This window comes from Pseudoneobacillus rhizosphaerae, assembly GCF_917563885.1.
In the GTDB taxonomy this organism is placed as follows: Bacteria; Bacillota; Bacilli; order Bacillales; family Cytobacillaceae; genus Pseudoneobacillus; species Pseudoneobacillus rhizosphaerae.
Map to the genome: position 1 here is coordinate 1 of NZ_CAKJTG010000030.1, position 45,839 is coordinate 45,839.

A 45,839-nucleotide genomic window follows, 5' to 3' on the forward strand; every position below is an offset into this window, starting at 1 on the left:
TATATATATTTAAATACATCAGCGCGACAATATTTGTAAATGAATGTAGTCAGTCTTTTTAATTATTGAAACATAACTAAGTTCCAGTCAGAATAAAGTGTTAAAGGAATATTCAATTGGAATGGAGGGGCACCAATGACTAGCAACTTTAATGAAGTGGCTCTATTCGAACATCGCTTTTGGCTTCAAATATTAGGTGACCATGCTAGATTTATTAATGATTCATTGGCTGAAAGTGAAAAGAAGCTTATCGAAAAGGCAAAATACTTTATCCATGTTTTTGATGAACTTTTACAAAATGTGACTAACCTGGATCAAAGGGAACTTAGTCAATTAGCAGATAAAGAAGTACTTTTATTCAAAACCTTCAAACTAAAACTACTTGAACTCCATCTTGTAGGGAAAATTAAAATTCATTTAACGCCGACGTTTATTAATCATATGGTCAATGAGTTGGAGGAATATCAAAGAGTACTTAGCTTTCTAAAAGTGGGAAATCCCCCACCCGTTTTCCATGAACTTCATCATCATTTAGTATGGCTTATTGATGCAGCAGGTCATGCTGGGGCTATCAATGATAACGTTGATGCAGTAGAAAAAAAGTTGAAGAAAACAACTAAGGAATTTGTAAAAACGTTTGAAGATTTCTATTTAAAAGCAGTTGAACTAGCGGGCTATCTTCGTACAAATTTGACTGTATTTCCAGCCTTGAAAAAATTCAACAAAGATGTGTACTTAGAAATGGAATTATTTAAAGCATTCTTAAGGGAAATCGAAGATATGGGATTAACAAAAGAAATGTTAGGGGTATTCCAGCCTTTAATGGCAGACCACATGGCTAGAGAAGAATGTTATTATTTAACAAAATTAGCTCAAAGCACAGAGCTTCCTCCATCAAATTGTGATCCAACTAAGCCTCGATTAAATGTATAAATATTTTCTTAATAAACCTGGGCATAATAATAGCCTTGGTTTATTTTTTTGTTAAGGGGGGACATCAGATGCCAATCTGTCACCACCAAAATAGGAAGCTTTATTTTGAGGATAAAGGAAAGGGTATTCCAATTGTCTTTATTCATCCACCAGGTATGGGGCGTAAAGTTTTCTTTTATCAAATTTTTTTGACTGAAAAATTTCGAATTATTTTACCAGACTTAAGTGGACATGGAAATTCTGAAGGAAAACAAGCAAAGTTTTCTATTAAGGAATATGCTGAAGAAATCAAAGCAATCTTAGACAATCTTCAAATTGAAAAAGCGGTTATATGTGGGTATTCATCAGGGGGAATTGTGGCACAAGAGTTTGCCTCACTCTATTCAAACCGAGTATTAGCGATGATATTATCTGGAGGATTTCCAGAAGTTAAGTCAATGCTATTAAAGTATGAGCATTTGGCAGGAATGTTTTTATTAAGAAAATATCCTAAAGTATTAATAAAGGTTATTGCTGGAAGCCATACAGAAAACAAAGAGTTAAAACAAGTTTTGATTGATCATATGAAGAAAGCAGATATGAATATATGGTATCAATTTTATCAAGAGTCTTTGGAATACTCTTGTTTAAAGAATATCGAAAATTGGACATTCCCTCTATTGCTTATATACGGTTCTCGGGATTTTATTAATAAACATATTCGCAATTATCCAAATGGGCATTTTGATGCTGAATTCATTGTAAATGCCTTTCACCAACTTCCAATGAAAAACTGGAGATCGTTTAATCAAATTATTGAAAATTACCTACTAAAATTAAAATCGCATTGAATGAATCAATGCGATTTTTCTGATTTAGGTCTTATGGCTAACAAAGTGACAAGGGCCGCCAAGATAGCTGTTGAGCTTAACAGAATAAATAACCATTTTTCATTATTTTTCATCATTAACGCAATTACTGGTGGTCCGGCCGCTACTCCGATAAAACGCATCGAACTATAAATGGAAGTTATGGTACCTCTTTCTGCCTTCTTTACACCTTCCGTAATCATTGCATCTAGACAGGGGAGCCCCGCTCCAATACCAATACCGCTAACAATAAACATGGAGATCATGAACCAAATTCCTTTTGAGAACATTAGTAGGGCAATAGATATAGCTAACATAACTATTCCTATTAATGTAATCCATTTCATTAATACTTTATTCTTTTTTATGACTTTACCAGTAATATATGATGATAAACAAAGGGCCCCCAAAGGGATTGCTAAATACAACCCTTTTTTTACATCTTTAATATCATAAACCTTTTCGAATGTATCAGATAAGTAAAAAAGGATACCAAACAATACAAACATTAAAGCAGCTCCGATGAAGAAAATACTATACAACCAACGTCCACTGTCGGTAAAGGTTTTCTTCACATTAATAAAAAATTCCTTGAAGGGAATTTTTTTTGTATCATTTTTCGGACTTTTTACTAATAAAAGAACCAATAAGATTGATATCGTACAAAAGACAGGAAATGAAAAAAACGGGAGAAACCATACGATACCTGCTAATAACGCGCCTAAGATAGGGCTAAGTACTTTACCTAATGTATTGGAGGTTTCAATTAAACCAAGACAACTACTGACATCCTCATCGTCCTTAAACATATCCCCAACTAATGGCATGACAATGGGTGCTGCTCCAGCTGCTCCAACACCTTGTAAAGCACGACCAACTAAGATTAGCCAATAGCCGTCATTCATTTTCCAGGAGGCAAACCCTGAAATTAAACCGCCAATGGCAGCAATGATTAGGCTTGGTATGATAACTTTTTTTCTACCAAGGTGGTCAGATATGTAACCTGCAACTGGAATAAGCAATATGGCTACAATAGAATAAACTGTAATAATCATACTGGACTGAAAGGCGGAAATATTTAGCTTTTTCTCCATCGTTGTTAAAACCGGTATTAGCATAGAATTACCTAATGTCATAACTAATGGAATCGACGATAACGAAACAATAGCCCATTTTTGTTTTCCGATTTCACTACTTTTAGAGGAACCTTTGCCAGATTTATTTAAATTTAATTGTTCAGTATGTTCCATTTTGAAAATGACCGCCTTTACAATTAAATAACATTGATTTTAGTATTAACAAGTGAAGAGTAAAATAACTTTCCACTAACTGGCAATATCATGATATGTTATTACTTAAGGAAAATTATATTAGTACGGAGGAGAAGAAAGTGGAAATACATAAACTTGCTATCGGTGGAATACAAACATTTAATTGGAATAATACTAATACAAATTCTGCAATTGGAAAACAAGAGGTTAATGAAGCGTTTTTAACGGTGAATGGCTTTGATGGAGATACTGTAGCTGCTACTGAATTTCATGGAGGTCCAGATCGTGCTGTCTGTTTATATCCATTAGAGCACTATTCAGTATGGGAAGCTGAATTTGGTGTGAAAATAAAAACACCTGGTTTTGGTGAAAATATTTCTTTGTTTGGCATGACAGAAGAAGAGGTTTATATTGGTGACACGTTTCAATTTGGTGAAGCGGTTATTCAAATTACTCAGGGCCGAATTCCATGCTCCAAAATATCAAAATTTAATCAAATTGATGGTTTGTTAAAGCGTGTTGTTGAAACAGGATTTACTGGATACTTTTTTCGAGTTCTTCAGGAAGGTAAAGTGGAAAGAAATTCAGAATTAAAGCTTTTGACTAAAAGTGAACACGCTATTTCCGTCCTGTATGCAAATCAGATCTACTTTCATGATCGTTCAAATAAACAAGCTATTGAAAAAATTCTTAAAGTTGATGAGCTTGCAACAGTTTGGAGAAAATTGTTAATTGAATTATTGGCAAAAGGAAATAAGTAAGAAAATTCAAATTTTACGGTTGACTTTTCTTTAAAGACATATTAATATAAAAAACAACTTAATCATCTTAAAGCGTTGATGAAGGGTAGTAACTAATACGGATACTTTAGAGAGCTGATGGGTGGTGCAAATCAGTGTAGATGTTTTAGTGAATGGGCTTCTGAGCTTTCAAACCGAACCAATTTATTGCAGTAGGCTTTGACGAGTAGTTTCCTTGTTATCTGAAACGAGTATTCTCTATTGGATACTGTCAAAGCGAGCTGTTTACAGCTAATAAAGGTGGCACCACGGGTCTCTCGTCCTTTTCAAGACGAGAGACCCTTTTTGTATTGATTTGAAAATTTAATAATAAATCGTTGAGTAAGAAGAGTAAATAAAAGTGTGAATGCTACAGAGAGTTGGACAGTGGTGAGAGTCTAACGCAGGAACCTTTATTGAATGGGCTTACGAGAGGTATCCTGAACAGTAGTAGGGATACACGGACTTCCACCGTTAAAAGGATAGGATATCGGAAATGGAATTTTGTTTTTGCAAAGGTTATTTCCCGTATCTGAAAGTGGGATTATATATATTTAATCCAATTGAGGTGGCACCGCGGTAAAAAGCATCGTCCTCTATATGCACAATACTTGTGCGTATAGGGGACTTTTTTTATTTTCTAAAAAATCCTTGGGAGGATGATAAAGATGGAATTAACATTAAATAGCCAATCGATTATTGAGGTAATCGAGGGGGATACTTTCACACCAATTTCCCTCTTCCGGAGATTGTCTGGAACAAAAAAGTTCTTATTAGAAAGCTCTTATAAACATGAGGCTTCAGGAAGATATTCATTTATTGGGTCAAATCCAGTCTTTGAATTGATAAGTACAATAAACGGTGGAAAGGTCATCCATAAATCTGGGCAGTGCGAGGAGTTTATGAACAGTCCTTTCTTAAAAATAAAGGAGTTAATTACACAGAAACAGTGTGAGATTAAACCTTCTATTCCTTTTACAGGTGGGGGAATCGGTTATGTAGGATATGACATCGTGAGACAGTCGGAGGAAATAGGCAGTGAGTTACCTGACGCAATTGATATGCCAGATCTTCACCTAATGTTCTTTGAGGTTTTCATTGTTTTTGATCATTTAGAACAAAAAATTTACTTAGTAGGAACACCTTTATTAGCTGAAACGACAACTGAAGATTTAGAAAGAGAAATAGCGCTGACTAAAAATGAAATTCTTACAAAATTTGAACATGAACTTTTTACACCAGTTGAATTTTCCAGCTTTACTTCAGATGTGGATAAGGCTGATTTTATAAAAAAAGTGGATAAGGCTAAGGAATACATCCTACAAGGCGATATATTCCAAGTGGTATTATCTCAACGATTGAAAGCTAAGTATAAAGGCAATCCTTTTGATTTTTATCGTAAATTACGGATTCAAAACCCATCACCTTATATGTACTACATTGACTTCGAGACTAGTATTATTGCTGGGACATCACCGGAAAGCTTGATTCGTGTGCAAGAAGATAGGGTGATAACCAATCCGATAGCTGGAACCAAACCAAGGGGAACGACGTACGAGCTGGATTTAGAGATTGAAAAATCTTTATTAGAGGATGAAAAGGAGTTAGCAGAGCACAGGATGCTCGTTGATTTAGGAAGAAATGACCTCGGAAAGGTATGTGAATTCGGGTCTGTGCATTTAGAGAAGTATTTGGAGGTTGAAAAGTATAAATATGTCATGCATCTAGTATCTGAAGTCAGTGGAAGATTGAAAAAATCTCATACAGCCTTGGATGCTTTAATAGCCTGTTTGCCTGCCGGAACCGTTTCTGGTGCTCCAAAAATTCGAGCCATGGGAATTATTAATGAGTTGGAGGTTTCCAAACGAGGTGTCTATGCAGGAGCAGTAGGATATATTTCTGCGAACGGTAATATTGATTTTGCCTTAGCTATCCGAACTATGCTCCTGAAGGATGGTTTCGCTTATATACAGGCAGGAGCTGGAATTGTCCATGATAGTGTTCCTGAACTAGAGTATCAGGAAACTTTAAATAAACTAAAAGCCTTCTTGGAGGAACGTCATGATCTTACTAATTGATCACTATGATTCATTTACTTACAATCTATATCAGCTTTTTGGTGAACTAAAGGAGGAAATTTATGTTGTACGTTATGACAAATACAGCCTAGATGAAATTAGAAAATGGAATCCGAAAGCCATTATTCTATCTCCTGGTCCAGGAAAACCTGAAGATATACAACAAACGATAAAGCTTATTACAACTTTTTACAAAACTTACCCAATCCTTGGGATTTGTTTAGGGCATCAGGCAATAGGCTATGCATTTGGAGCCATCATAACGAAAGCTAGTCAAATTAAACATGGTAAAAGCTCAAAGATTAGCCACAATGATGACCCATTATTTTCTTTCTTAGCCAAACAAATAGAGGTCATGAGATATCATTCATTAGTGATAGAAAAGGGTAGTCTTCCAATTGAGTTAGAAGCACTTGCTATCTCGATGGACGATGAAGAAATTATGGCTATCAAACATAAAAAATATCCTTTATTTGGGATGCAGTTCCACCCAGAATCAATTGGTACTAAGGATGGAAAGCAACTTTTACTTAATTTCTTAAATCATATAAAGGAGGAGTAACAGATGAAAGAATACCTTCAAAGATTGGCTAATCGGGAGTCCTTTTCTGAAGAAGAAATGCAAGAGGCTGTTGGGATTATGCTTAATGATGAGCAAATATCTGATAGTGAGATTGCTGCTTTTTTAGTGGCTCTAAAAACTAAAGGAGAAACAGTTGATGAAATTTCAGGTTTAGTAAAAGCGATTAGGCTAAATACGATCGGCTTCCGACGAAGCTATTCAAATGTAATGGATAATTGCGGCACTGGTGGGGATGGATCCTCCAGCTTTAACGTTAGTACTACATCAGCCTTTGTGATTGCGGGATGTGGAATAACAGTTGCTAAACATGGTAATCGAAGTATCTCTAGTAAGACAGGAAGTGCTGATGTGTTAGAACAGCTTGGTGTTGAATTATCCATGCCAACTCAATTGGCTGAGGAGCTATTAGAAGAGATTGGGATAGCCTTCTTATTTGCTCCTCATGTCCATCCAAGATTGAAGAAAGTGATGAAGGTTAGACGTGAATTACAAATACCAACCATTTTTAATTTTATTGGACCATTAACAAATCCAGTTGATTTAGATTCACAACTCCTTGGAATTAATCGACGTGATTATTTGGAGGTCTTTGCAGAGGTATTAAATAAACTTGGGCGAAAGAGAGCACTTGTATTAAACGGTGCTGGAAAGCTAGATGAAGCATCCCTTGAAGGAGAGAATCATCTAATTTTTTTACAAGATGGAGTAATGAACAAAATGACTCTACATCCTGAAGAAGTTGGTTTACCTAGCTTTCCTAATTCAGCAATTAAGGGTGGAGATTCGAAAAGGAATGCTGAAATTCTTTTACAAGTTTTAAAAGGGGAAGAAGGAGCTTATCGAGATACTGTTTTATTAAATGCAGGTCTGGCAATCTTCACATCCGGGATAGCCAGTACTATTCCTAGTGGAATAAATATAGCAAAGGAAAGCATCGATTCAGGGGCTGCCTATGAAAAATTAGTGAAGTTAGTGGAGAAATCTCGTGTAACTAAACAGGAGGTCATTTAATGGGAACAATCCTTGAAAGAATAATATCAGAAAAAAAATTCGAGATAAAAAAATTAAAGGAAATGGATTTAGACACTTCAAATTCTGTAAATACAAAGAATTTTTCATTGGTAACACATTTGCAGAGGGACGAAAATCTAGCGATAATTGCAGAGTTTAAGAGAGCCTCACCATCAAAAGGAAATATTAACATGAATCTCAATCCAGCCTTGCAAGCAAAAAGCTATGAACTAGGTGGAGCAGCTGCCATATCAGTTTTGACAGACTCCTCCTTTTTTAAAGGCTCCTTTCAAGATCTAAAAGCAGTTCGAGAGGCGGTAAATATCCCGATTTTATGTAAGGACTTTATTATCGATAAGGTTCAGATTGACTTTGCGAAACATTACGGAGCCAGCATTATATTACTTATCGCTGCTGCCTTAACAAGAGCTGAACTAGAGAATCTATTTAGTTATGCAATACAGCAGAAATTAGAGGTTTTAGTAGAAGTACATGATGAGGATGATGTACAAAAAGCTTTATCTATCAAACCACGTTTAATTGGAATCAATAATCGGAATTTAAAAACCTTTGAGGTGAATCTGGAAGTTACAGAGAGATTAGCACCAATAATCCAATCTAATGACACATTTATAATAAGCGAGAGTGGCATCTTTTTACGAAATGATGCGGATAGAGTTAGAAAAGCTGGGGTTAATGGTGTTTTAGTAGGAGAAGCACTGATGAGAAGTGAGGATCTGTCTACTAGTTTCAGGGAGTTAAGGGTTCCTCTAAGAAAGGAGGTCAAGGAGTGAAAGTTAAAATTTGTGGTATTCGAGATATGAAAACCGCCGAATTCGCCATTGAGGCTGGAGCGGATGCTATTGGCTTTGTTTTTGCAGAAAGTAAGCGGGAAATCTCAATAGAGGAAGCAAGGAAGATAACGGCTAGTTTGCCTGACAAGGTTTTGAAAATAGGAGTGTTTGTTAATGAAACTAAGGACGTTTTGGAAAGAACATTTGAGGAGGTAGGATTAACTCATTTACAGCTTCATGGCGATGAATCTCCTGAGTTTTGTAGAAGTATTCGTTATCCTGTTATTAAAGCAATTCGAGTTATGTCTAATGAAGATTTAAGGACTATCCCTCAATATGATTGTGAATATATTTTGTTAGACAGTCCGTATGGAAAATACCGCGGGGGGAATGGAACTACATTTGATTGGAACCTCTTAAAGGAAATAGAAATTCAAAAAGACAAGTTGATTCTAGCGGGTGGTTTAACTATTGATAATGTGTTAGAGGCAATTGATCTAGGAAAACCAGGAATGGTGGATGTTAGCAGTGGGGTAGAAACAAACGGCATGAAGGATCATTCAAAAATTGGGGACTTTATCAAAAAAGTAAAAGGTGGAGGGAAAGTAAATGACAACTTATACACTTCCAGATGAACGAGGACATTTCGGTGTTTATGGAGGGAAATTTGTTCCAGAAACATTAATTCAGGCTATTACTGAATTAGAGGAAGCCTATCTAAAGTTTAGAGAAGATAAAGATTTTCTTGAAGATTTGAGAAATTTATCAACAGACTATGTAGGTCGTGAAACCCCATTGTATTTTGCAGAAAATATGACGAATTACGCGAATGGCGCTCAAATTTATTTAAAGCGCGAAGATTTAAATCATACTGGAGCTCACAAAATTAATAATACAATAGGGCAAGCACTTCTGGCCATACGGATGGGTAAAAGGAAAATTGTTGCTGAAACGGGGGCGGGCCAGCACGGGGTTGCAACTGCGACAGTTTGTGCTTTGTTGAATTTAGAATGTGTGATTTTTATGGGGGCAGAGGATATAAGAAGACAGGAATTAAATGTATTCAGAATGGAGCTGCTTGGTGCAAAAGTAGTAAGTGTTGAAGCTGGAAGTGAAACTTTAAAGGATGCAGTCAATGAAGCTCTTCGTTACTGGGTCGCTAATGTGGAAGATACACATTATTTATTGGGATCTGTAATGGGACCCCATCCGTTTCCAATGATGGTTCGAGATTTTCAAAGTGTTATAGGAAAAGAGACGAAAAGACAATTTTTGAAGAAAAATAATAAGCTTCCTGATGCTGTTATTGCTTGTATCGGTGGTGGCAGTAATGCAATGGGGATGTTTTTCCCCTTTATTGAGGATGAAACTGTGCAATTGTATGGAGTGGAGGCAGCTGGGCATGGGTTAAATACCGAAAAGCAAGCCGCTTCACTAACAAAGGGAGTGCCTGGTATTCTGCATGGTGCTCTGATGTATTTACTTCAAGACGAACATGGTCAAATTCAGGAGGCACATTCGATATCGGCTGGATTAGATTATCCAGGTGTTGGACCTGAGCATTGTTTTTTAAAGGATATAGGGAGAGTAAAATATGAATCGATAACAGATGTGGAAGCATTAGAAGCCTTTCAATTATTAGCAAAATTAGAAGGAATTATTCCAGCTTTAGAAAGTGCACATGCAGTTGCCTTTGCATTAAAACAAGCAGCAACAATGAATAGTGATGAAAGCTTAGTCATTTGTTTATCAGGTCGTGGTGACAAAGATGTTCACACTGTACGAGAAAGACTAAAGGGGAGTGAAAAGAAATGAATCGAATTCAAAAACAATTTTCCGAAAGACTTAATCGAGGTGAAAAACTGTTTGTTCCCTATATCATGGCTGGAGATGGAGGGTTAGGGGTTCTAGAGGAAAGACTTACTTTTCTTGAACAAAATGGTGCCGCGGCCATAGAGATCGGAATCCCGTTTTCTGATCCTGTTGCCGATGGTCCAACTATTCAAAAGGCTGGCATTCGGTCATTAAAGGAAGGAACAACATTGAAGAGCACTTTAATTAAGATAGGAGAAATTCGTTCTTCCATTAATGTTCCCCTTGTAATAATGACTTATATGAACCCAATTTTGGCTTATGGAATTGACCAATTTGTGGTTAATATGGAAAAGGTTGGAGTAGATGGCTGTATTATTCCTGATCTTCCAATTGAGGAGGAAGATATATTGGCTACGAAACTTGAGGAGGCTGGAATTGAACTCATTAGACTTGTTACTTTAGTTACACCAAAAGAAAGAGTTGAAAAAATTGCAAAGAAGGGGCAAGGCTTTTTATACACAGTGACCATCAAAGGGATAACTGGAATTCGAAATGAGTTTGATAAAAGTCTTGTGAATTTTCTAGAGATGGTAAAGGAGGTTAGTAATATCCCCGTGGTAGCAGGTTTTGGTGTGTCAACGGCAGAACAGGTTAAGGAATTAAGTTTAAATTGCGATGGAGTTGTGGTGGGTAGTAGGATAGTTGATTTGTTTTATGAGAATAAGTTAGATGAAATTGCTGAGTTAATGAAAGCTATTTTAATTGAAGAGAAGGTTTTTAGAGGGTAATTTAAGAGGGCACAAATTATAACATTGGTGCCCTCCATTTTGAATTTATTTAATCGAAATTCCTTCTTTTTCAAAAGCGGTTCTAATTTTTTGAGCGAAAGAAAGAGCATGTTCACCATCTCCATGTAAACAAATGGTGTCTGCTACAATTGGGATTGTTTCTCCAGTGATACATGTAATCTGGTTATCTAGTACCATTTGTAGAGTCTGATTAATGGACTGTCGTTCATCCGTAATTAATGCGTTGGATTCTGTTCTTGGGGTTAGTGTACCGTCAGCCTGGTAGGTCCGATCTGCAAAAACCTCCTGAGCAGTTTTCAAAGAATATTTTTCCCCTGCTTTAATTAATTCACTGTTTGCAAGTCCATAAAGAGTTAGACTAGGATCAAAATCATAAACTGCTTTTGCAACAGCTTCTGCCAAATGTGGATTTACAGCACTCATATTGTAAAGAGCTCCGTGGGGCTTAACATGGTGCAAACTAGTTCCATGTGCAATCACAAATGCGTTTAAGGCACCGATTTGATATAGCACGTTTGCGTATACTTCATCAGGAGTTAGGTTGATATTGCGTCGACCAAAACCTGTTAAGTCTAGATAACCAGGATGTGCCCCAATTTTCACATCGTTTTGACATGCTAATTCGACTGTTTGATTCATAATAGTGGGGTCACCAGCATGGAATCCACATGCAATATTAACGGAAGAAACAAACTTCATTATTTCCTTATCATTTCCAACTCGATATACGCCAAAGCTCTCACCTAAATCACAATTTAAATCAACTGATAACACTATAATTCAACCTCTTTCCATTTTGCTAAAATTATTTTTTGCAATGCTTTTAGTTCATTTTCTCGTTTAAGGGCCAAATTCTGAGCTTCAAAAATAGAAACCTCACTAAAATCTATGGAATCTCCAGGTTTGAGCTGTGCTAATCGAGGTAGGTCTACCGAAATAACTTGAGCAATTTTAGGATAACCACCTGTTGTTTGCCTGTCTGCCATTAAAATGATGGGTTGACCATTTGCTGGAACTTGAACGGTTCCAAAGGCTACTCCTTCTGTTAACAATTCTTGCTGATTTGATAGATGAAGTGAAGCTCCTTCCATTCTAAACCCCATTCGATTAGATTCATTAGATAAAGAATATGAGGTAGTTTGGAAAAGTCTAATACTTTCATCATTAAATAAATAGTATTGTCGCCCTTTTAGAAATCGTATTGGTTCATTATTAAATAATAATGAATCAAAATAGGATGATAAACTCCAAGATAATTTATATGAGTGTTTATAAGAGAAATCTATTAATGGGAGTTTATCCCCTTTTTGTAGTGCTCTACCTTTTATTCCTCCAAAATTAGCGGGAAGGCAAGTACTTCTACTTCCTAACACTTGATCAATTAGAATTCCACCTTTAAAGGCGATATAACAACGACTTCCATATTGTAATGTCCCAAATTTTAGTTGGTCACCTTTTCTCACAAAAATAGGCTTATTTAATGGGATTTCCTCATTATTAATGGTTGGGGTAAAGTTTCCACCACAAATGGCAATAATGCTATCCACCTCGAATCTAAGTGTGGGACCTATCAATGTCACTTCTAAGCCTGCAGCAAGAATTTCATTTCCGACTAGAAGATTTGCTAATCTAAAGGACAATGAATCCATAGCTCCTGAAACAATAATCCCAGCACGCTGATAGCCATGTCTTCCTAAATCCTGGACCGTGGTTAATAAACCAGATTTTAATACAGTTACACCCATACTTACTCCTTCCAAAGGTAGAAATCCTTTTGTGAAATGGGGTGAAACTTTACCTTATCCCCTGCTTTTAAAAGGGTAGGAGACTCATTCTTTATATTTATATTGAATAGTTTGATAGGTGTACGTCCAATAATTTGCCAGCCGCCTGGTGAATCTAACGAATAGATACCTGTTTGTTTACCAGCAATCCCAACCGATCCTTGATGCACCTTCAATCTAGGAACCGTTTTTCTTGGGAAATGTAGTTTCTCATTTAGCCCTTCAAGAAAAGGAAATCCTGGTGAAAAACCAATAAACCTGACATCATAAATGACACTAGAATGTATATGAATCGCCTCCTCGACAGTTAGATTATTGCTATTTGCCAATTCCTCTAAATCTGGTGCGAATTCAATTTCATAGCAAACAGGGATTTCAATAAATCTGTTGTTAAAAACGGATGTTGTATCGTTTTCCTTTAAAATATTTTCCAAATGTCCTTTTACTTTTTCAAATGGAAAGGATCCATTTACAATAAAAGGATCATAATAGACAGTTAATGTGTGATAAGCTGGAACAAGCTCTCGAAGCCCCCAAAATGGGAAACTTTCAATTTGATTGATGGCATTCTGCACTTTTATATTTTGATTTTTGTGTCCAAAATGGATAAGAACAGCATCTTCGCTAAGTGGGTGGATAATAAAATCCTGCAATTGCTTTCCTCTTTTCAGATATATATGTATAAATTAAAGATAACAAATAATTGAGATAATGGTAATCACAAATGTGAAAAATACTTCCATTTCATTTCATTCCATACTTGTATAAAATAGAAGAATATAATTTGTAAGGTAAAGAGGCGAAATTCATGTTGAAAGAAATAACGATTGAAGAATTTCTTAAATTAGATAAGGCGATTGCTGTGGATGTTCGATCACCAATCGAATTTGCAGATGGAGCCATACCTGGAGCTATTAACCTGCCTCTATTTTCGAATAAGGAACGTGCCGAAATCGGTACTATATATAAAAAATTAGGGCAGGAAGCTGCAAAATGGAAAGCGATGAAGATTGTTTCACCCAAAATCCCTACTATAATGACTGAATTAAAGCTTCTTATTGATAGTGGATATGTTCCTGTCATTAATTGTTGGCGTGGAGGAATGAGAAGTAAATCAGTCTGTACCTTTATGGAGTTCTCTGGATTGCAATCAATAAGATTGACTGGAGGCTACAAAGCCTATCGTCAATATACCTTAAATAGAATCAGTGAAATGCTGCCCGAAAAAGCAATCGTAATTCATGGAAAAACGGGAGTAGGAAAAACAGAAGTCCTACATCAACTTAAGGAAAAAGGCTACCCTATTTTAGATTTAGAAGCAATTGCCGGTCACCGTGGATCCATTTTTGGTGCGATGGGTTTAGGGGAAGGACATACTCAAAAAACGTTTGATGCATTGTTATATACCGGACTTTCAGAAATTAGGGATTTCCCATATTTTATTATGGAAGCTGAAAGTAAACGAATCGGGCGAGTCGTTCAACCGGAGGAGCTATTAGAGAAAAAAGAAAGTGGTCATCATCTTTACTTGGATGCTTCCATAAACAGAAGGGTAGCGCATATTGTGGCTGAATATGTAGTTCCCTACTCAACTGAGCCTTGGTTTAAAGAAAAGGTAGAGAATGGGCTTACTATGATTGTAAAAAGAATAAAGAACATTCAAATACAAAACGAAATAAATTTATGCTACTCAGAAGAAAATTGGTATGATCTCATTAAAATCCTTTTAGAGGATTACTATGATCCGCGCTATGACTTCAAACGTTCTGAATATGTGGAAAGTGTTGAAACAATTGATGCTGAAAATATTGAAGGTGCAGTAGCGGAGATAGAAGGTTATCTTTTGTCGATGAATTTTCAGGTGAAACAAACTGTCTAAGCCGGATATTTTAGATGAAATGTTTAGATATAAACAAGAGAAACCGCTGTTCAATTCAAACAGCGGTTTCTTTACTATTTCTTCTTTTTAAACGGTTTTAATCCACGTTTTGTAATTTCTGCTTTTAAGATCCTTACCACCGATTCTTGTTCCTTACCAGATTTCAATGCATCCCGATACGAAAACACTAATTGCTCGTTACTTAAAATTTTCACTTGCAAACCTCCTCGGATAGGATTTAAAATATTCAGTTTTTTATATTGTAATGGTTAATTTGTGGTTTGAGAACCCCTAAAGATAAATTTTTTTTGAAATATATATGAACAAACACCACCTCTAAGAGAACAAGCTATAAATGTAATCATTCTTTCTAGTTCTCAATCTTAAGATTGAGATGTAAAGATTTATTTTCGTCCTTAAGCAGGAGAATAAATCAATCGCTCTACCAATGTTATCCAACTGTATTTTTCATAAAATGAAAGTACAAAGAAGATATCATTGAAAAGGGAGCGATACACCATGTATGAACATTTTTATGTATTAGAGGAATTACAAAAGCAGAGAGCAGCAGAAATTAAGAGAGAGGTAAAGGCTATGAAGGTGAATAATAAAAAACTCATTCAATCCTTTCTACCGACATTTAAACAAAATAAATCACCTTTTGAATAATAAAAGGAGGCAGACTTTCTGTCTTCTTTTCTTTTATTATTCATTACCAAAGTGTTATTCTAATAAAAAAGTGGGAGGTAGCTAATGGAAAATGCCTTGGTTTTTGTATATGGTACACTTCGAAAGCATCAACGAAATCATTACTTATTGAAGGATTCAAAACAAATTTCAGAACAAGCTTGGACATATGGAGAACTGTTTGATACTGGGAATGGATATCCTATGATGAAAAAATCAAATAGTGAAAAAGTATTTGGCGAATTATATGAAGTAAATCAAAAACAACTTGCTCTTCTTGATGAATTAGAGGGATATAAGGTTGGTCGAAACGATAATCTGTATGAACGAGATATTCAAACCATTTATACTGATAATGGTGAAAGTAGTGCATATCTCTATTTGTCAGAAAGAGCATGTGCTACAGCTATAGCTTCAGGTGATTGGAAAATCTATCAGCTTCTAAAGCAAAAGCCTGAGAAAGTGCTTTATTTTGCATACGGTTCCTGTATGGATGTGGAGCGATTTCATAAAGCGAACGTTGGTCACTTTTTTGAGACAGTTATCGGTGCAGCAACACTTGAAAACTATTCAATGAAATATTTATATGCTGCTTCTGACGGAGGACGAGGGGATATAATTGAAGATAGTGGGATAACAGAAGGAATTCTTTATGAAACTCCATTTGAGGCTGTTAATTATTTATTCAAACGCGAAGGATATTTAATAGGAATGTATCGTGCAACTTTTGTTGACGTACAAATAAATGATAAAGTCTATAAAGATGTTTTGACGTTTCATGTGTATGATAAAAAAGAAGAATTGGCACCACCAGAACATTATGCAATTGAAATTTTAAGAGGATCACGGAATCGTGTGAGTGATGCTTATTATAAAAAACTTGTTAAACAATTAAGAGAATTGAATGTGTCTTTTGAACTTACTGATTGGGAATAAATCTCATTCAAAAGTCTTAGTGAAAGTTCAGTCGACTTTAGGATTTTTTCTAGTTTAGAATGATATATTCTAAAACTATAAAAGTCGAAGGGATGATAATTGATGAATTTATTCGAAGCTCATTTAAATACAGGTAATTTAGAGGAAGCTATTCAATTTTACGAAAATCTAGGTCTTAAGATGGTCCATAAAATAGAAGATAGAAGAGTAGCGTTTTTTCGTTTTGGAAAGGAACAAACGATGGATCAAATGTTAGGTATTTGGGAAACGAAAAAGCCTGTGATTCGAAAGCATATTGCTTTTGGTGTCAATTATGAAGAAATTTGTGATGCAATCGATTGGTTAAAGGATAGGGGTATTGAGGCTACTGAAGATTTTGGGTTAGCACCAATAGAGCCGCTAGTTCATACTTGGATGCCAGCAGCTTCTGTCTATTTTTTGGACCCTGACGGAAATTCTTTAGAATTTATCCATGCGTTAGATGGAAAGCCCCAGCCTGAACTTGGTGTCATATACTTAAGTGAATGGCAAAAGAACAATCATTTATAAAATAATCTTTAAGCCCGAAATCTAAGATGATGTTTAGAACAAGTAATGAATGTGGTAAGTAATCATTGCCATCATCTTAGAAAGAGGGTTGAATAGATGAATATTTTTTCAAGCTTTGACTATTATGAGGTGGATTATAACAATAATTTATTTAAGTATTTACATTACATTAGGATGGACACGATCTGTGAAGTAATCTATGTAACGATGAAAGATGTGTTAACAGGAGAGCTATTAACATTTGACCATTCGGGCATTAACTGGATTCGGAAAATGAATTTAACCTCAGCGATTGTTCCTTTACCCAATGAGGGTATTGCGCAAAACCAATAGCTTTCATTATACTAGAAAAAGGACAATTTTGAAGGAGGGGCATAAATGCTACATTTAATATGGCAAAACAAAGAAACCGTTAAAAAAGTAAAATGCATTCATACTGATGCAAAGAAATTCATTGTAAACAAAGCACTTACAGCTGGGAAAGAATATGAAGTTAAAAATGAAACAGAAGAATTTTACTTTATCATTGATAATTCAGGAAAAGTTGGCGGCTTTTATAAGGAATATTTTCAAGAAGCATAATTTTTAATATAACTATTTTTTCATTCAAGAAAGGATTCTCACTTCATTTCAAACTGAAGTGAGAATCCTTTTTGTTTTATGAAATCTAAATTTTGAGGAGATACTAAAGTATAAACCTTATTTAGGGGGATCTTAAGTGGATAATTCGTCGTCGTTAAACAGATTTGATGATGCTTTTTTGCCTATGACGTCCATTTCTAGTGGGTTAGGCCAGATGGTACTGCCAGATATTTATTGTTATTGCAATAAAATTGTCAATTTATGTTTTGTCGGAGATTCTGAAGACCAAGGCTGGGTATTAATAGACGCAGGAATGCCGCACTCTGCAAAAGAGATAATGAATGTCGCAAAAGAGCGTTTTGGTGAAGGGAAGGTACCGAAAGCCATCGTTTTAACGCATGGGCACTTTGATCATGTGGGTAGTATTGCAGATTTGTTAGAACATTGGAACGTTCCAGTTTATGCACATGAATTGGAAATTCCTTATATAACTGGTAAGGAAAATTACCCGCCTGGAGATCCTACTGTAGATGGTGGTATGGTGAGTGAACTGTCACCCATGTTTCCAAACCATGGTATTAACATTGAAAAGAATGTAAAGATGCTTCCTAAAGATGGCAGTATCCCAGAAATGCTGGATTGGAAATGGATACATACTCCTGGTCACACCCCAGGTCATATTTCTTTATTTCGGGAGCAAGATCGAGTTCTCATTGCAGGTGATGCTTTTGTCACTGTTAAACAAGAATCACTTTACAAAGTAATGGTTCAGAAGCAAGAGATAAGTGGACCACCCAAATACTTTACAACAGATTGGAAAAAAGCAAATGAGTCAGTAAAGATTTTAGAAGCTTTAAAGCCTGAAGTAGCCATTACAGGCCATGGCTTTTCGATGACAGGCGAAGAATTATCAGAGCAATTAAGTCTGTTAGTTCGTGATTTTGAAAAAATTGCCATACCTGAAAATGGCCGATATGTATAACATTGAAAACCCACCAAACATTAAATGGTGGGTTTTGAATTGATTGTAATTAGTTTCTCAATAATTTTATGGTAATTTGTTAGATTCTAAGATATATATACAGTAGAAGAGATTAAAGTAAGGAGAGTGTTCATATGAAACTATGGGATCAGCTTTTTGAATTAGTAGGAAATTCGGTAAAATTAATCCCAATGGAGGAACACCATATTGATGATCTTTGGGAAGCAGCTAAACCAGAAGAAATTTGGAATTTCACTACTAGTAAGGTGAAAAGTTTAGAGGCGATGCAGAAAATGGTATTAAGTGCACTAGATGAAAGAGAGAAAGGAATATCTTATCCGTTCGTTGTAGTTGAATTACAAAGTAATCGTATTGTCGGGAGTACTCGATTTTTAGATGTTTTACCATTACATAAAACCGCTGAAATTGGCTGGACTTGGTATAACCCAAGTGTTTGGAGGACAGTTGTTAATTCCGAATGTAAATATTTAATGCTACAGCATGCTTTTGAAAATTGGAATTTAAACAGAGTTCAATTAAAGACGGATTCACGTAATCTTCGATCACAAAAAGCGATAGAACGTATCGGTGCAAGGAAAGAAGGCGTTTTACGAAAAGAACGGATAATTGAAGATGGTTATATAAGGGATACGGTATATTACAGTATTATAAAAGAAGAATGGCTAGGAGTTAAGAAAGAACTTTTAAGTAAATTACAACAGAGTTGATGGAATGGTATGTATTTGTGAATAAGAAAGTTTTGAGGTGTTGGATATGGTATATCTTTATGTGGGGATTGGTGGGGCGATAGGAAGTATTTTAAGATATCTTGTATCTAGTTTATCACTACCCACCTTTAATCATTTTCCGATGGGGACATTATTTGTCAACTTGCTAGGGGCTTTTGTACTCGGTTGGTTTGTGGCCAGGATTGCACCGCTTCAATCGATTAGCAAAGAAGTTAAAGCAGGGATTTCAACGGGAATAATCGGTTCCTTCACTACCTTTTCCACCCTAAGTGTTGAAGTCATACAATTATTTCAGGACTCACTTTATTTATGGTTATTTCTTTATTTATCCATAAGTGTTGTAGGTGGATTGATTTTAACAGCAATTGGATTTTCAATTGGTCAAGGTAAGACTGTTGGGATGGAGGATATATGATAATTCTATATATAGGTTTGGGTGGACTTGTTGGAGCAATTTTGAGATATGCCATTTCCAAAAAAATAAATAAAAGTCTTCCTTATGGCACTCTTTTCGTCAATATATTCGGATCATTTTTATTAGGCTATCTTTTTTATCAAGGAATATCAGAAAATGTGTATGCCTTTTTAGGTATTGGATTTTGTGGAGCGTTTACCACCTTTTCAACTTTTAAGCTTGAAGCATTTCAACTAATCAAGTCTAAAGGAAAGATTGTAAGTTTTACATATCTACTAATGAGCTATTTATTTGGCATCGGTTTTGCGTTTCTTGGTTATCTATTTGCAAATCAATAAAAAAATGCCGAAGCATAGGCTCGGCATTTTTCTTTTATTGCTTTAGTGGTAGGGAGGCTTCAGTTTTAACTGAAGGATACATTTTTCTACCAAGTATCGTTTGAAGGATTAAAAAGATCCCACCAACAGTCCAATATAAAGGTAATGCAGCTGGTGCCTGAAAAGAAAAGACAACAATCATAATCGGTGATAAAAGCCCCATGAATTTCATTTGTTGTTGCTGTTGAACAGGCATGTTAGCTTGAGATACTTTAAATTGGAAAAAATAGCTAATTCCCGCAATTAAAGTAATCGCAATATCAGGTTGACCTAAACTAAACCATAAAAACGAATGGCTAGCAATTTCTTCAGAACCTCGTATTGCGTAGTAAAACCCCATAAGAATAGGCATCTGTATTAACATCGGTAGGCAACCCATTGATAAAGGATTAACACCATGTTTTTGATATAAGCCAAACATTTCTTTTTGAATTTCTTGTTGTTTTGCTTTATCTTTTTCTGCCTTGATTCTTTTTTGAATCTCATCCATTTCAGGTTTTAAACGATCCATTTTTACTTTCATTTCCGCTTGGTTTTTATATTGCTTGAGCATTAGCGGTAAAAGGGCAAAGCGGACAGTCAGTGTTAATAATATAATCGCAATTCCAAAATTACCATTAAAAAGATTTGCAATAAAATGGATGGCCAATTCGAACGGATGAACTAAATATTGTTGAAAAAAGGATGGGTCATTCTCAGTCCCTTGTGAGCAACCTGTTAGGGTTAATAATAAAAGAAATGCTATTGTGATTAATTTTTTCATAAGTTTCCTATTTCCTCCTAATTTGTAATGATGAATTAGAGGGAAACGAAACTGTCTGTTTCATCTGTAGTCGCTTTTTTCCTTCGAACAATTTGAATAATCCAATTATATATTAGGTTAGATTGAGTGCTGAAATATTTTAATACAATGGTTGGAGAGTGGATGTTTTTTTCATTTTCATAGGTTAAAAATGAGCTGGATTCCCAGTACTCACAATTTAATGACCAAAAATATTTTAAGGCAAGACCTAAAATAATTCCCGTATAAATCGCATAAAGTGTATTAACTTCAGATAGTTCGACTAAGAATTCAAATATAGGTCTCACCTCAATTCATTTTTCCGAATGTATATAGTGTAATCTCGTTTGATAAATTACTCAATAGAATAATGTTTCCTTAAATGTAATACGGTTGGATACAAATAAAAGTTTCAAAATATCTAATCGGTATGTCTACTATTCTAGCATAATCCCAATTATAAAACGAATAAGTCAAGAATATCAAATTAGCTTGCTGTAATTGTGTCATAAATAAAAAATATATGTAGTTTTTGTTGCGGAAGCGATGAAAAATAGACTGAAAGCTTTGCTTTCAGTCTGAAATCCTTTAGATTAGTTTAATTTTCTTGTAAAGATTGGCTTATTGTTTGATAGAATCTCTCAGGTTCATCTACCGATAGGACAATACGATTTACTTTTTTCGTAAATCCATATAATAGATTAGCGGTTGATGTTTCTTTCAGGTATATATCAAACTTTGGTTTTTCTTGGATAAAATCATTTACTCGAGCATCAAATATATTCTCAAGTTCTTTATTGCTAAATTTTTCTGGTCCATTGTAATATTCTATTTTAGAAATATTTTTCAATGGGATATTTATTCGTTTCATAATCCCAATTTGAATAACTAATTTTTCATTTCTAATTTGTATCGGGGTAAGGCGGATGGCTTGAATCTCTGCGATAAACAAAAGTACTGTATAAACGTTTAAAAATAAAGTGATATAAGAGATAATCGGGTTGATCTTATGCAGTAAATAATGTATTCCAATTGTTTCAATAACAATCGCATGAATGAGCATAAGGTTAAGGGCAATAACACTTGTTTTTTTATGGTATGAAAATTGCTCCTTAATTACAGAAGTGTTTATTTTTTTTCGAAAAGAGAATAACGAATAATAATAGATTGAGCTTTCTGTTGTCCCGATTTTTTCAAATAAGGAATTTGGAAAAATAGATTTCAAAGCCATATTCATGTTCTCGATAAAATAATAGCCTTCTAAACTCCGATTTTTAAATTCCTTCATTAACTTCGGGAAGTATTTCAATATTTTATAAAATAAAAATAACTCAAACGTTAAAATCAAACCCTCCATAACGATAATAATCCAGGTCAGCTTATTATACGATTGAAGGTATTCCTGAGGAATGATGTAGTAGGCTGCTGCATAACCAGCTAGAAGAGGTATGCCGATAGTTTTAAACGAATATTTATTACGGATAATGAAGAAATAGGTCAAAATTGGAATAACTAAGATACAGTCGATTAAAGAAGCAATGACTATTTTTTCATCGAACGGTTGAAAGAATGAAAAATTGTAAATCATATAATTTGCCCCAAGAATCATAAAGATTATTACTAAGAAAATAGCCCATTTTGGGTTACCTTTTTCATAAATCACAGAAATCACCTCTATTTCCATTATATAGGATTTTAGTCCTAGAAAAAAGAAAAAAGTGCTACACTTTTTAGGTGTAGCACATAAGTAGGGGGAGTTAAAACATATTAAGAAGTAAATTGACACTTCTTAGATAACATATGCAGGGCGTTTGCCACTTGTGCATCACTTGGAGGTTCAATATCTTTTAATGCATACTCCAAACCAAGTGCCTCCCATTTATAAACTCCTAGCTTATGATAGGGAAGAACCTCAATCTTTTTTACATTTTTTAGTGTGGAAATAAATTCACCCATATTTTCTAAGTCTTCCATGTCATCCGTTCTGCTAGGGACTAGCACGTGTCGAATCCAAATAGGAACTTGATGATCAGAAAGATATTTTGCAAACTCTAAAATATGGTCATTTGGTAAACCAGTCAATTGAATATGCTTTTTTCGATCAATATGTTTTAAGTCGAGCAAAATAAGGTCTGTATACTGCATAAGTTCTGTTAACTGTTCTTGGAAGAGTTTTGCGTTTGAATAACATCCTCCAGAAGAATCAATGGCCGTATGAATCCCTTTCTTTTTACATTCCTTAAAAAGTTCAATCAAAAATGGAATTTGTAATAAAGGTTCTCCACCACTAACCGTAATTCCACCGCCTGAAGCTTGAAGAAAAGGGAGGTAAGAAGTTAAATCGTTCATGATTTCAGAAACAGACATTTGCTTACCAGTTCCTATTTCCCAAGTATCGGCATTATGACAAAACTGACAGCGTAACAGACAGCCTTGTGTAAAGACCACGTATCGAATTCCAGGACCGTCTACTGTACCCAAAGTCTCTATTGAATGAATGTTTCCCATCATAATGATTTATCTCCTTTCGTCAAGCGAAGCGAGGTCTCTAGAAAATAGGGGAGACCTCAAACCCCTTATTTTTAGTTATTATAATGAAGCATGGAATGTACGGTTAATAACGTCCATTTGTTGCTCGCGAGTTAATTTAATAAAGTTAACTGCATAACCAGATACTCGAATTGTTAATTGTGGATATAATTCAGGGTGTTCCATAGCATCCATTAATGTCTCACGGTTAAATACGTTTACGTTTAAATGGTGTCCTGATTTTATTGCATAACCATCAAGAATCGATACTAAATTGCGAATTTGATTTTCTTCTTCTTTCCCAAGAGCCTTCGGAACAATAGAGAAGGTATTGGATATACCATCCATTGCAGATTCATACGGAAGTTTTGCAACCGATGAAAGAGAAGCTAGTGTTCCTTTTGTGTCTCGACCATGCATTGGGTTTGCACCAGGAGCGAATGGTTCGCCAGCTCGACGGCCATCAGGTGTATTACCTGTTTTCTTACCATATACAACGTTTGATGTAATCGTTAAGATTGACATTGTATGAACTGAGTTACGATAAGTTACATGCTTCTTTAGTTTTTTCATAAATGTCTCAACAATTTCAACGGCAATACTGTCAACTCGGTCATCGTTATTGCCGTATTTTGGATAATCACCATTTGTTTCAAAATCGACTGCAATCCCGTTTTCATCTCGGATGACTTTTACTTCACCGAATTTAATTGCACTTAATGAGTCAGCTACAACACTTAATCCTGCAATTCCTGTCGCCATTGTTCGTACGATTTCGGAATCATGTAAAGCCATTTCAATACGTTCGTAGCTATATTTGTCATGCATGAAATGGATAACATTTAATGTATTAATGTAAAGCTCTGCTAACCATTCCATTGTTTGATCAAATTTTGACATTACTTCTTCATAATTTAAGATATCTGATGTAATAGGTGCAAAATCAGGTGCTACTTGAGTTTTAGCTTTCTCGTCAACGCCACCATTAATCGCATAAAGAAGGGCTTTTGCTAAATTTGCGCGTGCTCCGAAAAATTGCATTTGCTTTCCAATTTCCATGGCAGATACACAGCATGCAATTCCATAATCATCTCCATACTCTGGACGCATAATGTCATCATTCTCATATTGGATAGAGCTTGTTTTAATCGACATTTTTGCACAATATTTCTTAAAGTTCTCTGGAAGCTGAGGAGACCAAAGGACAGTTAAGTTAGGCTCCGGCGCTGGTCCAAGATTATCTAATGTGTGTAAGAAACGGAAAGAGCTCTTTGTTACTAATGGACGTCCATCTAAAGCCATACCACCGATTGATTCTGTAACCCACGTAGGGTCTCCACTAAATAATTCATTATAATCAGGTGTACGGGCAAATTTTACTAGACGAAGCTTCATTACAAAATGATCAACTAGTTCCTGAGCTTCAACCTCATTTAATGTACCATTTTCTAAGTCGCGCTCAATATAGATATCAAGGAAGGTAGAGACACGGCCAAGGCTCATAGCTGCCCCATTTTGCTCTTTAATAGCTGCTAGATACCCGAAATATAACCATTGGAATGCCTCTTTAGCATTGTTTGCTGGTAGAGAAATATCATACCCATATATATTTGCTAATTCTTTTAGTTCTATAAGTGCACGAATTTGCTCAGAAATTTCCTCGCGTAGACGCATTGTTGATTCTGTCATCGTTTTGCTAGTAGAGATAAGGTCGTTTTTCTTTTCCTGGATTAAGAAGTCTACACCATATAGGGCGACACGTCGATAATCACCAATGATACGACCACGACCATAAGCATCGGGTAGACCTGTAATGATTCCGACTTTTCTAGCTAGCATCATTTCGTCTGTATAGGCATCAAAAACACCTTGGTTATGAGTTTTACGGAAATCAGTAAAGATTTTTTCTATGTCCTCACTCATTTGGTAGCCATATGCTTCACAAGCTGCTTTAGCCATTCTAATCCCACCGTATGGCTGAAGGGAACGATTAAAAGGTTTATCCGTTTGAACACCAACTACTTTTTCAAGATCCTCATTTAAATATCCAGGACCATGCGAAGTAATGGTGGATACAGTTTCAGTATCCATATCTAATACTCCACCGTTGTCTCTTTCTTGTGTTGTTAACTCCATCACTTGATCCCAAAGTTTTCCTGTTGCAGCAGTTGCTGCTGCTAGAAAACTATCATCACCTTCGAAAGGTTTAAAGTTTTTTAAAATAAAATCACGTACATTCACATTTTTTGTCCAAGTTCCATTTTCAAATCCTAACCATTGTTTCATCATATATATCACCTCATAAAGTTTATATAACAGTTTGATGTATTTATCTTATAACCAATATAACAGACTATGAGTGATAAATATCGTACTGATTGTTAACATATTGTGAAAACAGGCTTATTTCACATTTTAGACAAAAACACTTGAGGTTTTTACTCGTTATTTGAGGTTGTTTGAAAAACTGTACTATAAAAAAGTGGGTAATTTTTAAAACTGTTATATAAATAGAAAAGGAGGAGAAAAATAGTGATTTTAGTGGTTTTGTCCTATCGGAATTGAGATATTAACACCGTTGTCACAGTGTTAAATGAGCAAAGAAAGAAACAGGAGCTCGAAACTCCTGTTCTACAAATGTTTAATCAACATTAATATAGGCAATCATTGGACCGTTATGATTTTTGTCTGGATGCGTCAAACAAATGAGGCGATACGTACCTTCTTTGTCAAATTGAAGAGGAATTACGGTTTCTTCTCCTTTTTTTACTGTTCCTTTAATGTCAGTTCCTTCAATGTAGAAAGGGTGTTCTGCTCCATTAACACCGTAAATGATGAGATTTACCCTTTCTTCTTTTTCTAGGAAGATTGAAGCTGGATCCCATCTATAGGCCTCAATAACTTTTCCGCTACTTGTTTTTGTTTTGAATTCACCTGTGACTAAATGAATGTCTCTGACATTGTTAGTAGTATTGGCATTGATAGCAGGAACGTCAGGTGACTTCATAAAGAACCATACAGATGCTGAGAGAACCGTTAAGCTTATGATGAAGAAAAGGATGATAGATCTCTTTCTAATTATTAATAATTCCACAGTTTCACCTCCATTCCATTTTTGTCCTATGTTTTGTACTTAAATAATGATTGTTGTCATGCTTGTCTAATAATATATATGCAAGGAGATAGGGGAGACTTGTCTGTTTTTTCAGAATTAATCTTTACAAATATTTTTGACAACTGAATAATAGAGGATGGAGGTGTGTGATGGTTCATATCCTAATTGCAAATCGTGAACGTTATGAAACGAATGGGATGGAATGGTTATTGAAATCAAGTGACCCCTCTATCAAAGTTGGACATGCTGTCAACGTTTCTGAATTACAGCATAAATTAGAGAGTTCACCAGTGGATATTCTCATTTTAGAAATTGAATTTTTTTCTCATGAAGACCAAGAGAAATTAATAAAGTGGATAAAGGTGTTAAACCCAAAAGTTATAGGTTTAACGATGGAACCGACTTTTGAAATTGCAATGAAAGCAATTGATTTAGGTGTGAAGAATCTGCTATTAAAGCCAGTATCTCCTGAACAATTACAACGAAATGTACAAACGCTAATTAGAGAGATAAAATCCAAAACGATGTTAAGTCCAATTGTTAAAAAGAATAATAAGCGAATTGAATTAAATCAGCTTTTTGATGACAAGGTCACTTCTGCAAAAGAGTATGTATTCCTTGGTTTTAAGACAGAGAACCGAGACAGTTTAAACAGGCTTTTTGGTTATTTAAAAGAATATTCCTTTCAAATGGAATGCGAATTTTTTACTTTATCTGATGTAATTATAGGTATTACTAAAAATAATAAAAAATCTTGGTACGAAGAAGGTCAACGATTTTTAAGAGATTGGCAAACAAATGATTCAGATTCTCTTTCCATCATCGTATTACTACCTTCTGAAAAAAATTGCACGATTCATGACCGATATCTTGAGACGAAAAAGATGTTGGAGGTTACCTTCTTTATTGGGTTTAACCAAGTGCTACAAACCTATGAAGGGTTTAATTGGAGAGTGATTGATCCATTTCTAACTTCTAGTGAACAAAAATTATGGATTGATTTCTTAAATCATTCTGATTTATCAGGAATTCGGGAATGGTTATACCGTGAATTCCTTCATTTTGAAATGCCATATCCAGACCCAGGTCTTATTCGGATTCGAATTACAAGTATTCTTGCGCAAATTAGAAGATATTTAAAAGAAAATACCATTTTCCTAGAATTAGAGAAGGACTATTTGAATTTATTTAACGAAGTTCTGTATTCAGCGATTGTTTATCGCAATATACAGGAGCTCATATTATTTACATCGAAAATCTTTAATCTAAAAGAGCAAATCCGAGATCAAAAGAAAGATTTAATTGAAAACTGTCTAGATTATATAAAATCACATTATTGGAACTCGCAATTGACATTAGAGGGGATTGCTACCGTTTTAAATCGTAACCCCGCATATCTCAGTAGTTTATTTGTTCAGAAAACGGGTAAAACATTCCGAGAAACTTTAAACGAAGAACGAATAATGAATGCAAAAAAGCTACTAAGAGAAACAGAAATGTCGATAAAAGAAATCTCAAGTATTAGTGGTTTTACACATCAGCAATATTTCGCAAGAGTATTCCGTCAGAAAACGAATCAAACACCAAATCAATATAGAGGCCAGAAATCCTAAAGTGGATTCTGGTCTCATTTACAATATCCAGCTCTCAGAATCTTCATGATGCGGGGGAAAACTAAAATAATTACCAAAAGCTATATTAAGTTTAAAAATCTGGTTAATTCATCTTAGTTATTTACTACAAATCTAAGAAAATCATAAAGAATTAAGTAAATTTATTCTATTATTCTGAAATTATACGTTTTAAACTTATTATATAAACATTTTTGGAGGGATAGAAATGAAAGCGGAAACAAAGCGCGTTATTACTAATTATCATGGAACTGAGCTACACACTAAAGGTTGGATTCAAGAAGCGGCTTTAAGAATGCTAATGAATAATTTAGATCAGGATGTCGCGGAAAATCCCGCAGAACTAGTTGTATATGGTGGAATTGGAAAGGCTGCACGAAATTGGGATTGCTATGACGCGATTGTAGATACTTTAAAAAATCTGGAGAGTAATGAAACGCTCCTAGTACAGTCAGGAAAGCCTGTAGCAGTATTTCGTACCCATGAGGATGCTCCAAGGGTCTTGATTGCGAATTCTAATATAGTACCAGCTTGGGCAAATTGGGAAACCTTCCATGAACTTGATAAAAAAGGGCTAATGATGTATGGACAAATGACTGCAGGAAGCTGGATATATATTGGAAGTCAAGGTATTGTCCAAGGTACGTATGAGACATTTGCAGAACTAGCTCGACAACATTTTACTGGATCATTAAAGCAAACGATTACCTTAACGGCTGGTTTAGGGGGAATGGGTGGAGCGCAAACACTTGCTGTCACAATGAACGAAGGTGTTTGTATTGCGATTGATGTTAGTGAAACAAGCATTCAGCGCCGTTTAGATACAAAATATTTAGATGTGAAAACAGAGTCACTTGAAGAGGCTATTACACTTGCTAAAGAAGCAAAAGCAGCAGGTCGTGCCCTTTCCATTGGACTTCTTGGGAACGCTGCTGAAGTATTACCGCAAATGATTGCCATGGGTTTTATCCCTGATGTTTTAACAGACCAAACGTCTGCACACGATCCATTAAACGGTTATATACCAGTAGGATTTAACCTTGAACAAGCAGCACAGCTTAGAAGTGCTGATCCAGTCGAATATGTGAAACTATCAAAGCAAAGTATGGCTACGCATGTGAAAGCAATGCTCGAAATGCAAAAACGAGGAGCCGTTACTTTTGATTATGGAAATAACATTCGTCAAGTAGCAAAAGATGAAGGAGTAGAAAATGCCTTTGATTTCCCAGGCTTTGTCCCTGCTTATATTCGTCCGCTTTTCTGTGAAGGGAAAGGACCATTCCGCTGGGTAGCATTATCTGGTGACCCTGAAGATATATATAAGACCGATGAAGTCATTCTAAGGGAATTTGCAGACAACGAGCATTTATGCAAATGGATAAAAATGGCTCAAGAAAAAATTCAATTCCAAGGCTTACCTTCCCGGATTTGCTGGTTAGGTTATGGCGAACGTGCTCGTTTTGGAAAAATTATTAATGATATGGTCGCAAGTGGAGAATTAAAAGCCCCTATCGTTATTGGTCGAGATCATTTAGATTCAGGTTCTGTAGCCTCGCCAAACCGTGAAACGGAAGGAATGAAGGATGGTAGTGACGCTGTAGCGGATTGGCCAATATTAAATGCAATGATTAACGCCGTTGGGGGAGCTAGCTGGGTATCTGTCCATCACGGTGGAGGAGTAGGAATGGGATACTCTCTACATGCAGGTATGGTAATTGTCGCTGATGGTACAGAGGCCGCGGAAAAACGCTTAGAAAGAGTGTTAACGACTGATCCAGGAATGGGAATTGTTCGCCATGTCGATGCGGGCTATGATTTAGCAATTAAGACCGCTAAAGAAAAAGGCGTACACATTCCGATGATGGAGTAAAGGGGGACTTCTAGTGATAGAAAGAACAATTTTTATTGAAAATGCCGAACAACTTATCACTTTAAAAGGACTTTCGGGTAAGCCTGCTACATTTGAAAAAATGAGCTCACTATCAGTAATCGAAAGTGGAGCAATCTTAATCGAAAATGGGATAATAGTTGATGTTGGAACTACCGAAGACCTCAGACATAAATATTCTTCTAAAATAGAAGAAGCAGAATGTATTGATGCCTCTGGGAAAATCGTTCTTCCAGGATTTGTTGATCCTCATACACATATTGTTTATAAGGGTAGTAGAGAGAATGAGTTTAATATGAGACTTAATGGAGCTACCTACATGGAAATCATGAATGCAGGTGGTGGTATTCACTCTACGACTTCTAAAACAAGAGAGGCAACTGAAGAGGAGCTTTTTACGGAGAGTATGAATCGATTAAATAAGTTTCTACTTCATGGAGTTACTACCATTGAAGCGAAAAGTGGATATGGAATGGACTGGGATACGGAATACAAACAATTAAAAGTTGCTAAACGGCTTAATGAAGAACACCCAATTGATGTGGTGAGCACCTTTATGGGAGCTCATGCTGTACCTAAAGAATATAAAGAAAAGCCTGATGTATACGTTGAGCTTGTAATCAATGAAATGTTACCTAAGGTGGCTGCTGAAAAGCTGGCTGAATTTAATGATGTTTTCTGTGAGCGAGGGGTTTTTACGCCAGAGCAAACACGACTTATTTTAGAGGCTGGGAAAAAGTATGGATTAATTGCTAAAATTCACGCAGACGAAATTGAACCATATGAAGGTGCTGAGTTAGCTGCTGAGGTCGGGGCGATATCAGCTGATCATCTTTTGAAAGCATCTGAAAATGGGATTAAAGCGATGGCAGAAAAAGGGGTAGTTGGGGTGTTATTACCTGGTACTGCTTTCTTTTTAATGACTGAGGCAGCCAACGGACGTAAGATGATTGATCTTGGTTTACCGGTAGCTATTTCAACTGATTGTAATCCTGGTTCTTCACCAACTGTATCCACACACTTAATTATGAATTTGGCTTGTCTTCATATGGGATTAACACCTGCTGAAGTCATTACTGCTGCAACTATTAATGCAGCGCATGCTATTAACCGTGCAAATGAAGTTGGAAGTTTAGAAGTCGGAAAAAAAGCGGATATACTAATTGCGAATGTACCTAACTACATGCAGCTTCAATACCATTTTGGTATGAATCATACAGATACCGTGATAAAAGCTGGAGAGATTGTCGTTCAAGGAGGGGTTAGATGTTAAACCTTCCTATTGAGTACCCATCTTTTTATTGGTCACAAACAAAAACGGCTATTGATTTAAAAGTTAAAGATTGGATAGACCAACGTATCCCTACGGATGAGGACGCTTTATTAAAGAGACAATGGGATATTGTTGTGATGGGTGCCCCTCTATCGAGATCATCAATCAGTGCATCGGGAGCATCTGAATTTCCCGAGCATTTCCGAAAAGCATGGAAGGGTTTTTCCACATATAATATTGATACCGACCAAGATTTAAGAGATTTACGTGTTCTCGATTTTGGAGATATCGAAATGCATGTGACCGATATTAACAAATGTCACTCAAATATTAAAATGTCTATGGAGGGGATTTGCAAGGAATATCCTAATTCCATTCCATTTACAATTGGCGGAGATCATTCGATTACTGCCATGCTCGTTTCAGGTTTGAAGGCAGCGGTACCATCTCGGGAAATTGGTATTTTACAGTTTGATACTCATTTGGATTTAAGAGACTTGAAAGATCAAGGTCCTTCAAATGGAACACCGATACGCAACTTAATTGAAAATGGTATCGTCAAGGGGTCAAATGTATATAACATAGGATTACATGGCTTCTTCAACGGCCCATCTTTAATTAACTATGCAAAAGAACAGAAGGTAAATTATATTACTTTAAGGCAAGCTAGAACGAATGGGATAATTGAAACAGTTAGCAAGGCCATTCAAGAATTAGAGTCTAAGGTAGACTATATTTACTTAACGATTGATATGGATGTTCTGGACATTGCTTACGCGCCTGGAGTGCCAGCTTCTACTACAGGCGGTATGAGAACAGATGAACTTTTTGATGCTGTAATTACAGCAGGAAGATCCTCCAAAATAAGAGCTGTAGATATTGTTTGCCTTGATCCGAATCGAGATTCTTCTGCCTTACCAACTGTCAAAGCAGGGGTACACACATTTCTTTCCTTTCTTTCTGGATTCTTAAATAAGGGCTAAAATCATTTTTGGACTCGAGTTTTTACTCGGGTCTTTATTTATTTGGTATAAAACTGCTTATGGTTTAAAATCTTAATAATGTTAAGGAGGTTGGAACATGTCCAAAAAGAAAACAGAAGAATCGATTAAATTAAGTCTTGAATCAGATGGGAAAATGGGAAACAATTCAAAACAAAATCAAAAAAAACGAAAGGAAGTTGAATTTTTCAACACCACCCCAAGTAGTGAGTAGAATCCATTAAAAAGGACAAAATTCATTTATATTTCATCGAAAAGGGGGAGAAGAAATGCATCATCTTTTTACACATAATGATCTAGATGGAGTAGGTTGTGGTATCCTAGCAAAAATAGCCTTCGGAGAAAATGTCCAGGTACGCTATAATTCGATTTCAAGCCTTGACCATCAATTAGGGCAATACCTTGAAAAGTTATCAGAAGAACAATATCAAGATAGATTGTTCATTACCGATATGTCCCCGAATGATGAAATAGCAGAGAAGCTAAATAGTATCGTTCAAGATGGCGCAAAGGTTCGCTTAATTGACCATCATAAATCAGCCTACTATTTAAATGACTTCTCATGGGCAATGGTCAAAGTAGAGACGGAAAACGGCAAATTAGCTTCTGCCACATCATTATTTTATGATTATTTAAAACAACATCAGTTAATTGATTCATCTACTGTAATTAATGAATTTGTTGAGTTAGTTAGGCAGTATGATACATGGGAATGGGACGAAAATAACAATCAACAAGCTAAACGGTTAAATGACTTATTCTTTCTACTATCGATTGATGAATTTGAAGAAAAGATGTTGAGAAGATTACAAGAAAATGAGCATTTTGATTTTGATGAATTTGAACAAAAGCTGTTGGAGATGGAAGAGGGTAAAATCGAAAGATACATTCGAAGAAAAAAACGTGAGTTAGTCCAAACGATGATAGATGACTATTGTGTAGGTATCGTTCATGCAGAGTCTTATCATTCTGAGTTGGGGAATGAATTGGGGAAGGAAAATCCTCATATTGACTATATCGCCTTATTAAATATGGGAAACAAGAAAATAAGTTATCGGACTATCCATGACCATATTGACGTATCAAAGGTTGCTGAACATTTCGGTGGCGGTGGTCATGCAAAAGCTTCAGGCTCATCCATGTCAAAACAAGCGTATTGTATGTATGTGGAAAATATTTTTCTACTAGACCCTATCCGATTGGATGCCTTTAAAAATCGATTCAATGTAAAAGGATCTAGGCGAGGCGTTCTCTACGATAATCGTGAAGGAGAAAAATTCTTTATCTCCCAAAATTCAGAAGGGAATTGGGAGGTTGAAAAGAATGGTCATACGACGGATAAACAGTTTGATTCATTCGAAGATGCAGAAAATTATTTAAAGAGACGTCATTATGCTGCTTTGGTTAAAGATGATTTGTTTGTCGATTATCTGCTTGAAATTAAACGAAAAAGTTAATAGAAAAGGGTATTAAAATAAAGGCTATAACTAGAAGGGGGACTTCTAATTATAGCCTTTATCATTTAGAGAGAAACAAGAAGGAAAATGATCGCCGTTAATAAAATTTAATTAAAGATAGAAGGGAGGGGTCTGTGAAAACATGAACAGACCCGTCTATTCTTATTGAAGTCGACTTTCAACTTGTTGACATACTTCTTCTGCAGATAAACCACTAGCTTCAATAACAGACCCTTTTGTAAAAGTATCTTGCATACCCATTACATTAGAATCTCCACCAGTCACAACACAACAAGCACAATCCTGTGCATCGGATTCTTGTTTTAACTCCACAACATCATAGCCTTTTTCACGTAATGCTTGTTGGATATTGGTAAGGGATTGTTCTACACCTACTTTAGCCATTTGCATACACCTCCTCCAACTAGTAAGATTTCCTATCCTTGATGTGTTTATTCTAATTTAATACCGCATAAATCGGAAAACAATTTGAGAGGATATGTATATGGAGGTGGCGAAAATGTCAAAACGAAAAAAAGATCCTTCCACTATTGGATTAAATTCACCACAAGTAGAAGGTCAGGGTACTACAAATCGTGAAACTGGCAGAACTAAAGCAGATTCATCAAGAAATAAACAAGATAAGAATTTATAAGAAAAGTTAAAAGGAGCCGAAAGTATCGGCTCCTTCATGATTAGAGATACATGGTTGAAATTTGTTTCTGTAAATCAGTGTCCTCTAAATATTCATCATAGGTCATTACTTTATCAACAAGGCCACTAGGAGTTATCTCTAGAATGCGATTCGCAATGGTTTGAACAAATTGGTGGTCATGAGAAGTGAAAAGCATGGATCCCTTAAAATTAATTAATCCATCATTTAGTGCAGTGATTGATTCTAAGTCTAAATGGTTTGTTGGCTCATCAAGTAATAAGACATTTGAACTGCTTAACATCATTTTTGACAGCATACAACGTACTTTTTCTCCTCCAGACAGAACACTTGCTTTCTTCAGTACTTCTTCACCAGAAAACAGCATACGTCCTAAAAATCCTCTTAAGAAGCTTTCGCTATCATCTTTTGGTGAGAACTGTCTTAACCAGTCCACTAAATTAAGCTCACAGCCTTCGAAGAACTCTGAGTTGTCCTTAGGGAAATATGCTTGAGAAGTTGTGATTCCCCACTTAAAGGTTCCGTCATCCGCTTCCATTTCACCCGTTAGAATTTTAAATAATGTCGTATTTGCAATTTCGTTTTTACCAACTAATGCGATTTTATCGTCTTTATTCATGATAAAACTAATATTATCAAGAACTTTTACACCATCGATTGTTTTTGTTAAACCATCAACACGTAATAGATCATTTCCAATCTCACGCTCAAGAGAAAAGCCCACATATGGGTAACGACGAGAAGATGGTCTAATGTCATCTAATGAAATTTTATCCAAAAGCTTTTTTCTTGATGTTGCTTGTTTGGACTTCGATGCATTAGCACTAAAGCGTGCGATAAAGGCTTGAAGTTCCTTGATTTTTTCTTCTTTTTTCTTATTCGTATCGGAAGCCATTCTCTGTGCTAGTTGGCTTGATTCATACCAGAAGTCATAATTTCCAACATAGATTTGAATCTTACTGAAATCAAGGTCAGCAATATGAGTACATACCTTGTTTAAAAAGTGACGGTCATGGGATACAACAATAACGGTATTTTCAAAGTTAATTAAAAATTCCTCTAACCATTGAATCGCTTTAATATCTAAGTGGTTCGTAGGCTCATCAAGTAAAAGGACGTCCGGCTTACCGAACAATGCTTGTGCTAGCAACACTTTTACTTTTTCTCCACCCGTTAAGTCTGCCATTACTTTAGTGTGCAAATCTTCAGTAATCCCTAATCCTTTTAAAAGAATAGCTGCTTCGGGCTCAGCTTCCCAACCATTTAATTCAGCGAATTCACCTTCAAGTTCTGCTGCTTTCATGCCATCTTCATCAGTGAAATTTTCTTTCATATAAATTGCATCTTTTTCCTGCATGACTTCATACAATCTTGTGTGACCCATAATGACCACTTTTAACACTTCTAAATCTTCGTATTCAAAGTGGTTTTGCTTTAATACAGCCATCCGCTCATTTGGACCCATTGAAACTGTTCCAGTTTGAGCTTCGATTTCTCCTGAGAGAATTTTTAAAAAAGTAGACTTTCCGGCGCCGTTTGCACCAATTAATCCGTAGCAGTTTCCAGGGTTAAATTTTATATTAACATCCTCAAAAAGTTTACGGTCACCATATCTTAATCCAACGTTTTGAACTGTAATCATGTATGCGATCCTCCATAACCAAAATATCCTTCAAAGTATAGCATATCTATGATAATAATTCATATTTTCAGGATGAAATGAATTGTTAATAAGGAAAATGCAAATTTTTAGCTGGATTTTTATTTAAAATTGAATTAAAATATCAAAAAATTATGTAAAAATTTAATAAACTTCTCAAATTTCCTGTAAAAATCGGTTATAATGATGACAGTCGGTTTTTAGCGAAGGGGAAGTTTACCATGTCAAAGAAGAAAATGGTTGATCTTGTCAATAGATTAAAACAGTCTGGAATTAAAGTAAGTTTAACAAAACCAAAGTCCTACTATCATTTATCTATACTAGGCAATCATAATTGTAAAATGGAAACTTATCTAAAATAAAAAAAGCGGTCATCATTCATTCATGATTGGCCGCTTTTTTTATGCTTTTATTCCAAATTCTCCATAATGGTTTCAAAAACTTGATCTTTATTAAAGTCCTCACCCATTGGAAATTTTTTAATAAATTTATTGTTTTCATCTACTAAAAATGTCATGGAAGTATGAACAAGATATCCGTCTCCAGGATCACGATACTGGAATTGTAATGAATCTGCTACACTCCGAATTTTTGTATGTGCATCTTTTATATTTTGAGGGTCTCCTGTTAAAAAAATCCAATTTCCATCGTTTTCTATTTCGAATTTTTCCATATACTTCCTTAGTTCATCGGTTGTATCACGGTAAGGGTCGATAGTAATTGTAATAAATTCAACGTCTTTCCCATAAACACCTTTGTTTTGAAGGTCTTTTTTTAATAAATTCATCTTCTGAGTAGTGGTAGGACAAATATCTGGACAAAAAGTATAAATAAATTCAATCAATTTAACTTTTTTATGATCGTCACCGAAGCGGTATTCCTCACCATTTTGGTCGATTAAGATCGTTTCATCAGGTATTTGTGCATTTGCATCGCGAATTAGTAAAAAAGAAACTCCTATAAGAATACCTAGAAAAACTAGTACAAAACTAATAATGATACCTTTCTTCATAAAAAAAACCCCCTTACCGTCTAAGATAAAGAAATTTTCGTGAAAAAGGAATGGACAATTTGTGAACAAATACTAGTTTGCACTAAAAACAAGTCAAATACGGTGTTAATTGTTCTTCTATTCAATATTACAAAGAGCAGCTGGACAATTCTCACAATCAATCTCTTTTTTCAAATAATCGAGATTGTGTATGATAATTGTCTTTCGGTCAATCGTAATTATTTTCATTTTTCTTAGTTCTGAGAGCATTCTACTAACACTTTCCCTGGCGGTACCCGTAAAATTCGCTAAATCTTGATTTGTTAATGGAACGGTAATAGTGATTCCGTTATCATGCTTATCACCATAGCTATTACTAAATCGGATTAACGTGGAATAAAGTGCTCCCTTTCTACCATGTAATACTAAATCCCTAAACTTGGTAATCGTTTTTCGGAAATGGTCATTCATCCACTTCATAAATTCATAGGCTAATTGAGTGTTTTCAAATAGAGCCTTTTCTAAAGCTTCAATATTAATAGCTGCTACGGTACTATCCTCTAAAGCAAGTGCATTAAATAAATACTTCGGCTGAAATGTAAATAATGTAAGTTCACCGATAATATCATTTTTTTTACATAGTCTTAAACTTAGTTCTCTACCTTCAGCGTTCATTTTAGATATTTGGAATTTACCTGATGATATGATAAAAATTTCAGCAGCAGGTTGGCCCTCCTGGAAGAGATAAGCTCCCTTCTTTACTTCGATTCCTCTATCTGCCGATTTTAAGAGCTCGTTTAATTCATATGATAAAGGGGAATCGAGTTGATTTTGCTCCATTTATATCACCCTACCTAACTTATTTATCTAACTTTAATGAAAATTCACCTTTCTGGTCAATGGAAGTTCTGTGACATTTATCAATACACAAGTAAATTAGTAAATTTTTATTGTTCATACTATTTTCAAAAAATTTTGAACAAATTGTTACATGTGGTAATTGTCACAGAATTGCTTCCTTTTAATATCTAGGATGGAATTATTAGGTAAGAAATTATTTTTTGGGAGGGAAATGAGTTGGAGATAACAAGAAGATCGTTATTGAAAGCGACAGCAGTTTCATTAACATTGGCTGCAGCTGGATGCAAACAAAAAGAAAATCAGCAGGTTGTTAGCGAAGCACCAAAAATTTCGACAGTTGAACCAGATGAATGGAAAGCAGCAGCTTGTCGTTTTTGTGGCACTGGTTGTGGTGTTCTGGTTGGAGTTAAGGATGGTAAAGTTATTGCTACAAAAGGAGATCCCGATAATCGCTCTAGTAAAGGGCTTAACTGTATAAAGGGATTCTATGTTGGAAAAATTCTTTTCGGTGAGGATCGTCTAACTAAGCCTTTGATTCGAATAGATAAAACAAAAAAAGGAACGATGGAAGGATTTAGAGAGGCGACTTGGGAGGAAGCTCTTGATTTAATTGCTAAAAATTTAATAGAAAACTATAAAAAGGATCCAAAATCTATTGCGTTTTGGGGTTCAGGCCAACAAACAATTGCAGATGGATATGCGTCTGTAAAACTATGGAAAGCTGGACTATTAAATAATAATATCGATCCTAATGCTAGACTTTGTATGGCGAGTGCTGTTACAGGATTTATGTCCACCTTTCAATCTGATGAACCAATGGGTTCGTATAGAGATTTAGATGAAGCGGATGTCTATGTTACTTGGGGTGCAAACATGGCTGAAATGCACCCAGTATTATTTTCGCGGATTACAGCAAGGAAATTAAGTACTCCAGGTGTTAAGTTCTATGACTTAACTACAAGAAAGTCAAGAACATCTGAAATGGCAGATACAACTATGGTTTTCCGTCCGCAAACTGATTTGGCTATTGCGAATGCCATCATAAATTATTTAATTCAAAATAATAAATATGACAAAAAGTTTGTCGACGAGCATTTACAATTTAAAGCTGGGACGGAAAATTTAGGACATTCCTACGAGGATGGATACGATAAATCAGAAGTCGGAGCAGTTGCAGACAAAGATTGGAATATCACTTTCGAGGAATTTAAAGAAATGGTAAAACCTTATACCTTTGAGTATGTTTCAACGCTTTCGAATGTACCAGCAGCCGATTTAGAGGCACTTGCAAAGGAATTTGCTGATCCAAATAAAAAAATCGTTAGCTTATGGACGATGGGAATGAACCAACATACACGTGGTACTTGGATAAATAATTTAGTATATAATATTCATTTATTAACAGGTAAAATCAGTAAGCCTGGAAGTGGTCCTTTCTCATTGACTGGTCAACCAAGTGCATGCGGTACTGCACGAGAGGTAGGGGTATTCTCGCACAGATTACCATCTGATTTAGTCGTAAAAAATCCAGAGCATAGACAGTATGCAGAATTAGTATGGAATCTTCCCAAAGGATATTTGGACCCGATTGAAACACCTGGATATCATACTGTAAAAATGTTTAGAGAATTAGGTAATGGTAATGTCAAATTCATGTGGAGTATGTCCAATAACTGGGGACAAACAATGCCAAAGTTAAATCGTTTTAGAGGTAATGATGCAAATGGAAAAGGTGTTAAAGATGGTTTTATAGTCGTATCTGAAGTATATCCGACTCGTTCTACAGAATTGGCAGACGTAGTGTTGCCTGCGGCAATGTGGATAGAACGTGAAGGTCAGTTTGGAAATGCCGAGCGCCGTACAAACGTTTGGCGTAAAGTCGTTGAAGCTCCTGGTGAGGCAAAATATGATATTTGGGCGATTGTACAAGTAGCAAAACGTGTCCTTGAAGGAAGGAAAATAGGTACTAAACCAGCCTTCGATGTACTCTTTGGGAATGTCTGGGATTACGATAAAAATGATCTTCTTGAGGACGAGTATGAAGTGAATAAGCGTCTATTTGAAGAATATCGGTCATTCACAAATCCTCATTTGAACCAAAATAAGGAAATTCAAGAGCTTGGGAAAAAATTAAAGCTAAAAGCAAAGCAGATCGCGCCATACGATGAATATATCAAACAGCATGGTATAGCTTGGCCAGTACGTGAAGTAAATGGTGAATGGGTTGAAACAAATTGGCGATACGCTAATGGTAAGCAAGAGGATGGATTCGATCAATATGGTATTGAAGAATTTGGAGCTGCAGGCAAATACCAAGAAATTGATTTTTATAAATCAACAGACCACCGCCCATCAGTGATCTTCCGCCCTTTTGAAGATGCCGCTGAAATCCCTGATGAAGAATATCCTTACTGGTTATGTACCGGTAGAGTTCTTGAGCATTGGCACAGTGGGACTATGACTAGACGTGTGCCTGAACTGCATCGTGCTGTACCTGAGGCATTGTGTGAGATTCATCCAGATGATGCTATTAGTTTAGGTATTAAGGACGGGGACATGGTGAAAGTTGTTTCTCGTCGTGGAGAGGTTGCTGTAAAGGCGACAACGAAGGGGAGAGGTAATCCGCCAAAAGGTTTAATTTATGTACCATTTTTTGCCGAAGAAACTTTAATTAATTTAGTAACCTTAGACTGTTACTGCCCTATTTCAAAGCAGCCTGATTATAAAAAGTGTGCAGTGAAAATCGTTAAGGCATAGAGGAGGGATGAAAAATGAGAGGAAAAGAGTTAATTTTTGTAATTGCTTTTGCCTTTGTTTTATTTAGTGCAGTCGGAATATCAAAACTTTCTACATCATCTGAGACAGCTAGTACAACTCCAAAATTAAACCTAAACCAACCATTGGTCGTTACACAACTTGAGGAAGAGGGAAGAGAAAAATCAGCAACAATGGTTTTAGTTGGTGCACCACCGATGCAGCCTGTTAATCACATTGAACGCTGGAATCCAGAAAAGCATCATGAGAGCTGTATGGCTTGTCATAGTAATCCAGCCACTGGGGCTCCTACACCACCAGTAAATCATTTTTACAATGATGATACAAAGGATAAAATTTATCGAGATAATTGTCAACAATGTCATGCCACACAAAATGATACAAAAACAGCGTTTAATAGCAAGTAATTAGCAAGCAATACATCTTTGACCTTCATTATGTGTTGATTAGGAGGAGCAAATGTGGTTATTTCTGGTATGTATATTGAAACCATTGAAGGGGCAGCGGTGGAAGTCGCTATGCAGTTAAAAAACCTTGAAGGGGTTGAAGTTCATCATATTGAAGAGGAAACGAATAAAATAGTGTTAACATTAGAAGCTCATTCAGTTGATAAAAGTTATCATATTGCAGATACCTTTAAATTAATTGAGGGTGTACTTTCAACTTGTTTAGTCTATAGTAATTTTGAAGAGGATCCTTTTTATAAAAAAGCAGATGGTTTTCAATGACAGAGGATTTAAATCGAAGAAATTATTTGAAATTAAATTTGAAATCAAGTTTCGGTTTTTTTAGTCATGTAATAGCGTCTCAATTCGAACAAGAGAGAGAGTGTTATCGTCCTCCAGGTGCAGGAAATGAGCTTGATTTTCTCACATCTTGTACACGTTGTGGTAAATGTAAAGAAGAATGCCCGGAAGGTATTATAAGCTTGCTACCGGTCGAGAGTGGTGCAACCAAAATGAATACACCATATATTGACCCAAATGTAAAACCGTGTACTTTCTGTAATAAGTGTATTGACGTTTGTCCAACGGATGCTCTTCATTTAGAACATTTAATTAAAAATCCTGCAATAGGGATAGCATCAATCCGTATAGATGGGTGTATCGCCCATCTAAACGTAATGTGCGATTATTGCTTCCGAGCTTGTCCTCACGAGGGTTCCTTGAAGATAGCGGATGGAATACCAATAGTAAATGAGGATAAATGTACTGGCTGTGGAATTTGTGTTTCACGCTGTATCAGTGAACACAAAGGCATATGGATAAAATTATTGACATAATTTTCAATTTTAAGTATTATTAGGGTGATATTTAATGTAAGGGAGAAATGTTGTATGTTAGGTGCCGTTCTTAACTAACCGTCAATTAAATACGGACATTCCAAAGTGGTGGCTTCCTGTAATTGTGGAGGTTTAGTTTCTTATTGCCTTGGAATGATTGTTAAGAACAACGTCATAGCAGACAATATCATCTATTTAACTGTAGCTATGTCTCTTAGGCATAGCTTTTATTTTTTGATTAGATGTAATTTATGTTTTTCTAATAATGAATCAGGGATAACCTGTGTTTATTTTTAGACTTTAATGACATTTTGTTCATTAAGGTCTTTTTTGTGTTTTTTAATAAATTTTTTTTGATAAAGGAGATAGACAATGAATCATCAAACATTTGAGGTTTTAGAATTTAATCGTATTAAAGAAATGATTGCTAGTTATGCCCTAACAGGGGAAGGAAAGAAACAAGTATTGAACTTATTCCCTTCCATTAACAAAAAACAAGTTCAGAGTTGGCAGGATGAACTTTCAGAAGCTGTTGCTATTTTAAAAATAAGTAGTAGTGTACCTGTACATGGATTAGAGGGTATGGAACAAATCTTGAAAGGAGTGAATAAAGGAGTTGCCTTAAAGCCAGAGCAATTATCGAAATTACTTCACTTTCTAGATTGTTCTGCTAAGATGAGGAGATTCATGAAGGATAAAGAATTTGTGGCACCAAATGTAGCATCCTATATTCATTCCATTTCGGAGCTCCCAAACGTAGCAATCGAGATACAAAGATGTATTAGAAATGGGATGATTGACGATTACGCAAGTAAAGAATTATTAAAGGTACGAAAGCAAAAAACAATTTTAGAAGAGCGTCTTAAAGAAAAAGTTTCGCAAATATTGAAATCATCCAAGTATAAAGCCTATTTACAGGAAGCGGTAGTAAGTCAACGAGATGGGCGCTTTGTTATTCCCATTAAAAAGGAATATCGAAATAAAATAAAAGGGAATGTTATCGATACCTCATCATCAGGATCAACGATTTTTTTAGAACCTGAAGAATTGGCATTAGGTCAGGAACAATTATACTGGGTTCTGTTAGAGGAAGAACAAGAAGTTGAGAAAATTCTATTTTACTTAACAGGGTTAGTGGAAAGTCATGAAGGTGAAATTAGACTTGCGATGGAAACGATGATTCACTATGATTTCCTGTTTGCGAAAGCAAAGTATATTAGAGTGATTGATGGCTTACCAGTTGAAATCAATGAAGATCATCATATTCAATTAATTAATGCGAAACATCCTTTATTAGGTGCAAACGCGGTTCCGTTAAATATAGAATTAGGCAATGGATGTCATGCATTGGTCATTACTGGTCCTAATACAGGAGGGAAAACGGTCACAATTAAAACAGTCGGGTTATTTACCTTAATGGTTCAATCAGGACTGCATCTCCCAGTTGCAGAAGGATCCAAAATGAGTATTTTTCATAAAGTGCTGGTGGATATTGGTGATGGGCAGAGTATTGAACAAAATTTAAGCACTTTTAGTTCGAGAATTGTAAATATTGTTGAGATATTAAAAGAATCAAACGACCGAACATTAGTCCTGTTGGATGAACTTGGCTCAGGTACGGACCCTAGTGAAGGAATGGGATTAGCGACCGCCATTTTAGAGCAATTATATCTTAAAGGTTGTACGCTTCTAACTACTACTCATTATAATGAAATAAAGGAATTCGCCTACCATCATGAAGGATTTATCAATGGGTCGATGGAATTTGATCTTGATACATTAAGACCAACGTATCGATTGCAAATTGGTAAAGGTGGTGAAAGTCAGGCTTTTGCAATTGCACTCAAGCTAGGATTACACCCTAAAATCATTGAAAAAGCACACTTCATTACGTATAAAGAAAATAAACAGTATGATAATTCCGTAACAGATTCTCGATTACAACAGGAATTAGATAAACAAATCATTATTAATCGTCACCAAAATCGTATTAAAAAAGTAAAGGAAGTTACAAATTCACATTATTTTTCAATGGGAGATAATGTAATAGTTAGTCCTTCAAAAGAAATTGGTATTGTTTATATGGGGCCAGATTCAGTAGGCAATTATATCGTACAAATTAAAGGAGAAAAACATGAAATAAATCATAAAAGATTAAAATTATATATTTCAAAGCAAGAATTATATCCTGAAGACTATGATTTTGATATTATTTTTGATTCGAAGGACAATCGTAAGAAAAAGAAGCAAATGGGAAAGAAATATGTCGAGGGCTTAACAATCAAACACGATGAATAAATGAGTAAATTATTGATGTACTAGTTAAAAAGGCAGGTGATCCTGCCTTTATTTTTTTAAGTGTTTTTGAGCTAAAAGTAGTTTTACATCATTGTAGGAGAGACCTGAAGCGGCATTTTGTCTTTTCACTTCATCAATGTCAGTTCCTACAATCGTTCTCTTTTTATTTTGCATATAATCCTCCTTAGAAAACTTTTTAAAAGCTGTTTTCTCACATGAATTTGTTTTTCGAATTTCCTCTCCTTCCCTACAATAGTAGGGTTTCGGGCTCTTTTCCTTTCGAATTAAGTAATCATTTGAAAATAAATTGTACATGTAGAGGATTGGTTACCTCAATGTTTTAGAAAAGAGCTTTGTTAAAAAGTATAACTTTAGTTAATACTAAGGAAAAAGGAGGCGATTGTCATATTTTTTGGTAAAAAATCCTTAGAAGAAAAAGAAGAAATGATTTATGAAACTACAGATGTTTTCTCGTGTTCTGATGACCATTGTAATGGTTGGATGCGTAAAGAATATGCAACTGATGACTTACTTTGTCCAATTTGTGGGAACGAGACCATCCATGAGCTTAGAGAGTTGCCAAAAATTTAGTCTGACCCATTTATGGGTCAGATCCCCTATAAATTTTCATTTTGTTGCTTTATTTCATCACCTGTTAAAATCGCATTAGCTAACTCTAATTCTTTGTGAGCATCGACGGAATTACCAGGTATATTTTTGAAATTTGGGATTGCTTCACTTGATTGAATTGTTACTTGCTCACTCACTGGGCTATTTGTTAAGTACTGATCTTTATTACTCATATTAATTCACTCCTTAAGAAAAGGTTTCACTGATTGATAAACATTTATTCTATAAGAAAGAATGGAAATACTTGTGGAAAATTCACAATTTTGTAACAAATCATAAGAGTAATAATCTTGAATGGTGTTATAATATGAGTGTAAGGAATTAACATCTTCGGAGGCTCAACCATTTAGTGTTCGTTCCGTCTAATACGTGAACGATGACAAATGAATAGCTTTAAACTGACGTCCGTTAAAAAGATTTTTAGGCGATTACTCATTACCAAATTCCTGAAAAGATTCATCACTTTTTAAATTACATGAAACATCAGGTCGAAATTTTATTGGAGAGACAACTTTCTTTTACCTAATAAGTCATATACGTATTAGATAAGTTCTCTCAGCCAAAAGCTCAAGGAAATATTCGAGTGAAATTTCAGTACTAACCTGATGGTGTAATTAGGAAAATTAGCTTGATTCATCTTTTTAAGTAGGAAAGTGGATTGAGAATTAAACCTACAAATACTTTATTTAAAATGGACCGAAAAAAATGAGTCTTTAGGTAAGATTCAAAGAATGGTTTTGTTTCGATTTGATTGAAATAATTTCTGGTTCAACAGAAAAAATTCTTTCTAGTACGGAACAGACACACATTGGTATTTGAAAATGGCCGATGTTAATGGTTGGGTCCCCGAAGATGTTAAGAAAGCTCACTGGATAAATACCAGTGAGCTTTTTGTGTATTTCTATTCTTGTTTCTTTGCTAAACAACGATCGCACTCTAGTAGATAGGATTCAGCTTGTTCGTGAATATTTTGGCCACATTCCGCACAAATCTTTTTTGGTAAATTTCTAAAAAATTTAACTGGACTTTGTAACATTTCCAATTCCTCCTTTTTATAATACAGACTATGATTGATTAAGTTGTTGTAGTACAGTATAAGCAATAAAATTAATTTAGTGTAGACTTTTTTAACT

50 protein-coding genes and 2 other annotated features are annotated in these 45,839 nt (G+C 35.4%); of the genes, 33 read left to right on the forward strand and 17 right to left on the reverse strand.

Features of this window, described 5'->3' with window-relative positions; genetic code table 11:
- Positions 1-135: 135 nt before the first annotated feature.
- Positions 136-933 carry a DUF2935 domain-containing protein gene (locus LRP83_RS19630; protein ID WP_230498417.1) on the forward strand — a complete coding sequence of 266 codons (798 nt, stop codon included), beginning with the start codon at positions 136-138 and terminating at the stop codon, positions 931-933.
- 68 nt (positions 934-1,001) lie between these two features.
- Entirely contained in the window at positions 1,002-1,763 is a 762-nt protein-coding gene (locus LRP83_RS19635; RefSeq protein ID WP_230498418.1) for an alpha/beta fold hydrolase, read from the forward strand.
- Between the two features lie 5 nt (positions 1,764-1,768).
- Here LRP83_RS19635 and bcbE read toward each other — a convergent pair whose 3' ends face one another.
- Complete coding sequence (gene bcbE, locus LRP83_RS19640; protein ID WP_230498419.1) at positions 1,769-3,031, reverse strand: bacillibactin exporter BcbE; 1,263 nt, start codon at positions 3,029-3,031, stop codon at positions 1,769-1,771.
- A 95-nt stretch (positions 3,032-3,126) separates the two neighbouring features.
- Here bcbE and LRP83_RS19645 point away from each other — a divergent pair, with 95 nt between their 5' ends.
- The 8 genes from LRP83_RS19645 to trpA all read left to right on the forward strand — a co-directional run bounded on the left by LRP83_RS19645 (position 3,127) and on the right by trpA (position 10,900).
- Positions 3,127-3,813 (forward strand): MOSC domain-containing protein, encoded by a 687-nt coding sequence (locus LRP83_RS19645; RefSeq protein WP_435531373.1) that lies wholly within the window; start codon positions 3,127-3,129, stop codon positions 3,811-3,813.
- A 66-nt stretch (positions 3,814-3,879) separates the two neighbouring features.
- Positions 3,880-4,120 (forward strand) — a binding site (T-box leader).
- Positions 4,121-4,160: 40 nt separating this feature from the next.
- Positions 4,161-4,431, forward strand: a binding site (T-box leader).
- A 68-nt stretch (positions 4,432-4,499) separates the two neighbouring features.
- Complete coding sequence (gene trpE, locus LRP83_RS19650) at positions 4,500-5,909, forward strand: anthranilate synthase component I (RefSeq protein ID WP_230498421.1); 1,410 nt, start codon at positions 4,500-4,502, stop codon at positions 5,907-5,909.
- The gene (locus tag LRP83_RS19655) at positions 5,893-6,471 is read left to right on the forward strand and encodes an anthranilate synthase component II (RefSeq protein ID WP_230498422.1); all 579 of its coding nucleotides are present in this window, start codon (positions 5,893-5,895) and stop codon (positions 6,469-6,471) included. Before trpE ends, LRP83_RS19655 begins: the two co-directional genes overlap by 17 nt.
- A gap of 3 nt (positions 6,472-6,474) precedes the next feature.
- Positions 6,475-7,503: an anthranilate phosphoribosyltransferase gene (trpD, locus tag LRP83_RS19660; protein WP_230498424.1), complete on the forward strand. Its 1,029-nt coding sequence runs from the start codon at positions 6,475-6,477 to the stop codon at positions 7,501-7,503.
- The gene (gene trpC / locus LRP83_RS19665; protein ID WP_230498425.1) at positions 7,503-8,297 is read left to right on the forward strand and encodes an indole-3-glycerol phosphate synthase TrpC; all 795 of its coding nucleotides are present in this window, start codon (positions 7,503-7,505) and stop codon (positions 8,295-8,297) included. The genes trpD and trpC overlap by 1 nt, the downstream gene beginning before the upstream one ends.
- Positions 8,294-8,932 (forward strand): phosphoribosylanthranilate isomerase, encoded by a 639-nt coding sequence (locus tag LRP83_RS19670; protein ID WP_230498427.1) that lies wholly within the window; start codon positions 8,294-8,296, stop codon positions 8,930-8,932. The genes trpC and LRP83_RS19670 overlap by 4 nt, the downstream gene beginning before the upstream one ends.
- The gene (gene trpB / locus LRP83_RS19675) at positions 8,907-10,112 is read left to right on the forward strand and encodes a tryptophan synthase subunit beta (RefSeq protein ID WP_230498428.1); all 1,206 of its coding nucleotides are present in this window, start codon (positions 8,907-8,909) and stop codon (positions 10,110-10,112) included. Before LRP83_RS19670 ends, trpB begins: the two co-directional genes overlap by 26 nt.
- The gene (gene trpA, locus LRP83_RS19680; RefSeq protein ID WP_230498430.1) at positions 10,109-10,900 is read left to right on the forward strand and encodes a tryptophan synthase subunit alpha; all 792 of its coding nucleotides are present in this window, start codon (positions 10,109-10,111) and stop codon (positions 10,898-10,900) included. Before trpB ends, trpA begins: the two co-directional genes overlap by 4 nt.
- A gap of 45 nt (positions 10,901-10,945) precedes the next feature.
- Here trpA and pxpA read toward each other — a convergent pair whose 3' ends face one another.
- From pxpA to pxpB, 3 genes are read right to left on the reverse strand one after another with little or no spacing between them, the layout of a single operon-like run.
- On the reverse strand, positions 10,946-11,695 hold the full coding sequence (pxpA, locus tag LRP83_RS19685) for a 5-oxoprolinase subunit PxpA (RefSeq protein WP_230498431.1): 750 nt from the start codon (positions 11,693-11,695) through the stop codon (positions 10,946-10,948).
- Complete coding sequence (locus LRP83_RS19690) at positions 11,695-12,666, reverse strand: 5-oxoprolinase subunit C family protein (protein WP_230498432.1); 972 nt, start codon at positions 12,664-12,666, stop codon at positions 11,695-11,697. Before LRP83_RS19690 ends, pxpA begins: the two co-directional genes overlap by 1 nt.
- A 2-nt stretch (positions 12,667-12,668) precedes the next feature.
- Complete coding sequence (gene pxpB / locus LRP83_RS19695; RefSeq protein WP_230498433.1) at positions 12,669-13,358, reverse strand: 5-oxoprolinase subunit PxpB; 690 nt, start codon at positions 13,356-13,358, stop codon at positions 12,669-12,671.
- 155 nt (positions 13,359-13,513) lie between these two features.
- Here pxpB and mnmH point away from each other — a divergent pair, with 155 nt between their 5' ends.
- Positions 13,514-14,584 carry a tRNA 2-selenouridine(34) synthase MnmH gene (gene mnmH, locus LRP83_RS19700; RefSeq protein ID WP_230498434.1) on the forward strand — a complete coding sequence of 357 codons (1,071 nt, stop codon included), beginning with the start codon at positions 13,514-13,516 and terminating at the stop codon, positions 14,582-14,584.
- Between the two features lie 74 nt (positions 14,585-14,658).
- On the opposite strand, the gene LRP83_RS19705 is transcribed toward mnmH, so the two are convergent.
- Positions 14,659-14,799: a sporulation histidine kinase inhibitor Sda gene (locus LRP83_RS19705; RefSeq protein WP_230498436.1), complete on the reverse strand. Its 141-nt coding sequence runs from the start codon at positions 14,797-14,799 to the stop codon at positions 14,659-14,661.
- A gap of 304 nt (positions 14,800-15,103) precedes the next feature.
- On the opposite strand from LRP83_RS19705, the gene LRP83_RS19710 reads away from it, so the two are divergent.
- From LRP83_RS19710 to LRP83_RS19750, 9 genes are all read left to right on the forward strand, one after another.
- Positions 15,104-15,253: a hypothetical protein gene (locus LRP83_RS19710; protein WP_230498437.1), complete on the forward strand. Its 150-nt coding sequence runs from the start codon at positions 15,104-15,106 to the stop codon at positions 15,251-15,253.
- Positions 15,254-15,337: 84 nt separating this feature from the next.
- Positions 15,338-16,207 (forward strand): gamma-glutamylcyclotransferase family protein, encoded by an 870-nt coding sequence (locus LRP83_RS19715; protein WP_230498438.1) that lies wholly within the window; start codon positions 15,338-15,340, stop codon positions 16,205-16,207.
- A gap of 102 nt (positions 16,208-16,309) precedes the next feature.
- Positions 16,310-16,756, forward strand: a complete 447-nt coding sequence (locus LRP83_RS19720) for a VOC family protein (RefSeq protein WP_230498439.1) — start codon at positions 16,310-16,312, stop codon at positions 16,754-16,756.
- A 96-nt stretch (positions 16,757-16,852) separates the two neighbouring features.
- A complete protein-coding gene (locus tag LRP83_RS19725; protein WP_230498440.1) occupies positions 16,853-17,089 on the forward strand; it encodes a hypothetical protein in 237 nt (78 codons plus the stop codon).
- 45 nt (positions 17,090-17,134) lie between these two features.
- Positions 17,135-17,338, forward strand: coding sequence for a DUF6501 family protein (locus LRP83_RS19730; protein WP_230498442.1), 204 nt, complete (start codon positions 17,135-17,137; stop codon positions 17,336-17,338).
- 136 nt (positions 17,339-17,474) lie between these two features.
- Positions 17,475-18,320: an MBL fold metallo-hydrolase gene (locus LRP83_RS19735; protein WP_435531374.1), complete on the forward strand. Its 846-nt coding sequence runs from the start codon at positions 17,475-17,477 to the stop codon at positions 18,318-18,320.
- Between the two features lie 134 nt (positions 18,321-18,454).
- Entirely contained in the window at positions 18,455-19,048 is a 594-nt protein-coding gene (locus tag LRP83_RS19740; protein WP_230498443.1) for a GNAT family N-acetyltransferase, read from the forward strand.
- Positions 19,049-19,094: 46 nt separating this feature from the next.
- Positions 19,095-19,484: a fluoride efflux transporter CrcB gene (gene crcB, locus LRP83_RS19745; protein ID WP_230498444.1), complete on the forward strand. Its 390-nt coding sequence runs from the start codon at positions 19,095-19,097 to the stop codon at positions 19,482-19,484.
- Positions 19,481-19,822, forward strand: a complete 342-nt coding sequence (locus LRP83_RS19750) for a fluoride efflux transporter FluC (protein ID WP_230498445.1) — start codon at positions 19,481-19,483, stop codon at positions 19,820-19,822. The genes crcB and LRP83_RS19750 overlap by 4 nt, the downstream gene beginning before the upstream one ends.
- A 34-nt stretch (positions 19,823-19,856) precedes the next feature.
- On the opposite strand, the gene yidC is transcribed toward LRP83_RS19750, so the two are convergent.
- The 5 genes from yidC to LRP83_RS19775 form a co-directional block, all read right to left on the reverse strand.
- Complete coding sequence (gene yidC / locus LRP83_RS19755; RefSeq protein ID WP_230498446.1) at positions 19,857-20,624, reverse strand: membrane protein insertase YidC; 768 nt, start codon at positions 20,622-20,624, stop codon at positions 19,857-19,859.
- Between the two features lie 616 nt (positions 20,625-21,240).
- Positions 21,241-22,326: a hypothetical protein gene (locus tag LRP83_RS19760; protein ID WP_230498447.1), complete on the reverse strand. Its 1,086-nt coding sequence runs from the start codon at positions 22,324-22,326 to the stop codon at positions 21,241-21,243.
- Between the two features lie 83 nt (positions 22,327-22,409).
- Positions 22,410-23,153, reverse strand: coding sequence for a pyruvate formate-lyase-activating protein (gene pflA / locus LRP83_RS19765; RefSeq protein WP_230498448.1), 744 nt, complete (start codon positions 23,151-23,153; stop codon positions 22,410-22,412).
- Between the two features lie 78 nt (positions 23,154-23,231).
- Positions 23,232-25,457: a formate C-acetyltransferase gene (gene pflB / locus LRP83_RS19770; protein ID WP_230498472.1), complete on the reverse strand. Its 2,226-nt coding sequence runs from the start codon at positions 25,455-25,457 to the stop codon at positions 23,232-23,234.
- Between the two features lie 355 nt (positions 25,458-25,812).
- Positions 25,813-26,265 (reverse strand): cupredoxin domain-containing protein, encoded by a 453-nt coding sequence (locus LRP83_RS19775; protein WP_230498450.1) that lies wholly within the window; start codon positions 26,263-26,265, stop codon positions 25,813-25,815.
- Between the two features lie 170 nt (positions 26,266-26,435).
- On the opposite strand from LRP83_RS19775, the gene LRP83_RS19780 reads away from it, so the two are divergent.
- The 6 genes from LRP83_RS19780 (at position 26,436) to LRP83_RS19800 (ending at position 33,536) form a co-directional block, all read left to right on the forward strand.
- On the forward strand, positions 26,436-27,899 hold the full coding sequence (locus LRP83_RS19780) for a response regulator transcription factor (RefSeq protein ID WP_230498451.1): 1,464 nt from the start codon (positions 26,436-26,438) through the stop codon (positions 27,897-27,899).
- A 226-nt stretch (positions 27,900-28,125) separates the two neighbouring features.
- Complete coding sequence (hutU, locus tag LRP83_RS19785) at positions 28,126-29,787, forward strand: urocanate hydratase (protein WP_230498452.1); 1,662 nt, start codon at positions 28,126-28,128, stop codon at positions 29,785-29,787.
- Positions 29,788-29,803: 16 nt separating this feature from the next.
- On the forward strand, positions 29,804-31,078 hold the full coding sequence (hutI, locus tag LRP83_RS19790) for an imidazolonepropionase (RefSeq protein ID WP_230498473.1): 1,275 nt from the start codon (positions 29,804-29,806) through the stop codon (positions 31,076-31,078).
- Positions 31,072-32,061, forward strand: a complete 990-nt coding sequence (locus LRP83_RS19795) for an agmatinase family protein (protein WP_230498453.1) — start codon at positions 31,072-31,074, stop codon at positions 32,059-32,061. The genes hutI and LRP83_RS19795 overlap by 7 nt, the downstream gene beginning before the upstream one ends.
- A 97-nt stretch (positions 32,062-32,158) precedes the next feature.
- Positions 32,159-32,293, forward strand: coding sequence for a hypothetical protein (locus LRP83_RS23250; RefSeq protein WP_290369590.1), 135 nt, complete (start codon positions 32,159-32,161; stop codon positions 32,291-32,293).
- Positions 32,294-32,348: 55 nt separating this feature from the next.
- On the forward strand, positions 32,349-33,536 hold the full coding sequence (locus LRP83_RS19800; protein WP_230498454.1) for a DHH family phosphoesterase: 1,188 nt from the start codon (positions 32,349-32,351) through the stop codon (positions 33,534-33,536).
- A gap of 162 nt (positions 33,537-33,698) precedes the next feature.
- Here the strand turns inward: LRP83_RS19800 and LRP83_RS19805 are convergent, their stop codons facing one another.
- Entirely contained in the window at positions 33,699-33,941 is a 243-nt protein-coding gene (locus tag LRP83_RS19805) for a YkuS family protein (RefSeq protein ID WP_230498456.1), read from the reverse strand.
- Positions 33,942-34,056: 115 nt separating this feature from the next.
- Here LRP83_RS19805 and LRP83_RS19810 point away from each other — a divergent pair, with 115 nt between their 5' ends.
- The gene (locus LRP83_RS19810) at positions 34,057-34,191 is read left to right on the forward strand and encodes a YuzL family protein (protein WP_230498457.1); all 135 of its coding nucleotides are present in this window, start codon (positions 34,057-34,059) and stop codon (positions 34,189-34,191) included.
- 40 nt (positions 34,192-34,231) lie between these two features.
- Here the strand turns inward: LRP83_RS19810 and LRP83_RS19815 are convergent, their stop codons facing one another.
- From LRP83_RS19815 to LRP83_RS19825, 3 genes are all read right to left on the reverse strand, one after another.
- Entirely contained in the window at positions 34,232-35,851 is a 1,620-nt protein-coding gene (locus LRP83_RS19815) for an ABC-F family ATP-binding cassette domain-containing protein (RefSeq protein ID WP_230498458.1), read from the reverse strand.
- A gap of 427 nt (positions 35,852-36,278) precedes the next feature.
- Positions 36,279-36,881, reverse strand: a complete 603-nt coding sequence (locus tag LRP83_RS19820) for an SCO family protein (protein ID WP_230498459.1) — start codon at positions 36,879-36,881, stop codon at positions 36,279-36,281.
- A gap of 117 nt (positions 36,882-36,998) precedes the next feature.
- Positions 36,999-37,700, reverse strand: a complete 702-nt coding sequence (locus tag LRP83_RS19825) for a Crp/Fnr family transcriptional regulator (RefSeq protein ID WP_230498460.1) — start codon at positions 37,698-37,700, stop codon at positions 36,999-37,001.
- A gap of 237 nt (positions 37,701-37,937) precedes the next feature.
- On the opposite strand from LRP83_RS19825, the gene napA reads away from it, so the two are divergent.
- The 5 genes from napA to LRP83_RS19850 all read left to right on the forward strand — a co-directional run bounded on the left by napA (position 37,938) and on the right by LRP83_RS19850 (position 44,076).
- Positions 37,938-40,478 (forward strand): nitrate reductase catalytic subunit NapA, encoded by a 2,541-nt coding sequence (gene napA, locus LRP83_RS19830; protein ID WP_230498461.1) that lies wholly within the window; start codon positions 37,938-37,940, stop codon positions 40,476-40,478.
- A gap of 14 nt (positions 40,479-40,492) precedes the next feature.
- Complete coding sequence (locus LRP83_RS19835) at positions 40,493-40,903, forward strand: nitrate reductase cytochrome c-type subunit (RefSeq protein ID WP_230498462.1); 411 nt, start codon at positions 40,493-40,495, stop codon at positions 40,901-40,903.
- A 54-nt stretch (positions 40,904-40,957) separates the two neighbouring features.
- Entirely contained in the window at positions 40,958-41,224 is a 267-nt protein-coding gene (locus tag LRP83_RS19840; RefSeq protein ID WP_230498463.1) for a chaperone NapD, read from the forward strand.
- Positions 41,221-41,778 carry a 4Fe-4S dicluster domain-containing protein gene (locus tag LRP83_RS19845; RefSeq protein ID WP_230498464.1) on the forward strand — a complete coding sequence of 186 codons (558 nt, stop codon included), beginning with the start codon at positions 41,221-41,223 and terminating at the stop codon, positions 41,776-41,778. Before LRP83_RS19840 ends, LRP83_RS19845 begins: the two co-directional genes overlap by 4 nt.
- Before the next feature lie 372 nt (positions 41,779-42,150).
- Positions 42,151-44,076 carry an endonuclease MutS2 gene (locus tag LRP83_RS19850; protein WP_230498465.1) on the forward strand — a complete coding sequence of 642 codons (1,926 nt, stop codon included), beginning with the start codon at positions 42,151-42,153 and terminating at the stop codon, positions 44,074-44,076.
- 48 nt (positions 44,077-44,124) lie between these two features.
- Here the strand turns inward: LRP83_RS19850 and LRP83_RS23255 are convergent, their stop codons facing one another.
- Positions 44,125-44,250, reverse strand: coding sequence for a hypothetical protein (locus LRP83_RS23255; RefSeq protein ID WP_290369591.1), 126 nt, complete (start codon positions 44,248-44,250; stop codon positions 44,125-44,127).
- A gap of 231 nt (positions 44,251-44,481) precedes the next feature.
- Here LRP83_RS23255 and LRP83_RS19855 point away from each other — a divergent pair, with 231 nt between their 5' ends.
- Complete coding sequence (locus LRP83_RS19855; RefSeq protein WP_290369592.1) at positions 44,482-44,667, forward strand: cold-inducible protein YdjO-related protein; 186 nt, start codon at positions 44,482-44,484, stop codon at positions 44,665-44,667.
- Between the two features lie 26 nt (positions 44,668-44,693).
- Here LRP83_RS19855 and LRP83_RS19860 read toward each other — a convergent pair whose 3' ends face one another.
- Positions 44,694-44,879, reverse strand: coding sequence for a hypothetical protein (locus LRP83_RS19860; protein ID WP_230498468.1), 186 nt, complete (start codon positions 44,877-44,879; stop codon positions 44,694-44,696).
- Positions 44,880-45,607: 728 nt separating this feature from the next.
- Positions 45,608-45,742 carry a protein YhfH gene (gene yhfH, locus LRP83_RS19865; RefSeq protein WP_230498469.1) on the reverse strand — a complete coding sequence of 45 codons (135 nt, stop codon included), beginning with the start codon at positions 45,740-45,742 and terminating at the stop codon, positions 45,608-45,610.
- Between the last annotated feature and the right edge of the window lie 97 nt (positions 45,743-45,839).

Coding starts and splice junctions, on each gene's coding strand:
- LRP83_RS19805 (WP_230498456.1), bottom strand. CDS start 33,941: ATGGCTAAAGTAGGTGTAGAACAATCCCTTACCAATATCCAACAAGCA.
- yidC (WP_230498446.1), bottom strand. CDS start 20,624: ATGAAAAAATTAATCACAATAGCATTTCTTTTATTATTAACCCTAACA.
- LRP83_RS19760 (WP_230498447.1), bottom strand. CDS start 22,326: ATGGAAATAGAGGTGATTTCTGTGATTTATGAAAAAGGTAACCCAAAA.
- trpD (WP_230498424.1), top strand. CDS start 6,475: ATGAAAGAATACCTTCAAAGATTGGCTAATCGGGAGTCCTTTTCTGAA.
- bcbE (WP_230498419.1), bottom strand. CDS start 3,031: ATGGAACATACTGAACAATTAAATTTAAATAAATCTGGCAAAGGTTCC.
- LRP83_RS19835 (WP_230498462.1), top strand. CDS start 40,493: ATGAGAGGAAAAGAGTTAATTTTTGTAATTGCTTTTGCCTTTGTTTTA.
- LRP83_RS19740 (WP_230498443.1), top strand. CDS start 18,455: ATGAAACTATGGGATCAGCTTTTTGAATTAGTAGGAAATTCGGTAAAA.
- LRP83_RS19655 (WP_230498422.1), top strand. CDS start 5,893: ATGATCTTACTAATTGATCACTATGATTCATTTACTTACAATCTATAT.
- yhfH (WP_230498469.1), bottom strand. CDS start 45,742: ATGTTACAAAGTCCAGTTAAATTTTTTAGAAATTTACCAAAAAAGATT.
- LRP83_RS19815 (WP_230498458.1), bottom strand. CDS start 35,851: ATGATTACAGTTCAAAACGTTGGATTAAGATATGGTGACCGTAAACTT.
- hutU (WP_230498452.1), top strand. CDS start 28,126: ATGAAAGCGGAAACAAAGCGCGTTATTACTAATTATCATGGAACTGAG.
- LRP83_RS19720 (WP_230498439.1), top strand. CDS start 16,310: ATGAATTTATTCGAAGCTCATTTAAATACAGGTAATTTAGAGGAAGCT.
- LRP83_RS19690 (WP_230498432.1), bottom strand. CDS start 12,666: ATGGGTGTAACTGTATTAAAATCTGGTTTATTAACCACGGTCCAGGAT.
- LRP83_RS19630 (WP_230498417.1), top strand. CDS start 136: ATGACTAGCAACTTTAATGAAGTGGCTCTATTCGAACATCGCTTTTGG.
- LRP83_RS23250 (WP_290369590.1), top strand. CDS start 32,159: ATGTCCAAAAAGAAAACAGAAGAATCGATTAAATTAAGTCTTGAATCA.
- LRP83_RS19750 (WP_230498445.1), top strand. CDS start 19,481: ATGATAATTCTATATATAGGTTTGGGTGGACTTGTTGGAGCAATTTTG.
- LRP83_RS19795 (WP_230498453.1), top strand. CDS start 31,072: ATGTTAAACCTTCCTATTGAGTACCCATCTTTTTATTGGTCACAAACA.
- LRP83_RS19730 (WP_230498442.1), top strand. CDS start 17,135: ATGCTACATTTAATATGGCAAAACAAAGAAACCGTTAAAAAAGTAAAA.
- LRP83_RS19710 (WP_230498437.1), top strand. CDS start 15,104: ATGTATGAACATTTTTATGTATTAGAGGAATTACAAAAGCAGAGAGCA.
- trpE (WP_230498421.1), top strand. CDS start 4,500: ATGGAATTAACATTAAATAGCCAATCGATTATTGAGGTAATCGAGGGG.
- LRP83_RS19845 (WP_230498464.1), top strand. CDS start 41,221: ATGACAGAGGATTTAAATCGAAGAAATTATTTGAAATTAAATTTGAAA.
- trpA (WP_230498430.1), top strand. CDS start 10,109: ATGAATCGAATTCAAAAACAATTTTCCGAAAGACTTAATCGAGGTGAA.
- mnmH (WP_230498434.1), top strand. CDS start 13,514: ATGTTGAAAGAAATAACGATTGAAGAATTTCTTAAATTAGATAAGGCG.
- LRP83_RS19820 (WP_230498459.1), bottom strand. CDS start 36,881: ATGAAGAAAGGTATCATTATTAGTTTTGTACTAGTTTTTCTAGGTATT.
- LRP83_RS19810 (WP_230498457.1), top strand. CDS start 34,057: ATGTCAAAACGAAAAAAAGATCCTTCCACTATTGGATTAAATTCACCA.
- trpC (WP_230498425.1), top strand. CDS start 7,503: ATGGGAACAATCCTTGAAAGAATAATATCAGAAAAAAAATTCGAGATA.
- LRP83_RS19635 (WP_230498418.1), top strand. CDS start 1,002: ATGCCAATCTGTCACCACCAAAATAGGAAGCTTTATTTTGAGGATAAA.
- LRP83_RS23255 (WP_290369591.1), bottom strand. CDS start 44,250: ATGCAAAATAAAAAGAGAACGATTGTAGGAACTGACATTGATGAAGTG.
- LRP83_RS19860 (WP_230498468.1), bottom strand. CDS start 44,879: ATGAGTAATAAAGATCAGTACTTAACAAATAGCCCAGTGAGTGAGCAA.
- LRP83_RS19800 (WP_230498454.1), top strand. CDS start 32,349: ATGCATCATCTTTTTACACATAATGATCTAGATGGAGTAGGTTGTGGT.
- crcB (WP_230498444.1), top strand. CDS start 19,095: ATGGTATATCTTTATGTGGGGATTGGTGGGGCGATAGGAAGTATTTTA.
- pflA (WP_230498448.1), bottom strand. CDS start 23,153: ATGATGGGAAACATTCATTCAATAGAGACTTTGGGTACAGTAGACGGT.
- LRP83_RS19780 (WP_230498451.1), top strand. CDS start 26,436: ATGGTTCATATCCTAATTGCAAATCGTGAACGTTATGAAACGAATGGG.
- LRP83_RS19825 (WP_230498460.1), bottom strand. CDS start 37,700: ATGGAGCAAAATCAACTCGATTCCCCTTTATCATATGAATTAAACGAG.
- pflB (WP_230498472.1), bottom strand. CDS start 25,457: ATGAAACAATGGTTAGGATTTGAAAATGGAACTTGGACAAAAAATGTG.
- LRP83_RS19645 (WP_435531373.1), top strand. CDS start 3,127: ATGTTATTACTTAAGGAAAATTATATTAGTACGGAGGAGAAGAAAGTG.
- trpB (WP_230498428.1), top strand. CDS start 8,907: ATGACAACTTATACACTTCCAGATGAACGAGGACATTTCGGTGTTTAT.
- LRP83_RS19715 (WP_230498438.1), top strand. CDS start 15,338: ATGGAAAATGCCTTGGTTTTTGTATATGGTACACTTCGAAAGCATCAA.
- LRP83_RS19725 (WP_230498440.1), top strand. CDS start 16,853: ATGAATATTTTTTCAAGCTTTGACTATTATGAGGTGGATTATAACAAT.
- LRP83_RS19850 (WP_230498465.1), top strand. CDS start 42,151: ATGAATCATCAAACATTTGAGGTTTTAGAATTTAATCGTATTAAAGAA.